The organism is Xanthomonas sp. NCPPB 3200 (genome assembly GCF_056393585.1).
Window position 1 is genome coordinate 4,866,577 of the sequence record NZ_CM150785.1, and the last position, 57,292, is coordinate 4,923,868.

Annotated in this window: 48 protein-coding genes and 1 tRNA gene (2 of these 49 running past the window's edge); 25 read left to right on the forward strand and 24 right to left on the reverse strand. The window is 64.3% G+C overall.

Annotated features, from left to right (window positions below):
• Positions 1-3,203: the 5' portion of a putative Ig domain-containing protein gene (locus AC06DU_RS20995; protein ID WP_478204472.1), read on the reverse strand. It extends 1,729 nt beyond the left edge of the window; only the first 3,203 of its 4,932 coding nucleotides appear in the window; it begins with the start codon at positions 3,201-3,203; its stop codon lies beyond the left edge, outside the window.
• Positions 3,204-3,752: 549 nt separating this feature from the next.
• On the opposite strand from AC06DU_RS20995, the gene AC06DU_RS21000 reads away from it, so the two are divergent.
• The 4 genes from AC06DU_RS21000 to AC06DU_RS21015 all read left to right on the forward strand — a co-directional run bounded on the left by AC06DU_RS21000 (position 3,753) and on the right by AC06DU_RS21015 (position 6,064).
• Positions 3,753-4,298: a phage tail protein gene (locus AC06DU_RS21000; protein WP_024940539.1), complete on the forward strand. Its 546-nt coding sequence runs from the start codon at positions 3,753-3,755 to the stop codon at positions 4,296-4,298.
• 65 nt (positions 4,299-4,363) lie between these two features.
• Positions 4,364-4,891 (forward strand): phage tail protein, encoded by a 528-nt coding sequence (locus AC06DU_RS21005; protein WP_047126543.1) that lies wholly within the window; start codon positions 4,364-4,366, stop codon positions 4,889-4,891.
• A 59-nt stretch (positions 4,892-4,950) separates the two neighbouring features.
• Positions 4,951-5,490 carry a phage tail protein gene (locus tag AC06DU_RS21010; protein ID WP_024940541.1) on the forward strand — a complete coding sequence of 180 codons (540 nt, stop codon included), beginning with the start codon at positions 4,951-4,953 and terminating at the stop codon, positions 5,488-5,490.
• Positions 5,491-5,494: 4 nt separating this feature from the next.
• A complete protein-coding gene (locus tag AC06DU_RS21015) occupies positions 5,495-6,064 on the forward strand; it encodes a GNAT family N-acetyltransferase (protein WP_051750116.1) in 570 nt (189 codons plus the stop codon).
• Here AC06DU_RS21015 and AC06DU_RS21020 read toward each other — a convergent pair.
• Positions 6,057-6,344, reverse strand: coding sequence for a DUF6916 family protein (locus tag AC06DU_RS21020; RefSeq protein WP_478203140.1), 288 nt, complete (start codon positions 6,342-6,344; stop codon positions 6,057-6,059). The two genes, AC06DU_RS21015 and AC06DU_RS21020, sit on opposite strands and share 8 nt — an antisense overlap.
• A 236-nt stretch (positions 6,345-6,580) precedes the next feature.
• On the opposite strand from AC06DU_RS21020, the gene AC06DU_RS21025 reads away from it, so the two are divergent.
• From AC06DU_RS21025 to AC06DU_RS21050, 6 genes are read left to right on the forward strand one after another with little or no spacing between them, the layout of a single operon-like run.
• Positions 6,581-7,375: an ABC transporter ATP-binding protein gene (locus AC06DU_RS21025; RefSeq protein ID WP_102257241.1), complete on the forward strand. Its 795-nt coding sequence runs from the start codon at positions 6,581-6,583 to the stop codon at positions 7,373-7,375.
• Positions 7,375-8,124, forward strand: a complete 750-nt coding sequence (locus tag AC06DU_RS21030) for an MlaE family lipid ABC transporter permease subunit (RefSeq protein WP_016902129.1) — start codon at positions 7,375-7,377, stop codon at positions 8,122-8,124. The genes AC06DU_RS21025 and AC06DU_RS21030 overlap by 1 nt, the downstream gene beginning before the upstream one ends.
• Positions 8,125-8,135: 11 nt before the next feature.
• Complete coding sequence (gene mlaD, locus AC06DU_RS21035; protein ID WP_478203141.1) at positions 8,136-8,681, forward strand: outer membrane lipid asymmetry maintenance protein MlaD; 546 nt, start codon at positions 8,136-8,138, stop codon at positions 8,679-8,681.
• The gene (locus AC06DU_RS21040; RefSeq protein WP_024940545.1) at positions 8,678-9,340 is read left to right on the forward strand and encodes an MlaC/ttg2D family ABC transporter substrate-binding protein; all 663 of its coding nucleotides are present in this window, start codon (positions 8,678-8,680) and stop codon (positions 9,338-9,340) included. Before mlaD ends, AC06DU_RS21040 begins: the two co-directional genes overlap by 4 nt.
• Positions 9,330-9,629: an STAS domain-containing protein gene (locus tag AC06DU_RS21045; protein WP_478203143.1), complete on the forward strand. Its 300-nt coding sequence runs from the start codon at positions 9,330-9,332 to the stop codon at positions 9,627-9,629. The genes AC06DU_RS21040 and AC06DU_RS21045 overlap by 11 nt, the downstream gene beginning before the upstream one ends.
• A gap of 10 nt (positions 9,630-9,639) precedes the next feature.
• Entirely contained in the window at positions 9,640-10,689 is a 1,050-nt protein-coding gene (locus AC06DU_RS21050; protein WP_104577418.1) for an MlaA family lipoprotein, read from the forward strand.
• A 247-nt stretch (positions 10,690-10,936) separates the two neighbouring features.
• Here the strand turns inward: AC06DU_RS21050 and AC06DU_RS21055 are convergent, their stop codons facing one another.
• The 3 genes from AC06DU_RS21055 to AC06DU_RS21065 all read right to left on the reverse strand — a co-directional run bounded on the left by AC06DU_RS21055 (position 10,937) and on the right by AC06DU_RS21065 (position 13,758).
• Positions 10,937-11,482 carry a glutathione peroxidase gene (locus AC06DU_RS21055; protein ID WP_102252982.1) on the reverse strand — a complete coding sequence of 182 codons (546 nt, stop codon included), beginning with the start codon at positions 11,480-11,482 and terminating at the stop codon, positions 10,937-10,939.
• A gap of 153 nt (positions 11,483-11,635) precedes the next feature.
• Positions 11,636-12,040 (reverse strand): hypothetical protein, encoded by a 405-nt coding sequence (locus AC06DU_RS21060; RefSeq protein ID WP_349781479.1) that lies wholly within the window; start codon positions 12,038-12,040, stop codon positions 11,636-11,638.
• A 182-nt stretch (positions 12,041-12,222) separates the two neighbouring features.
• Complete coding sequence (locus AC06DU_RS21065) at positions 12,223-13,758, reverse strand: DNA recombination protein RmuC (RefSeq protein WP_349781481.1); 1,536 nt, start codon at positions 13,756-13,758, stop codon at positions 12,223-12,225.
• 306 nt (positions 13,759-14,064) lie between these two features.
• Here AC06DU_RS21065 and AC06DU_RS21070 point away from each other — a divergent pair, with 306 nt between their 5' ends.
• Both AC06DU_RS21070 and AC06DU_RS21075 read left to right on the forward strand, forming a co-directional pair.
• Positions 14,065-14,445, forward strand: coding sequence for a hypothetical protein (locus AC06DU_RS21070; protein ID WP_104591313.1), 381 nt, complete (start codon positions 14,065-14,067; stop codon positions 14,443-14,445).
• 180 nt (positions 14,446-14,625) lie between these two features.
• Positions 14,626-16,041: an amino acid permease gene (locus AC06DU_RS21075; RefSeq protein ID WP_065046939.1), complete on the forward strand. Its 1,416-nt coding sequence runs from the start codon at positions 14,626-14,628 to the stop codon at positions 16,039-16,041.
• A gap of 279 nt (positions 16,042-16,320) precedes the next feature.
• Here the strand turns inward: AC06DU_RS21075 and AC06DU_RS21080 are convergent, their stop codons facing one another.
• From AC06DU_RS21080 to AC06DU_RS21100, 5 genes are all read right to left on the reverse strand, one after another.
• Positions 16,321-18,798, reverse strand: a complete 2,478-nt coding sequence (locus tag AC06DU_RS21080) for a GH92 family glycosyl hydrolase (protein ID WP_478203145.1) — start codon at positions 18,796-18,798, stop codon at positions 16,321-16,323.
• A gap of 120 nt (positions 18,799-18,918) precedes the next feature.
• Positions 18,919-19,179, reverse strand: a complete 261-nt coding sequence (locus AC06DU_RS21085; protein WP_260300084.1) for a hypothetical protein — start codon at positions 19,177-19,179, stop codon at positions 18,919-18,921.
• A gap of 226 nt (positions 19,180-19,405) precedes the next feature.
• On the reverse strand, positions 19,406-22,399 hold the full coding sequence (locus AC06DU_RS21090; protein ID WP_046936733.1) for a Tn3 family transposase: 2,994 nt from the start codon (positions 22,397-22,399) through the stop codon (positions 19,406-19,408).
• A gap of 23 nt (positions 22,400-22,422) precedes the next feature.
• The gene (locus AC06DU_RS21095) at positions 22,423-23,694 is read right to left on the reverse strand and encodes a site-specific integrase (RefSeq protein WP_017160758.1); all 1,272 of its coding nucleotides are present in this window, start codon (positions 23,692-23,694) and stop codon (positions 22,423-22,425) included.
• The gene (locus AC06DU_RS21100) at positions 23,691-24,104 is read right to left on the reverse strand and encodes a MerR family transcriptional regulator (RefSeq protein ID WP_017160757.1); all 414 of its coding nucleotides are present in this window, start codon (positions 24,102-24,104) and stop codon (positions 23,691-23,693) included. The genes AC06DU_RS21095 and AC06DU_RS21100 overlap by 4 nt, the downstream gene beginning before the upstream one ends.
• A 90-nt stretch (positions 24,105-24,194) precedes the next feature.
• Between AC06DU_RS21100 and AC06DU_RS21105 the strand changes: the two genes are divergently transcribed.
• The 9 genes from AC06DU_RS21105 to AC06DU_RS21145 all read left to right on the forward strand — a co-directional run bounded on the left by AC06DU_RS21105 (position 24,195) and on the right by AC06DU_RS21145 (position 36,041).
• The gene (locus AC06DU_RS21105; RefSeq protein WP_017160756.1) at positions 24,195-26,153 is read left to right on the forward strand and encodes a cytochrome c/FTR1 family iron permease; all 1,959 of its coding nucleotides are present in this window, start codon (positions 24,195-24,197) and stop codon (positions 26,151-26,153) included.
• A 24-nt stretch (positions 26,154-26,177) separates the two neighbouring features.
• Positions 26,178-26,795, forward strand: coding sequence for a cation efflux transmembrane domain-containing protein (locus AC06DU_RS21110; protein ID WP_209029309.1), 618 nt, complete (start codon positions 26,178-26,180; stop codon positions 26,793-26,795).
• Between the two features lie 350 nt (positions 26,796-27,145).
• Positions 27,146-27,526, forward strand: a complete 381-nt coding sequence (locus tag AC06DU_RS21115; RefSeq protein WP_152412167.1) for a hypothetical protein — start codon at positions 27,146-27,148, stop codon at positions 27,524-27,526.
• A 54-nt stretch (positions 27,527-27,580) separates the two neighbouring features.
• Positions 27,581-28,864 (forward strand): TolC family protein, encoded by a 1,284-nt coding sequence (locus AC06DU_RS21120; protein WP_017160753.1) that lies wholly within the window; start codon positions 27,581-27,583, stop codon positions 28,862-28,864.
• Positions 28,861-29,832: an efflux RND transporter periplasmic adaptor subunit gene (locus AC06DU_RS21125; protein ID WP_017160752.1), complete on the forward strand. Its 972-nt coding sequence runs from the start codon at positions 28,861-28,863 to the stop codon at positions 29,830-29,832. The genes AC06DU_RS21120 and AC06DU_RS21125 overlap by 4 nt, the downstream gene beginning before the upstream one ends.
• Before the next feature lie 10 nt (positions 29,833-29,842).
• Entirely contained in the window at positions 29,843-32,998 is a 3,156-nt protein-coding gene (locus tag AC06DU_RS21130; protein WP_478203146.1) for an efflux RND transporter permease subunit, read from the forward strand.
• Positions 32,999-33,084: 86 nt separating this feature from the next.
• Positions 33,085-33,990: a cation diffusion facilitator family transporter gene (locus AC06DU_RS21135; RefSeq protein WP_017160750.1), complete on the forward strand. Its 906-nt coding sequence runs from the start codon at positions 33,085-33,087 to the stop codon at positions 33,988-33,990.
• Positions 33,971-35,626, forward strand: a complete 1,656-nt coding sequence (locus AC06DU_RS21140) for a phosphoethanolamine transferase (RefSeq protein ID WP_017160749.1) — start codon at positions 33,971-33,973, stop codon at positions 35,624-35,626. The genes AC06DU_RS21135 and AC06DU_RS21140 overlap by 20 nt, the downstream gene beginning before the upstream one ends.
• Positions 35,627-35,762: 136 nt before the next feature.
• On the forward strand, positions 35,763-36,041 hold the full coding sequence (locus AC06DU_RS21145) for a hypothetical protein (RefSeq protein ID WP_017160748.1): 279 nt from the start codon (positions 35,763-35,765) through the stop codon (positions 36,039-36,041).
• 15 nt (positions 36,042-36,056) lie between these two features.
• Here the strand turns inward: AC06DU_RS21145 and AC06DU_RS21150 are convergent, their stop codons facing one another.
• Together AC06DU_RS21150 and AC06DU_RS21155 are read right to left on the reverse strand one after the other, a co-directional pair.
• A complete protein-coding gene (locus tag AC06DU_RS21150) occupies positions 36,057-37,154 on the reverse strand; it encodes a UvrD-helicase domain-containing protein (protein WP_017160747.1) in 1,098 nt (365 codons plus the stop codon).
• A complete protein-coding gene (locus AC06DU_RS21155) occupies positions 37,132-38,712 on the reverse strand; it encodes an ATP-dependent nuclease (RefSeq protein ID WP_017160746.1) in 1,581 nt (526 codons plus the stop codon). The genes AC06DU_RS21150 and AC06DU_RS21155 overlap by 23 nt, the downstream gene beginning before the upstream one ends.
• A 273-nt stretch (positions 38,713-38,985) precedes the next feature.
• On the opposite strand from AC06DU_RS21155, the gene AC06DU_RS21160 reads away from it, so the two are divergent.
• Together AC06DU_RS21160 and AC06DU_RS21165 are read left to right on the forward strand one after the other, a co-directional pair.
• Positions 38,986-40,038, forward strand: coding sequence for a DNA-binding protein (locus AC06DU_RS21160; protein WP_046932389.1), 1,053 nt, complete (start codon positions 38,986-38,988; stop codon positions 40,036-40,038).
• Between the two features lie 45 nt (positions 40,039-40,083).
• Entirely contained in the window at positions 40,084-40,710 is a 627-nt protein-coding gene (locus tag AC06DU_RS21165; RefSeq protein WP_052757257.1) for an SEC-C domain-containing protein, read from the forward strand.
• Between the two features lie 3 nt (positions 40,711-40,713).
• Here the strand turns inward: AC06DU_RS21165 and AC06DU_RS21170 are convergent.
• From AC06DU_RS21170 to AC06DU_RS21215, 10 genes are all read right to left on the reverse strand, one after another.
• Positions 40,714-40,816 (reverse strand) — tRNA-Ile (locus AC06DU_RS21170).
• Between the two features lie 92 nt (positions 40,817-40,908).
• A complete protein-coding gene (locus AC06DU_RS21175) occupies positions 40,909-41,460 on the reverse strand; it encodes a 3'-5' exoribonuclease (RefSeq protein ID WP_046932391.1) in 552 nt (183 codons plus the stop codon).
• 577 nt (positions 41,461-42,037) lie between these two features.
• Positions 42,038-42,430: a DUF2628 domain-containing protein gene (locus tag AC06DU_RS21180; RefSeq protein WP_167710173.1), complete on the reverse strand. Its 393-nt coding sequence runs from the start codon at positions 42,428-42,430 to the stop codon at positions 42,038-42,040.
• A gap of 137 nt (positions 42,431-42,567) precedes the next feature.
• Positions 42,568-44,298 (reverse strand): sensor domain-containing diguanylate cyclase, encoded by a 1,731-nt coding sequence (locus AC06DU_RS21185; protein ID WP_372469989.1) that lies wholly within the window; start codon positions 44,296-44,298, stop codon positions 42,568-42,570.
• Positions 44,299-44,440: 142 nt separating this feature from the next.
• Entirely contained in the window at positions 44,441-45,619 is a 1,179-nt protein-coding gene (locus AC06DU_RS21190; RefSeq protein WP_104569406.1) for a sugar diacid recognition domain-containing protein, read from the reverse strand.
• Positions 45,620-45,780: 161 nt separating this feature from the next.
• Positions 45,781-46,950, reverse strand: coding sequence for a glycerate kinase (locus AC06DU_RS21195; RefSeq protein WP_435014115.1), 1,170 nt, complete (start codon positions 46,948-46,950; stop codon positions 45,781-45,783).
• A 25-nt stretch (positions 46,951-46,975) separates the two neighbouring features.
• Positions 46,976-48,286, reverse strand: a complete 1,311-nt coding sequence (locus tag AC06DU_RS21200; protein ID WP_478203148.1) for an MFS transporter — start codon at positions 48,284-48,286, stop codon at positions 46,976-46,978.
• A 478-nt stretch (positions 48,287-48,764) separates the two neighbouring features.
• Positions 48,765-50,021 carry a dipeptidase gene (locus tag AC06DU_RS21205; protein WP_478203149.1) on the reverse strand — a complete coding sequence of 419 codons (1,257 nt, stop codon included), beginning with the start codon at positions 50,019-50,021 and terminating at the stop codon, positions 48,765-48,767.
• 236 nt (positions 50,022-50,257) lie between these two features.
• A complete protein-coding gene (locus tag AC06DU_RS21210) occupies positions 50,258-50,575 on the reverse strand; it encodes a hypothetical protein (protein ID WP_478203151.1) in 318 nt (105 codons plus the stop codon).
• A gap of 31 nt (positions 50,576-50,606) precedes the next feature.
• Complete coding sequence (locus AC06DU_RS21215; RefSeq protein ID WP_478203152.1) at positions 50,607-51,770, reverse strand: class I SAM-dependent rRNA methyltransferase; 1,164 nt, start codon at positions 51,768-51,770, stop codon at positions 50,607-50,609.
• Between the two features lie 261 nt (positions 51,771-52,031).
• On the opposite strand from AC06DU_RS21215, the gene AC06DU_RS21220 reads away from it, so the two are divergent.
• The gene (locus AC06DU_RS21220; protein ID WP_016901852.1) at positions 52,032-52,988 is read left to right on the forward strand and encodes a TerC family protein; all 957 of its coding nucleotides are present in this window, start codon (positions 52,032-52,034) and stop codon (positions 52,986-52,988) included.
• Between the two features lie 353 nt (positions 52,989-53,341).
• Positions 53,342-54,127 (forward strand): rhomboid family intramembrane serine protease, encoded by a 786-nt coding sequence (locus AC06DU_RS21225; RefSeq protein ID WP_046346131.1) that lies wholly within the window; start codon positions 53,342-53,344, stop codon positions 54,125-54,127.
• A gap of 75 nt (positions 54,128-54,202) precedes the next feature.
• Here the strand turns inward: AC06DU_RS21225 and AC06DU_RS21230 are convergent, their stop codons facing one another.
• Both AC06DU_RS21230 and AC06DU_RS21235 read right to left on the reverse strand, forming a co-directional pair.
• Positions 54,203-55,303 (reverse strand): glycerophosphodiester phosphodiesterase, encoded by a 1,101-nt coding sequence (locus AC06DU_RS21230; RefSeq protein WP_478203153.1) that lies wholly within the window; start codon positions 55,301-55,303, stop codon positions 54,203-54,205.
• Between the two features lie 247 nt (positions 55,304-55,550).
• A protein-coding gene (locus tag AC06DU_RS21235; RefSeq protein ID WP_046345190.1) for a TonB-dependent receptor crosses the window boundary here: on the reverse strand, positions 55,551-57,292 show its 3' portion. The gene runs 559 nt beyond the window's last position; the window shows 1,742 of its 2,301 coding nt (coding positions 560-2,301); its start codon lies off the right edge, out of view — the gene reads right to left on this strand; it ends in the stop codon at positions 55,551-55,553.

Sequence of the window (57,292 nt, forward strand, 5' to 3'; positions counted from 1 at the left end):
GGCGCCGCATCGCTCACCGTGAAGCTGTAGGCCTGGGTGGCGCTGGCATTGCCGGCATCGGCCACCGCGATGGTGAAGGACGAGGTGCCCTGCGTCGTCGGCGTGCCCGACAGCGTGCCGTCGTTGGCCAGCGTCAGGCCGGTCGGCAACGTGCCGCTGGCGATGCTGTAGCGATAGGGCGCAACGCCGCCGCTGGCCGTGAGCACCTGGTTGTACGCGCTGCCGCGCACCGCCGGTGGCAGGGTCGGTTGCGCCAGCACCAGCGTTGCCGCCGCGATGGTGACCGAGTAGTTCTGGCTGGCCTGCACAGCCGGGCTCGGGGTGCTGTCGGTGGCGGTCAGGGTGAAGTTGAAGGTGCCGGACAAGGTCGGCGTACCACTGAGCGCGCCGGTCGCTGCATCGACAATCACGCCATTGGGCAATGCGCCCGCAGTCAGTGCATAGCGGTAAGGCGCCGTGCCGCCGGTGGCCGGCGTGATCGCCGCGGAGTACGCCTGCCCGGCCGTGCCTGCCGGCAAGGTGCTGGCCGGCAACGCCAGGTTCGGGCCGGCCACGGTCAATGCATAGGCCTGAGTGGCGGTGAAGGTGTTCGCGTCGGTCGCGGTCACGGTGACGTTGAAGCTGCCTTCCACCGTGGCGGTGCCCGACAACGTGCCGTTGCTGGCCAGCGTGATGCCGGCAGGCAGGCTGCCCGCGCTGACTGCATAGGTGTATGGCGCGGTGCCGCCGCTGGCGCTCAGGGTCTGGCTGTAGGCGGTACCGCGGGTGGCGGCCGGCAGCGTGGTGGGCGCGATCACGACCACAGGTGCCGCGATGGTCAGCGTGTAGCTGCGGCTGGCCTGCGCCGCCGGGCTGGGCGTGCTGTCGGACACGGTCAGGGTGAAGTTGAACGTGCCGGACAAGGTCGGCGTGCCGCTGAGCGTGCCGGTGGCCGCGTCCACCACCACACCTGCCGGCAGGACACCGCCGGTCAATGCATAGCTGTAAGGCGCCGTACCGCCGGTGGCCGAGGCGATCGTCGCCGCATACGCCTGCCCGGCCGTGCCTGCAGGCAAGGTGCTCGCCGGCAACGCCAGGTTCGGGCCGGCCACGGTCAATGCATAGGCCTGCGTGGCGGTGAAGGTGTTCGCGTCGGTCGCGGTCACGGTGACGTTGAAGCTGCCTTCCACCGTGGCGGTACCCGACAACGTGCCGTTGCTGGCCAGCGTGATGCCGGCAGGCAGGCTGCCCGCGCTGACTGCATAGGTGTATGGCGCGGTGCCGCCGCTGGCGCTCAGGGTCTGGCTGTAGGCGGTACCGCGGGTGGCGGCCGGCAGCGTGGTGGGCGCGATCACGACCACAGGTGCCGCGATGGTCAGCGTGTAGCTGCGGCTGGCCTGCGCCGCCGGGCTGGGCGTGCTGTCGGACACGGTCAGGGTGAAGTTGAACGTGCCTGCCACGGTCGGCGTGCCGCTGAGCGTGCCGGTGGCCGCGTCCACCACCACACCCGCCGGCAGAACACCGCCGGTCAATGCATAGGTGTAAGGCGCCGTGCCGCCGGTGGCCGGGGTGATCGCCGCGGAGTACGCCTGCCCGGCCGTGCCTGCCGGCAAGGTGCTGGCCGGCAAGACCAGATTCGGGCCAGCCACGGTCAGGGTGTAGGCCTGGTTGCCGGTGAAGCTGCCCGCATCGGTCGCGGTCACGGTGAAGTTGAAGCTGCCTTCCACCGTGGCGGTACCCGACAGCGTGCCGTTGCTGGCCAGGGTGATGCCTGCCGGCAACGTGCCACTGGCGAGCGCGTAGGTATACGGCGCGGTACCGCCGCTGGCGCTCAGGGTCTGGCTGTAGGCGGTGCCGCGGGTGGCAGCCGGCAGCGTGGACGGCGCGACCACGATCGGCGGCGCGGCGATGGTCAAGGTGTAGCCACGTGTGGCCTGCGACGGCGTGCCTGTGGTGCTGTCGGTGGCGGTTACGCTGAAGCTGAAGCTGCCCACGCTGCCGGGGGTGCCGGTCAGGGCGCCGCTGCTGCCGTTGAGCGTGATGCCCGCCGGCAAGGCACCGGCGGTGACGGCGTAGGTGTACGGCGCAACGCCGCCGGTCGCCGGATTGAGCGCACTCGAATAGGCCTGGCCGGCGGTGCCGGCCGGCAGACTGGTCGCCGGGAAGGTGGTCGTGGCCACGGCCACGGTCAGCGTGTAAGCACGGGCGCCGCTGGTGGGGCTGCCGCCGCTGTCGGTCGCGGTCGCGGTGAAGTTGAAGCCGCCGCTGGCGGTGGGCGTGCCGGACAGCACGCCGCCAGCGCTCAGGCTCAACCCGGCCGGCAACGCACCGGCCGTGATGGCGAAAGTGTGCGGCGCGGTGCCGCCGCTGGCGCTCAGGGTCTGGCTATAGGCGCTGCCCGCGGTCGCCGCCGGCAGCGATGCCGGCCCGACCACCACCACCACGTCGTCGTTGACGATGGTGCCGGTACCGGTGGCGCGGGCGATGCTCGCGTTGCTGGCGCCGGACAGGCCGACGCTGAAGGTCTCGTTGGGTTCGACCGCGGTGTCGCCATTGACGGTGATCGCCACGCCCTGCGCGGTAACGCCCGGCGCGAAGGTCAGCGTGCCGGAGCGGGCGGCGTAGTCGCTGCCGGCGGTGGCGGTGCCATCGGCGGTGATGTAATTGACCGACACGGTCTGGCCGCTGGCCGCACTCAGGCTCACCGTGAAGGTGGCCGTGGTGGTGCCGCTGTTGCCTTCATTGACGCTGACGTCGTCGATCGACAGTGCGGGCAGCGCATCGTCGTTGACGATGGTGCCCTGGCCCTGGCCATCGCCCACGCTCGCCCCGGTGACGTTGCTGACGTTGACGAAGAAGGTCTCGTTCGGCTCGCTGAGCGTGTCGCCGTTGACCAGCACGGTGAAGGTGGCGCTGCTGCTGCCGGCGGGAATGGTCTGCCCGGTCAGGCTGGAGGCAACGTAGTCCACGCCGGCAGTGGCGGTGCCGTCGGCGGTGGCGATATCGAAGCTGACGCCGCCGGTGCCCGCCGGCTGGCTGAGCGAGACGGTGAAGGTGGCATTTGTGGTGCCGGCATTGCCCTCGTTCACCGACACGTTGTTGATCGACAGCGTCGGCTGGTTAGGAGTGATGGTGATGTTGACGGTGATGGTGTCGCCCCGGCCATCTTCCAGCGGGAACGTATCGCTGGTGGCGCTGTCACCGTTGTGGGTGTAGGTGACGATCTGCGTGCCCTGCGCACCACTCGGATTGGGCACCACGAGCGTGCCGTGCGGGGGTTGCACGCCGTTCCAGCCGATGCCGATATCGTCTGCTCCCGTGCCATCGCAGGTCGTCACGTCGATCTGTACCGAACCGCCCTGCACCACGGTGGCATTCAGCGTCGGGCAGTAGGTCGAGGCTTGCGCCATCGCCCAGCCTGGCGCCAAGAGCATCATCGCGAACAGGACAAACATCACGGCCAGACGTGCGCGGCCGCCGGTGGCGTCCGCTGGAAACCTACGTTGCTTATTCACTGTCCACACCCCTGGAGCGCGCCATCCCCGGCGCCGGCAACGATCCTCGTGCCTGAAGACAACGTCGCCCTAGTGGGATTGCTCCCTTCGACATTGCGAGCGTATTTGAACAGGAACTGACTAACGAATAAAGAACAAAAACTTAATACTTCATTCCAATTCTGAATAGTTGAGGCTTGCTCTATTCAAACATGACATGTATCTGTGCAAATTACTCCGACACGCAGTCGGCGTTGCACTTACGGGAAGGAAGTCCGCATGAGTGAGTTCTTCTTGGGTCAGATCATGATGACCGGCTTTGCGTTTGCGCCCAAGTATTTCGCGCAGTGCAATGGCCAACTGCTGCCGGTCAATCAAAACCAGGCACTCTTCAGCTTGCTTGGTACGCGTTTCGGTGGCGACGGCCGCACTACCTTTGGCTTGCCGGACATGCGCGGGCGCACGCCCATCGGCTTCGCACCGTCAACGGATCCGAGCTGGCAACCGCCGGTACCGCCACTGGGCCAGATGGCTGGCAGCGAGAACGTGACGCTGCTGCCAAGCAATTTGCCCGCACATACCCACCTGCTGGAATCCACCAGCACTACGGGCAATAACCGCAGTCCTTCTGGCCGCAACTTCGGCAACAATGCCAGCACCACCGGTCCGGCCACTGCGCTCTATGCGGCACCGGGGACGCTGGTGTCCTTGGACCCGAAGTCGGTAGGCCCTGCCGGCGGCAGCCAACCGCATCCAAACATGCAGCCTTACACCACGATCAATTTCTGCATTGCGCTGTCCGGCATCTTTCCCTCGCGTAGCTAGTTCGCCGGCACTTCTACACGCTGCGTGCCGATGACGGCGCGGCATCACAGACCAGGAAGGACACCATGGCCACTCCATTCATCGGCGAGATCCGCATGTTCGGCTTCGGCCGCACCCCGCAGGGCTGGCAGGCCTGCGACGGCAGCCTGCTGTCGATCTCCGAGTACGAGACCCTGTTCGTGCTGATAGGCACGCTCTATGGCGGTGACGGGCAGAACACCTTTGCGGTACCGGACCTGCGCGGACGCGTGCCGCTGCACCAGGGCCAGGGCCCTGGTCTGAGCAACTACGTCATTGCCCACACCTCTGGCACCGAAACGGTGACGCTCAACAGCCTGCAGATGCCGGCGCACACGCACACGCTGGTCGCTACACCTACTGCCGCCACCGCGACCGCGCCTGCGGGATTGCTGCCCGGCACAGTGACCGGCGACGTGTTCTACGCGACCGATACGACCGGTGCCACGGCAGCGCCGATGGCGACGCAATCGACGACGATCGCCGGCGGCGGACAGGCGCACGACAACACTATGCCGACCTTGACGGTGCAGTACTGCATCTCCACCGCCGGCATTTTTCCACAGCAGAGCTGATCGATTCGGCGCACCGCGCTCATCGCGACGCCCACCCGTTACATCGGAGGAATGCGTTCATGACCGAACCTTATACCGGCGAAATCCAGCTGTTTGGCTTCGATTTCAATCCCGTCGGCTGGGCGCTGTGCAATGGCGCCACATTGCCGATCGTTCAGAACACTGCGCTGTACTCGCTGCTGGGTGTCGCCTACGGCGGCAACGGCTCCAGTACGTTCCAGTTGCCCAACTTCTGCGCACGCGCCGGCTGCCAGCAAGGCCAGGGCGGCGGACTGAGCAACCGGCAGCGTGGTGACACGTTCGGCACAGCCGGGGTGAGCCTGCTGAGCAATCAAATTCCGCCGCACCAACACGGCATCAACGCATTTTCACAAGCAGACTCGACCAAAAAGACCGGCACACCCGCCAATGGTGCGGCACTGTCGACGATGAGCAGCAGTACCGCACGTCCATTCGTGACGGTGACGCAGCCTGATACGCAGTTCTCGCCGACCGCGCTGCTGCCAACCGGCAATGGCGTAGCGCACGAGAACCAGCAGCCCTATCTGGCAGTGAACTTCTGCATTGCGTTGTACGGCGACTACCCAGACTTCGGTTGAGGTCATGGCACGCCTGCTTTCCAGCAAGGTGATGACAGCATCATTGGGCGCAGGCCAGGCCGCTGTACCGGATGCGCATGCCATCGCATTGCGGGCCGAGCAGGATGCCGATCTACCCTGGCTGCAGGATCTCTACGCGAGCACGCGCAGCGAAGAGCTGGCGCAGGTGCCCTGGCCGGACGCAACCAAGCGCGCGTTTCTGGATCAGCAGTTTGCCCTGCAGCGCGCGCATTATCTGCGCCATTTTCCCGATGCGGACTTTATGGTCGTGCAGTGGCAGCACGAACGCATCGGCCGGCTGTATCTGCAGCGCGCACCGTCGCAACACGCAGTGATCGATATCAGCCTGATGCCGGCATGGCGCGGTAAAGGCATCGGCACTGCGTTGATTGTGCAGGCGCAAACAGGCGCATGTGCAGCGGGATGCGAGGTATCGCTGCACGTTCTGCATGCCAATCCAGCTGCCCAACGTCTCTATGCGCGTCTGGGGTTTGTCGCCGGCGATTCCGGCGATACGCATCTGGCAATGCATTGGCGCGGCGCCGAAGCAGACGCGGTCACGCAGCTCAGTTGAAGATCGCCTGATACAGGAACCCGTCGCGCTCGCGTGCCACCGGCACCAGGAAGATGCCGATCTCGCCCAGCCGCGTGTGACGTAACCGATAGGTCTGCTGCGGAAACAGGAATGCCGAGCTGTTGCGAAACAGCAGCGAGAATGGCGCGCGATGGACTGCGTGCTTGGTGAGCAACGGCCGTGCCTCCACCAGCACGAATGGAACCTCGCCTTCGTTCAATGCGGCAGAGAACGTGTCGTTGACGCTGCCTGCAAAGTGCTCCAGGGTCAGTAAGTCCATCTTGTGCTCATGGTCGGCTGGGAATCCGATCATCCACATAGGGGCATACCTGCCACAACACCTGCGCATTCGAAGATTGCGTTGCGTCATGCATGAGACGGCCTGTTGCATACGTACCGGCGGTGACGCGTCTGCTGCAGTACAGGCGTCATGCGACAATACTGCACGCGCCGGTTCGGTTATGTTCAGCCGTGTGACGGTTACTCTATCGCGTTGGAATTCTGTTAAAGGCTTCGATGACGGCGTCCGCATCCCCTGTCGTGCAGTTGTCCGGTGTCCGCATCGATCGCGGCGGTCGCACGATCCTGCGCGACGTCTCGCTCGATGTGCCGCGCGGCAGCATCACGGCCGTGCTCGGTCCTTCCGGTAGCGGCAAGTCCACCTTGCTGGCCGCACTGACCGGTGAGCTGCGTCCGGTCGCCGGCTCGGTCACCCTGTTCGGCAGCGCGATCCCGCACGGCAACCGTGCACTGCTGGAGATGCGTCGCAATGTCGGCGTGCTGCTGCAGGGCAATGGCCTGCTGACCGACCTGAGCGTGGCCGACAACGTCGCGCTGCCGCTGCGCACCCACACTCGCCTGCCGGCGCCGGTGCTGCAGCGCCTGGTGCAGATGAAGCTGCATGCGGTGGGCCTGCTGGCCGCCGCCGATGCCTGGCCGCGCGAACTGTCCGGCGGCATGGCGCGGCGTGTGGCGTTGGCGCGGGCGCTGGCACTGGACCCGCCGCTGATGATCTACGACGAACCGCTGACCGGGCTGGACCCAATCGCGTCTGGCGTGATCATGAGCCTGATCCAGCGCCTCAACGACAGCCTTGGCCTGACCAGCATCATCGTCAGTCACCACGTGCACGAAACCCTGCCGATCAGCGACCAGGCGGTGGTCATCGCCAATGGCGGCATCGTGTTCGCCGGCACGCCCGAGCAATTGCAGGACAGCACCGACCCGCTGGTGCAGCAGTTCCTGCATGGCCAGCCGGATGGCCCGATCGCCTTCGATGCCGCGCCGCGGCGCGACCGGAGTGCTGCCTGATGGCCATGGTCGACTCGATCCGCGCCTTCGGCCGTGCCGGGCTGTTCTCGCTGACCGTGCTGCGCGGCTCGGTACCCACGCGCGATTTCATCGCCGAGCTGGTGCGCGAGATCTACAAGGTCGGTGCGCGCTCGCTGCCGATCATCGCCGTCGGCGGCGCCTTCGTCGGCCTGGTGCTGACCCTGCAGGGCTACCGCACGCTGACCACCTATGGTGCGTCGGATGCGCTGTCCACCTTGCTGGGGCTGTCGCTGTACCGCGAGCTGGCACCGGTGCTGACCGCGCTGTTGTTCATCGGCCGGGCCGGCAGTTCGATCGCGGCCGAGCTTGGCCTGATGCGCGCCACCGACCAGATCAAGGCGCTGGAGCTGATGGCCATCGATCCGGTGGCCAAGGCGGTGGCACCGCGCTTCTGGGCGGCGGTGCTGACGGTGCCGTTGCTCACCGGCGTGTTCTGCTCGCTGGCCATCACCGGCGGCTACTTCGAGGCCGTACACGTGTTGGGCATCGACAACGGCACATTCTGGTCGGGGTTGAGCAACAGCGTGGACTTCTGGGACGACTTCGGCGTGGCGATGCTCAAGTCGGCGATCTTCGGCGGCACGGCCGCATTGGTCGCCGCCTACGTGGGCTTCCACGCCGAGCCGACCATCGAAGGCACCTCGATCGCCACCACCCGCGCGGTGGTGAACGCCTCGCTGCTGGTGCTGATGTTCAACTTCGTCCTTTCTGCAATGTTGTTTAGGTGAGTGGAATAACTATGGCCATGCGTGGACCACGACTCGAATTCGCCGTCGGCGCCTTTCTGCTGCTGACCCTGGCCTCGCTGCTGGTGCTGGCGGTGGCCTCGACCAACCAGCGCTGGGGCTTCGGCTCCAGCCAGTACACGCTGACCGCGCGCTTCAGCCAGATCGGCCAGCTGCGGGCGCAGGCGCCGGTGAAGATCGGCGGCGTGACCATCGGCAAGGTGTCCGACATCAGCCTGGACCCGACCAAGTTCGACTCGGTGGTCACCCTGTCGCTGGACAACAAATACAAGGATCTGCCCGCCGACACCTCGGCCGGCATCTTCACCAGCGGTTTGCTGGGCGAGAGCTATATCGGGCTGCAGCCGGGCGGCGACCCGGAGACGCTCAAGCCGGGCGAAGAAATCGGCTTCACCCAGCCGGCGGTGGATCTGCTGCAGCTGGTCGGCAAGTACATGTTCAGTGGTGGCGGTGGTGGCAGCAATGCCCCGGCCGCCACCGATGGCCAGGTCCCAGCGCCTGCCCAGACCGCTTCTCCCTCTACGGAACCACACCAATGAAGACCACCCTGCTTTCCGCCATCCTGGCCTCGACCCTGCTGGTGTGCGCACCGGCCACCGTGCTGGCGCAGCCAGCTGCCGCCAGCGCGCCTGCGCAGGGCGCGGCGACCAAGACCGTCATCGACAGCAGCACCCGCATCCTGAGCACGCTGGATCAGCGCCGCGCCGAGTTCCGCAGCAACCCGGCCGCCCTGCGCCAGTACATCAATGGCGAATTGAACAAGGCCTTCGACCGCGACTACTCGGCCCGCCTGGTGCTGGGCGTCAACGGCCGTGGCGCCTCCGATGCGGACGTCAAGCTGTTCGCCGATGCGCTGGCCGACAACCTGATGCAGCGTTACGGCACCGCGCTGCTGAACTTCGAAGGCAAGCCGACCTTCCGTGCCAAGTCCGAAAGCGCGCTGCCGGGCAACCGCGGCGTCAAGGTGTCTACCGACCTGCTGCGCGCCGGCAACGACCCGACCCCGGTCGATTACATGATGCGTAACGTCGGTGGCCAGTGGAAGATCTTCGATGTGATGATCGAAGGCATCTCCTACGTGCAGACCTTCAAGACCCAGTTCGACGGCCCGCTGCGCGAGAAGGGCATCGCCAAGGTCGCCGCAGAGCTGCGTAGCGGCAATCTGCAGGTCGGTCCGGCACCGGCCAATGGCAAGTAACAGCTCCGTGCAACGCAATGGCGACACGCTGGTACTCACCGGCGTGTTCGACCGCGACGCGGTCACTGCGGCCTGGCCGCAGGCGATCGCGCAGCTGGACGGCATTCGCACGCTGGACCTGTTGGGTGTACAACGCCTGGACAGTGCCGGCGTGGCGATGCTGGCCGAACTGGCTGCGCGTGTGCGCAGCAGCGGTGCCGGTCCTGTCGCGGTGGTGGGTGAAGCGTCCGGTCTGGACGAATTGCGTGCCGCCTACCGTTTGTCCCCTACTTTCGATTTCCAGGCCTGAGCGCCACCCCATGACCCAGCTTCGCCCCCTTTCCCTGTTGGCCTGCCTGCTGCTTGGCGCCTGTGCCAGCCATGCTCCAAAGCCCGCACCGCCTGCGGCCGCTGCCGCGCCCGCCCCGGATGCGACGCCCGCGCCGGCACGCGACGATGCCGGTGTGACCGCGCAGCCGGCCGCCGCCGGCTTTGCCGCCCCCGACGCCCTGCCGGCCACCGCGGCGGCGCCTGCCGAGCAGACCAGCGCCGATGCCGGCACGGCCGGTGCCCCTACCTCGGCCGAGGACGACTTCGCGGCGCTCTACGGCGCCACCACCCCGCAGGCCGGCGCCAACGGTGCACCGGCACAGCCCGGTGACGCGCCGTCCTACGATCCGTGGGAGCGCTACAACCGCGGCATGCACCGCTTCAACCTGGCGGTGGACCGCGGCGTGGCGCGTCCCTTGGCCACCGGCTACACCAAGGTGGTGCCGCGTCCGGCCCGCCTGGGCGTGACCAACTTCTTCGACAATCTCGGCACGCCGCTGACCATGGTCAATCAGCTGCTGCAGGGCCACCCGGTGTATGCGGCGCAGTCGCTGGGCCGCTTCGTGATGAATTCCACGCTGGGCGTGGCTGGCCTGTTCGACCCGGCCTCCGCGGCGGGCATCCCGCGCCGCAGCGAGGACTTCGGCCAGACCCTGGGCGTGTGGGGCTGGCGCAATTCGCGCTACTTCGAGTTGCCGCTGTTCGGCCCGCGCACCGTGCGCGATACCTTCGGCCTGGGCGGCGACATTCCGCTGTCGCCGTTGCGCCAGGTCGACGACAGCGGTGCGCGCTTCGCCTTGCAGGGTTTGCAGCTGGTGGATACGCGCTCGCAACTGATGTCGTTGGATTCGCTGCGCGACCAGGCACCGGACGAGTACGCGCTGACCCGCGATGCGTGGATGCAGCGCCGCAACTACCAGATCGTGCGCGATCTGCGCAGCCATCGCGAGAAGGACAACGAGTTGCCCGACTACCTGCGCGAGGACAAGGACAGCACCGTGCCGGTGGATGCGATGCCGATCCCGCAGTGGATCCGTTGATGTGTTGAGCTTGCGGTTTGGATGAATACAAAGCCCGGGAGCGATCCCGGGCTTTTTTTGTGCGTTGGTCTTTTACGGCCTTCCGGCTGACGGTGGCGGCTGGGGTAGCTGGAGCACCGTCCGGCCGCGATCGCGCGTGGAGGGAACTCCGCCGGCAAGGCCTTCCCCTTAGATGGCGCGGATCACCGGCAATATAAACAGCGATCGCAGCGACGCGGATCAAATCAGTTCGCCACCGCGCCAGGTGCTACGCCGCCAGCGCCGCATCCACTGCTGCACGCAGGCGCGCATCGTCTGCCGGCACGTCGGGGGCGAAGCGATCGATGACCTGGCCGTCGCGGCCGATCAGGAATTTCTCGAAGTTCCACAACACGCCCGGTGCCGGGTTGGGTGCGATGCCGTAGCCGGCCAGCTTTTCGCGCATCGGGCCATCGCCGGTGGCCTGCGGGCGGGCATTGGTCAATGCCTGATACAGCGGATGGGTTTCGGCGCCGGTGACGGCGATCTTGGAAAACATCGGAAAGCTCACGTCGTAGGTGAGCTGGCAGAACTGCGCAATCTCCGCCTCGCTGCCGGGCTCCTGTCCGTTGAAGTCGTTGGCCGGAAAGCCCAGCACCTCCAGCCCCTGTGCCTGCTTGTCGCGATACAGCGCCTGCAGGCCTTCGTACTGCGGGGTCAGCCCGCACTTGGAGGCGACGTTGACCACCAGCAACACCTTGCCGCGATAGTCGGCCAGCGTGGCGGGCTCACCGTCGATGCGGGCCACAGGGATGTCGTACAGCGTCTGGCTCATCGGTGCGTCCTGGACAGGTAGAGCCGAGAGCATAAACCGCCAGGGTGGAGCGAGCGATGCCGCTGGCTCATGGCACTTGCAGCTATCTGACGCGACGCGCACAGGCCGATCGACTGATCGGCTCGTGCGCGCGCTTGACCCTGTTCGCAGCCATCAATCGATGCACAACGCGGCCTGGCCCATGCCGCCAATCACTTCCTGGCGGCAACCGAAGCGGTCGCTGTCGCGCTGACAGGTGCCGGAGGTCGCGGTGCCGGTCGGCACGATGCTGGTGGCCAGGCAATCGCCGCTGCAGTCGGAGTTGTCACTGCAGGTCTTGCCGGCATCGGCGTACGGCACCACGCAACGCACCGTCTGCATGCGGCCGACCGGACGCAGCTGCCCGCCCTTTGCCGTGCAGTCGGCAGCGTCGGCAGAAACGGCGCGCGGAGGCTGCGGGGCGTCCGCCGCAGCGTCCGGCCTGGCCGCCGGGGTATTGCTGCATGCGGTCAACAGCAGCGCGCAGAGCACTGCGTGGATCCATCGGGTTGCCATGTTGAAACTCTCGTCTTGAACCAGGTGGGTACCAGCATCGCGGTGGCGATGTCTGCGCGGCGTGCTCGCTATCGGCGCAGGAGGACTCGCCGGAGGCCTGCGTTGGTAGGAGCGCACCCGGGCGCGATGAGGCGTTATCGGTAATGCCTGGTCGCGCCCGGGTGCGCTCCTACGTCATGGCGTGTGGCATCGCCTTACGCAATGGATCACTCCTGCTCGTCGTTGCTGTCGTCTTCGCTGCTGCTTCCGGTGTCGTCGCTGCCGGCATCGTCCAGCAACGCCTGGGACTGTTCGCTGGCCAGGGTTTCCACGCCACGCAGGCGGCGTTCGATGGTGCGGGTCTTGCGGCTGGCTTCGCCCAGGCTCTTGCCGACCGTGCTGATCTGCCGCTCGGCCTTTTCGAGAATGCCGGCGAACTTGCCGAACTCGCTCTTCACCGCGCCCAGCACCAGCCAGACCTCGCTGGAACGCTTCTCGATCGCCAGCGTGCGGAAGCCCATCTGCAGGCTGTTGAGCAGGGCGGTGAACGTGGTCGGGCCGGCCAGCACCACGCGATGTTCGCGCTGCAGCAGGTCGACCAGGCCGGCGCGGCGGATCACTTCGGCGTACAGGCCCTCGGTCGGCAGGAACATCACTGCGAAGTCGGTGGTCTGCGGCGGGCAGACGTACTTGTCGCTGATCGACTTGGCCTGGATGCGGATGGCGCGTTCCAGCTGCGCGGTCGAATTCTTGATCGCGTCCAGGTCGCCCTTTTCCTGCGCATCGATCAGGCGTTCGTAGTCCTCGCGCGGGAACTTGGCATCGACCGGCAGCCACACCACGGTGTCGTCGCCACGCCCCGGCAGGCGGATCGCAAAATCCACGGCTTCGGCGCTGTCGGGCTTGACCCGCACGCTGCGCGCGTACTGCTCCATCGTCAGCGTCTGCTCGAGGATGTTCTCCAGCTGCACCTCGCCCCAGCCGCCGCGGTCCTTGACGTTGGTCAGCACGCGCTTGAGATCGCCCACCCCGGTGGCCAGCTGCTGCATTTCGCCCAGACCGCGCTGCACCTGCTCCAGGCGTTCGGAGACGAGCTTGAAGGAGGCATCCAGGCGCGTGTTGAGCGTGGTCTGCAGTTTTTCGTCGACGGTGGCGCGCATCAGTTCGAGCTTGCTGGCGTTGTCGTTCTGCAGGTTGGCCAGCTGTTGTTCCAGCGTGGCGCGCATTTCGCCGATGCGCAGTTCGTTGCGCTGGGTGAGTTCGGTCAGACGTTGGCCCAAGGCCTCGGTGAAGCGCTGCTGCGACTCGCCGGCCTCTTGCCGGCCCTTGCGGGAATCTTCGGCCAGCGCATCGCGCAGGGCGGCCATGTGGGTGTCGGTGCGTGCGATCAGCTCGGTCAGTTGCTGGCCGAACACCTGGATGCGGGTTTCCTGCTGCTGGCCGAAGCCGTCGAGCTGGGTGCGCAATTCGGTCAGCCGCAGCGTCAGCAATTCGCCGGTGCGTTGTTGCGCCAGGGCGCTTTCTTCGCGGGCCTTGCGGGCGTCTTCGCCGAGCGCATCGCGCAACAGGTCCAGGCGCTGGTCGGTGCGCGTGGACAGTTCGGTGAGATTGCGCGCGAAGGTTTCCAGGCGGCTGTCCTGCTGCCGCGCCAGGCCTTCGAGTTGCTCGCGCAATTCGCCGCGGCCGTCGCGCTGCTCGGCGCGCAGCGCCAGCTCCAGGCCGCTGGTGGAAGGACGTCGCAGCAGCGCGATCAGCTGCAACACCAGGACTGCGACGAGCAGTCCGAGAAGGATCAGGGATTCGGATGACATGTGCGCAGTGTAGCCGGGCCGGTCGCAGGGGCTGCGTCAGTGGCTTGCCGGCCGGCGGCGGCTGCAGGGCGCAGTTGGGGGCGCGCGCACTGCGCCAACGCAGCACGTCGGGGCCACTTCGCGCAGATGCCTGCAACCGCTGCGCGAAGCGGGCCAGACACCGCCACGGTGATGGAGTTGCAGGCTACTCGCAGCGCATTGACCTCAACGTGACCTGCGCATGGCTAGGGTGGGGCTTCGTTCCTGCCAGGCCAGCTGATGACCACTGCCACCAACCAAACCCGTCTGTTCGCGCTGGGCCTGTTCGCGTTTCTCGGCAGCTTTGCGGCAATCGTGTGGTACCTGATGCGGCCGTATGGCACGGCGTATTTCTTCCCGGTGCACTTTTTGATCGGTGCGGCGTTGCCGTTCGGGTTCTATGCGATCGGCGGCACGCGGCTGTGGTTCTGGATCGGGATCGGGGTTACCGCATTGGTGCTGCTGTGGTTCAACTTCTGGGGGCATGATGCCAACGGGGCGGCGCCACGCCTGCTCGACTGGACCCACTTTGCCGCCGGTGCGGTGGGTCTGGTGGGCGCGTGGGCGGTGCAGTTGGTCTATCGCCATGTGCGTCCACCGCATCGCCCGTCGGTTGAGTGAGCGGGATTGTGCGGGGCGGTCGCGTTTGACCAGGGAACGGCGAGGTGTGGCGCGCGCTCACAGCAGGCGGTGGGCGTGCCTGCGCTGCCCTGCCCGCACCGACGCATGACCTCGGACCGATAGCTTTGCTGCAGCGCGTTGGGCGACACTCGGGAATTCTTTGATTCCCGCGAGGTCCGCATGTCGTCTTGGCTCAGGCGCAAATCCATCGATCAGGTCACCGTGCACGAGGCCGGTCGGCAACTGGTCCGCAGCCTGAGTTGGCCGCATCTGATCGCGCTGGGTATCGGCGCGATTGTCGGCACCGGCATCTACACGTTGATCGGGGTGGGCGCGGACAAGGCCGGCCCGGCGGTGCTGCTGTCGTTTGTGGCCGCCGGCATCGTGTGCGCCTGCGCGGCACTGGCGTATGCGGAGATGGCCACGATGATGCCGGCCGCCGGCAGCGCCTACACCTACAGCTACACCGCGCTCGGCGAGAGCATCGCCTGGGTGGTGGGCTGGAGCCTGGTGCTGGAGTACTCGCTGGTGGTGAGTACGGTGGCGGTGGGCTGGTCGGGCTATTTCGTCGGCTTCCTGCAGTGGTTGGGGGTCAACCTGCCGCATGCCCTGGTGGCCGGGCCGCACGCCGGCGGCATCGTCAATCTGCCGGCGGTGGTGATCACCTTCCTGGTGGCCGGCATGCTGATGGCCGGCACCAAGGAAAGCGCCACGCTCAATGCGGTGCTGGTGGTGCTGAAGATCGTGGCGCTGGGTGTGTTCGTGGCGATCGCGTTGCCGGCCTTCGACAGTGCCAACCTGCAGCCGTTCATGCCGTATGGCTTCCCCAAGACCGCGGGCCCGGATGGCGTGGAGCGCGGGGTGATGGCGGCGGCGGCGATCATCTTCTTCGCGTTCTATGGCTTCGATGCGATTTCCACCGCGGCCGAGGAAACCAAGAACCCGGGCCGCGATCTGTCGATCGGCATCGTCGGTTCGATGATCGGCTGCACGCTGATCTATGTGCTGGTGGCGTTGTCGGCGGTGGGCGCGATGAGCTTCACCGTGTTCGGCAAGAGCCCCGAGCCCTTGGCGCTGATCATGCGCGAACTCGGCCACGGCAAGGCGGCGTTGGTGATCGGCGCGGTGGCGATCATCGCGCTGCCGACGGTGTTGCTGGCGTTTCTGTACGGGCAGAGCCGCATCTTCTTCGTGATGTCGCGCGATGGCCTGTTGCCGCGCGGCCTGTCCAAGGTCAACGCGCGCACCGGCACACCGGTGGCGATCACCTTGTTCACGGCGGTGCTGGTGGCCGCGTTGGCCGGTGTGGCACGCCTGGATGAAATTGCCGCATTGGCCAACGCCGGCACCCTGGCCGCGTTCACCGCAGTGGCGGCGTGCCTGCTGGTGCTGCGCGTGCGCGAGCCGACGCGTGTGCGGGCCTTCCGTACACCGCTGGCATGGGTGGTGGGACCGGTGGCGATCCTGGGCTGCCTGTACCTGTTCTGGAGCCTGCCCAGCACCACGCAGGGCTGGTTCCTGGTCTGGAACGTATTGGGCGTGGTGGTGTATGTGGCCTATGGGCGGCGGAATAGCCGCTTGGCGAAGGTTGGGTAGTTCCATCTCCCATCGGGAGAAGGTGGCCCGAAGGGCTGGATGAGGGGACGGACGAAACCTCGTGTTATCCAACTTGGTCAGGGGCTTCGCTCCCCTACCCTCACCCCAACCGCCGCTCCGCGCCCCGGCCCGCGCATGAGGCACGGGCGCTCCCAGGCACGCGCGCCAGTGGCGCGCAAGCTGTGCCTTATCGCCCCGCAGGAGAGGGGCTTTAGCTCATGCGCCGGCAACGTCAGGGCTTTCCCTCGCACTCCCCGCAACCCGCGGAGAAGCGTTGGCTCAAGGCGTGGCTGCAGGCGTGGCGCAGAACGAGGTTGGGAGTGCATCTGCCTGCGTGCCCCAGCCCTGGGTCGGGGGCTGCCTGGTCAGCGCGAACGACAGCGTGCCGCCCTGCTGCAGCTGGGCCCAGTCCAGGAACACCTGCCGCTGCGGTGTGCCGTTGAAACGCACGCTGTCCACGTATTGCAGCGCGCGGCCGTCGGCGCCGGGGGCGTCGATGCGCAGGCGCTTGCCGTTGCCCAGGTCCAGCGTGGCCCGCTTGAAGCGTGGGGCATGCAGCAGGAACTGCCCGCTGCCCGGCACCGCCGGATACAGGCCCAGGGCACTGAACAGGTACCAGGCCGACATCGTGCCGAGGTCGTCGTTGCCGGTGACGCCGTTGGGCGCATTGGTGAACAGCTGCTGGGCGGCGCGCACCACGGTGGCGGTCTTCCACGGCTGGCCGATCAACGTGTACATCCACGGGGCGTGCAGGTCCGGCTCGTTGTTGGGGTTGTAGCGGTACTGGTTGTAGTAGCTGTACGGGCCGACCACCCAGTGCGTGCGCGCGGCGTTGAGCGGGTCCTTCAGCAGGTCGTCGTAGGCGAAGAAGGCATCCAGGCGTTGGCCGGCCTGCTCGCTGCCGTGCATGGCCTGCAGCATGCCGGGGATGTCCTGCTGCACCAGCCACTGGTATTGCCAGGCGGTGCCTTCGTGGAAGCCGTGCTGCGAACGCGGGCTGTAGCGATCGTCCGAGGGGGCGTACCAGCTGCCGTCTTCCAGCCGCGGCCGTGGAAAGCCGCTGAAGCCGGTGTCGGCATCGCGCACGCCGGCGTCCCAGACGTTGTGCCAGTTGCCGCCGCGTTTGCGCAGCAGCGCGCTGTCGTCGGGGTGGCCGAGTGCCTGCGCCATCTGTGCCAGCGCGCAGTCGGCCAGCGCGTATTCCAGCGTGGCCGAGCCGCCGTGGTGCGGGTCCACGTCCATGCCCTTGGACGGAAACGCGCGGTCGTACTGCACGAAGCCGTTGGACAGGTAGCTGGCGTTGCCGGAGCGGCCGGCGTGGCGCGAGTTGATTGGCGGTTGTTCGAAGGCGTTCTGGCGCAGCGCTGCGTACGCCTGCGCCTGGTTGTCCTGCAGCGCGCCGAAGCGCCACAGGTCGACCAGGAACGGGGTCACCGGGTCGCCGGTCATGATGTTGGTATCGAAGTTGGCATAGCCCCAGCGCGGCAGCCAGCCGCCTTGCTGATGGATCGCCAGCAGCGAGCGGCCGATGTCGCGCGCGCGCGCCGGCTGCAGCAAGGCGAGCAGCTGGTTCTGCGAACGATAGGTGTCCCACAGCGAGAAATACTCGTAGTAGGTCCAGCCATCGGCGCGGTGGATCGCATCGTCGAAGCCGCGATAGCGGCCATCGGCATCGCTGCCGGTCAGCGGCTGCAGCAGGGCGTGATACAGCGCGGTGTAGGCCACGCTGCGATCGTCTTTGCTGGCGCCATCCAGCTGCAGGCTGGCAAGCTGCTTGCGCCAGGCCTGTTGCGCGCGCTGGCGCATCTGCTCCAGGCCCAGCAGCTTGCCGCCGAGCATGCCGTCGGCGCGCAGGTTGTTGCGTGCACCTTCGGCATCCACGTGCGAGATGGCGCTGACCACGGTCACTGCGCGCGCGTTCTTGTTGTTGCCCAGCGGGAAACTGAGCCAGGCACCATTGGGCTTGAGTTCGCCGCCCATGCCGTGGCGCGCGTCGGGCACGCCGCCGTCTTCGCCCCAGACGCCGTGTGCGGTGAACGGGCGGTCGAATTCCAGCCGGAACCAGGTGGTGTATTCATGGCCGCCGCAGAAACTTTGCGTGGTCAGTTTGCCTTCGACCACGCGGTCGCCGACCACCTGCAGCTGGCTGCCGATCACCACGTGGCGGTCGTTGGCCTGGCCCAGGTTGACCAGCACATGCCCGGTGTCGGCGCCGGGGGCAAAGGTGTAGCGCTCGGCGGCGGCGCGGGTGAGCGCAGTGGCTTCGGCGTCGATGCCGCCGTAGTCGGTCAGCCGCACCTTGTAGTAGCCGGCCTGGCCGACTTCGCCGTCATGGGTGTAGCGGGCGGCATAGCGCTTCTGGTCGAAGGCCTTGGCGTCGCCGGTGTCGAAGTCGCCGCCCGGGCCGATGCGGCCGGTGACCGGCAGCACCGAGACCTGCCCGCCCTGCTCCCAGCAGCCGGCCCCGGACAGGAACGAGTGGCCGAAGCCGCGGATGCTGGGGTCGTCGTAGCGCCAGCCGGCGTAGTGCGCGCCGATCGGGCTGACCTGGACCAGGCCGAACGGCGCCGAGGCACCGGGGAAGGTGTTGCCGTCGTCCTTGCTGCCGATGAAGGTGTTGACCTGCGCCGGGTCCTGCGCGGCCAGCGGCGCGCACACCGCCATGCCGAGCAGGCACAGGCCGGCGGCGGCGCGGCGCCACCGCGGCATTGATGGGAGATGCGACGAAGAGCGATCGGATGCAACGGCGAAGGGCATGCAGGACACCTCGGGGGAGAGAGCGGCCGAGGCCGCAGGTGGATGACGCGTGCCGACGCCCCAGACGCGGCGACCGGTCGATACCCGCCTGACGGCGGCTTGCGACAGGTGGGCAGCGGCTCAGAAATCGAACACGTATTCTGCCGCGATCTCGCGCCCGACCGGGCTGAACAAGCGGCTGCGGATCTCCTCGGACCCGATGATCTGCACCGGCGCCGGCCCTTCGGCCTGGACGCGCTTGATGCGCGAACCAGTCACGGTGACGGCATCGAGTTGTTGCGGGGCGCTGGCCTGCTGGGCCAGGGCGGACAGGGGCGACAGCAATGCGAGCAGCACGGCACGGGACAGCAGCTGCGGGCGACAACGGCGGTAATCGGTCATTCAAGCGTCTCGTCGGGGCGGTGGTACGACGGAAAGACATCGTCTTTTTTCAAACACTTGCGGGGGATTGGCGTAATTGGATCGATCTAAATCCTGTGCCGCTTTGTGTCATCGGTTGGCAAAGATTAAGAGGGTCGGCAGGGAATCGTTACGTACAGGGCCAAAAACCACCTAAGCGATTGAAACACAATGATAAAGGCTTTGTCCCGATAGCGGATCTCCCCGTCTATGGGGCCTGTTCAAGGACTTTCGCTGTATAGCTCAGCGGCGCCACTTCCCTATCAAGGTCGAGATGGTAGTCGCCGAAACGATTGATGTGGCTGGTCCGATACGGCGACAGGCCGGCCAGGATCTCGGGCGTCAGTTCAATCCCCTCCTTCCGCATCTCAGCCAAGGTCCGGCTCATGCCCTCCACGTTGTGGAGGATGATCATGTTCGCGACCAGCTGGCTGTACTTGATGATCTTGCGCTGCTCGTGTTGGACGTTCTCAGCAATGATCCCCTGGCTGCCAAAGAACACCCATTTTACGAAGCCGTTGTACTCCTCGCTCTTGTTGGTCGCAGCATGGATCGTTTTCCGAATCTCGTTGTCATCGATGTAGCGCAGCAAGAACAGCGTTCGGACGGCCTTGCCAAGTTCCCGGAAGGCGAAGTACAGCTTGTTCTTCCGGCTGTAGGTGCCCAGCCGGCGCAGGATCGAGGACGCGGTGATTTTCCCCAATCGGATTGAGATCACCACCCGCAGCATGTCGTGGAGATGGGTCGCGATCAGTTGCCAGTCGATGCTGTCTCCGAACAGTGCCTGGATGTTCTTATAGGTCCTGCCAGGTTCGGGCCGAAAGAAAGTCAGATCCTTGATGTTTCGTATCCTGGGCATCAGCTGGATGCCCAGCATGTGGGCCAAACCGAAGACCGGGTAGCTCTGTGCCTGCGTGTCGCCATGGACGATCTCAGGCTGGATGTCGGACGTGTTGGCCAGCAGGCCATCGAGGATGTAGATGCCCTCGTGCACGCCACAGGGAATGAAGTGGCTGAACAGCGCCACATATTTGTCGGACACATGGTAGTAGCCGATGCCGCCGTAGCCGCCATAGCGGATGTGGTACTCCGACAACAGGTTGTCCTCGTAGACGCTCCATTTGGTGCCATCTGCTGAGGCGCTTTTCCCGCTGCCCCAATAGCCCGGCAGGTCGAATTTGTTGTAGGTATTGATGACCTCCACGATGGCCTTCTCAAGCACATCCTCGGTCACGTATTTCAGGTTCAGCCAAGCAACCTGGCGCCGGCTGAAGCCCTTGATCGACCGCGCCGTCTGCGTCGGACCCAAGTTGCAGCCATAGCAAAATAGTGTGGTGATCACACGTCGGGGCAGATCTTCGACTTGGCTCCCGGTGCCGGCGATCGGGTGGAAAAAACGGTGCAGATCCAACCATTGGCTGGCATCGATCAGCACATCGACGATGCTGGACTCTGGAAGCCGTTCGGCGATGAGGCGATCCACGGTGGTAATCGCGCTGGAGACTTCGGCGCGTTGCCCCTTCCGCAGCACCAAGCGCCCATCCAGGATGTCCGCATGCACGTTCTCCGGGAAACGCGCGTCGACCTCATCGGCCAAGGCGGTCAATTGTGCGCGCAACCCCGCCGCGAAAGACTCGGCGTCGGTGGGCAGGCCTGACACCTGGCCATAGGCTTCCAGTTCCTGCGCCAAGGTGGCCTCATCGACCAGCTGCTCGCGGTAATCATCAAAGCGCTCGCTGCTGGGAATGAAGAGATCTCCGGATTTCAGCTCGTCTTTGACCTGCACCAGCACGGCCAGCTCAAAGTACTTCCGGTGCATCCAGCCGGCGCCGGCCGCGCTGGCCCGCTTGCCGAACACGTGCTGACGCCAGAGCTTGGACATCCAGTCGAAGTCCTTTTCTGGGTCCAAACCGAGGGAAGCGACCTCGATCAGCTCACGACGCTGGTTGCGCAGCGAGAGCACGGCTGCGATCAACGGCTCCATGCCGGCATCGTGGCTGGTCGCCCGCAAGTTCATCAGCTCCAGCCCATTGAACAGCAGCGGCCTGACCACGCCATAGGGCTGCAGCATGAAAGGCAGGTAGTTCTTGCCGGCGTAGGCCATATGTTCTTCGCATTCGGCCAGCAAGGTCGACACTTCCGCTTCCAGGCTGTTGTCGATGGCATCCACGCGCTGACTATCGCTGCCGTCGAGCTGATAGGCCTGCAGGATCTCCTTGAGCTGGCCGATGAGGAAGTCGGCCCGCTTGGCATGTTCGAGCTGGTATGCCAGCAGCTTCTGCTGGGCCGTGTTCTCCAGCCCGCGCACCTGCTTGATGAACAACTCGGCGGCATCATCCAGCGTCTTGGCGTGCTGGGCGCGAATGAAGATGGTGGCCAGCGCATAGCGCTTGTCCTCAGCCAATTCGGCCAGTTCGCTGGCGTCATAGGCCCGAGCCATTGCACGGAATTGCTTGAGCTTGGGCACCGGCACATCGATAGGAGGCAGTTGGTCAGCCAACTGCTGCAGCATGCGGATGTGCTGCAGATAAAAACGAACTTCCTTGTTGGTCGGCCGGCCAGGCTCGCGCTTGAGCGATTGCCAGCCAGTAAATCTGGAGCCTTCCGGTGCGCGCAGCAATTCGTCAATGAGCGCGCGCGTGGCAGGCGTCAGTGCGTGACTGATGCTGCGGTAGTACCCCAAATTGACCCGCTCGCGTGCGCCAATGGCGGCCAGCTCCAGGGTGCGGAAGCCTGGCAGTTCGTAGCGGTGGTGCACCAGCTCTTCGAGCAGGACGTTCACGATGTCCGGGATAGTGTGTTTGGTCTGTGCTGCTCCGGTGGCCACTGTGTCCAGCCAAGACAACCCAGCTTTGTCCAAGGGACGCACCCCAATGAACTGCCGCAGCTGCGGCATATGCCGGCGCTGGCTGCCGGAGGCGTCATAGCGTTCGAGCTGGTCGGTGTCCAATACGCGCCCGAGTCGGGCGGCCTTGGCGATGTGCTTCCGGATCCGCTCGGGCACTTCGGCCAACACTGTGAAGTAACCCAAGCGCTGGAAGAGCTTGAGATGGATCAGCACCGCCAGTTGCGGACCCGGCTGGGTGGTCAGCTGCTTGGCGAATGCAATCTCAGCGGCGGTGGGGGTATAGATCTCCTCCAGTTCCTTGGCGGTGGGATCAGGCTTCAGTCGCGGGTAGGCGGTCTCGTGAAGGGTAGCCATTGGATCCGAAGGTTATGAGGGGATCAATCCCAATGCCGGCCGTCGTCTGTATTGAGAGACGCTTCCAGGAAACACTGGTGCGTATCGGCCATGCGGTGCATGTCATCGAGCAACGTGGCCAGGATTTCATCCAGATCCCGATCGGGATCGGTGGGAACAGCTAACCGGTACTCGCTGCTGGCGGTGTTCAGACGCACAGCCTGGAACGGAGCCAAGCAGATATCTTCAATCCGGCCCCGGGCCTTGGCCGCGCCGCGGCCCGCGCGGGCAAACGGGGTCAGCACCATGCGCAGACGGAGCTGCAGCGCAGATTTACTCTCGGGTGCCGGCAGTGCCATCGCCGGTACCGGCGCGGTTGGACTGGGTAGGCTCGCTTCAATGCGGTCCCGGGCAAACGGGTCACGCCCATTCAGGTAGCGCATGGCCGACTGCACATCGCGCCAGCCCACGTACTCCATCAACGCCTTCATGTCCCAGCCTTGGTCGTTGGCCCAGCTGGCAAAGCCTCGACGCAGCGAATGGCTACTGTGGAGCCCCGCATCGGCAAAACCGGCACTGGCCAGCAACTCGCGCAGCAGGCGCACCAAACTGTTGGGATGGAGCCCTTCAGCGCTGACCTGGCCCCATTGGTTGACCGCCCGAAACACCGGCCCTTCTTGCAAGTCAGCCGCCTGCAGCCACGCTTGGGTCGCCTCCACCGGACACAGCCGCGATAACGCCGGCACCTTATAGGTGACGCCGGCCGCCTGCCGATCGCCCTTGCTGCGCGGCAGGAAGCAGGTCATCCCCTGTCCCGGCACTAGCGTGAGGTGGGCCACTTCCAGACGCAGCAGTTCATCGCCACGGAAACCTCGCCAGAATCCGAGCAGCACCAGCGCTCGGTCGCGTTGATGGCGCAGCGCCGCCGCTCCGTCGCCGCGGGCATGCGCCGCAGCAATCGCTGCAGCCAACCAGTCATCGAGCTCGACCAGCCGCCGAATCTGGAGCGGCGCGGCTTGCTTGACCTGCCCGGGGTGCAGGGTCTGGATGCCTTTGAGCACCTTGCGCACCAGCGGCGACCGGGTGGGATCGACAAATCCGTGGTCGCGGTGCCAAGAGGCGATGGCGGCCAGGCGCTGGCGAAGGGTGCTGGTGGCCAGGGTCTGCGCATACGCGGCCAGGTATCGGGCCACGCTGTCAGGTGTCGCTGGGAGGTGGCCTTGCCACTCGACTTCAAAGTGCCGCAGCGCCGACGCATAGCTGCGCACCGTGTTCTGGCGCGTGGCCGCATCGAGGTAGCGGTCCAGTTCGGTCACTGGCGCGTGGCCTCCACAGCGACCGGCTGCCGCAGGGTCGACAGAATGGTGCATTCCGCCCGCTGCCCGCCGTGGCAACTGGCAATCACCCGTTCCAACTCGCTGGCCATGCGCTGCAGGTCGGCCATGCGCGCCCGCACGTCCGTCAGATGGCTGCGTGCCAGCCGATCCACGTCGCCGCACGAAAGCTCCTCATCGCCGGCCAGCTGCAGCAGGCTGCGGACCTCCTCCAGGCTGAAGCCTAGGTCCCGGCCGCGCGCAATGAAGCGCAGCCGCTCGATGTCGGCCGGGCCATAGACCCGGTAGCCATTGCCCGAGCGCCCCGGGCGCGGCAGCAGGCCGATCCGCTCGTAATAGCGGATCGTCTCCAGGTGGCATCCACTGGCGTCGGCAGCCTCACTGATTTTCATTCGTAGTACACTTGACTCCGTAGTAGCTACGGACTTTACGCTGAGCTCGTATTCGCCGCCACTCCGGCCGCGCCGCTGCGTGTGACGACCATGCCACTGCCCATCTCCTTGATTCGCTACTGCCTGATTGCCTTGCTGATCGGCTGGGTTCTGCCCGCTTCCGCTCAGGCGGAGCCTCCCACAGCAGACCTGCGCCAAACGTGGCAGATGCTCGATTACATCGCGGTCGACTACCCCGGCGCGGTCCAGGCCGGCCGCGTTATTGCCCCCAGCGAATACGCCGAAATGAGCGAGTTTGCTGGCGCCGTCCGCAGTCAGCTGGCGGCATTGCCCGGTGGCCCGAACCAGCAGGAGCTGACGGCCCAGGCCGACCGCCTAGTCCAGGCGGTGGCAGAGAAGGCCGACCCTGCGCAGGTAGCAACGTTGGCGCGCGGGCTCGGCACGGCGCTGTTGGCCCACTACCCGATCGGCGCGGTTCCGGCGAGCCCGCCGAAAACCTCCCAGGCCGCGTCCATCTACAGCCAGCAGTGCGCGGCCTGTCACGGCCCCACAGGTCACGGTGATGGCCCCGCCGCGCAAGCGTTAAGTCCGCCGCCGATCGCGTTCACCGATGCCACTCGCGCCGCGCAGCGCACCCCGCTGTCGTTGTACGAGGTCATTTCCCAGGGTGTGCCGGGTACCGGCATGGTCAGCTTCTCTGGGCTGTCAGAAAGTGATCGCTGGGCGTTGGCATTCTATGTGGGCAGCTTGGGGTACTCCTCGCAAGCCAAGGCTCAAGGTGAGGCGTTATGGCGCACCAGTACGGAGGCCCATGCACGCATTCCCACCCTCGAATCGCTGACGCGCACGCGGGAAGCCGATCTTGCCACCACGATGCCCGCTGATCAGGCAAACGCGATCATCGCCTACCTGCGTTCGCAGCCACAGGCTGTCAACGAAGCGGTACCAGGAGCCGATCGCTTTGCGGTGGCGCGGCAGCAACTGGCCGCCAGCCAGCGCGCTTACGCTGTTGAGGACCTGGCTCAAGCCAAAAAGCTTGCGCTCTCGTCCTATCTGGATGGAGTAGAGCCGCTTGAGCCCACGCTGGCCACGCGCAATCCGTCATTGCTGCGAGAGATCGAAACGGCCATGGCAGGCTACCGCGCGCAGCTGGACCAGCATGCGCCCGCGGCTGACGTTGCCGGGCAGGCAGCGCAAATTGCCCAGCTGTTTGATCGGGCGGACTTGGCGCTGCAGGACACCCGAATAGGCGCCAGCACCGCATTTCTGGGCAGCTTTACCATCCTGGTACGCGAAGGACTGGAGGCGCTGTTGATCGTGATTGGCATCGTGGCGTTCTTGCGTAAAGCCGAGCGGTCTGATGTGTTGCCGTATGTGCATGCGGGTTGGATTTGCGCGTTGTTGGCAGGTGCAGCTACCTGGGCAGTGGCCACTTACTTTGTTGATATCAGCGGTGCGAACCGGGAAGTCACTGAGGGCGTCTCGGCATTGTTCGCTGCCGCTGTCCTGCTCAGCGTAGGCATCTGGATGCACCAAAAGAGCCTTGCAGGACGGTGGCAGGAGTACCTGCACGCCAAGCTGACGACCGCGCTGACACGGCGCTCGGCTGTTTTTCTGTTCATGCTGGCCTTTGTCGCGGTGTACCGCGAGGTGTTTGAGACGATCTTGTTCTACATCGCGATGTGGAGCGACCAGGCGTCCACCGCCATCCTCGCAGGCCTGGTGGCGGGAATCGCGGTGTTGGCCGCGGTGGCGTACTCGATGCTGCGCATGAGCAGGCGACTGCCGATTAGCCGGTTCTTTTCGATCAGCTCGATTCTCATCGCGGTGATGGCGGTCATCCTGATCGGTAAAGGCGTGGCCGCGTTGCAGGAAGCCGGCTGGATCTCTCAAACACCGCTCGCGTTGCCGCGCATCGAATGGATCGGCCTGTATCCCACCTGGCAGTCGCTGCTGGCGCAGGTATTGGTAGGCACCGCCGCCATCGTGGGGTTCCTCGCCAATGCTCGTTCCGGTGTGCGTAGACAGCCAGGCGCAAACGAGCAATGAAACAACACAGCAGAGGACCAGGACATGAGTGATTGCGGGTGCCACCACGAGGCCAAGAACAAGGAGGAGCGGCGCATCCTCTGGATCGCCTTGGTGCTGAATGCAGCGATGGCCGTGATCGGCGGCATTGCCGGCTGGATTGCCCATTCCACCGGGCTGCTGGCCGACGCGCTGGACATGCTGTCTGACGCCACCGCCTATGCCATTGGCCTGGTCGCTATCGGGCGCACGGCGCGGTTCAAGGCCAACGCCGCGTGGGTCAGTGGCAGCGTGCTGCTGGTGCTGGGCGTAGGCGTGCTGGTCGAAGTCGGCCGCCGGGTGATGTACGGCGCCGAGCCGGTCAGCGGTTGGATGATAGGTACCGCTCTGGTCTCGCTGGCGGTGAATCTGAAAGTGCTCCGTATGCTCGCCCCATTGAAGTCCGGCGAAGTTCATCTGCGAGCGACCTGGCTGTTCACCCGAGCCGATGTGGTGGCCAACGTTGGGGTGATTCTGGCCGGCCTGTTGGTGTGGTGGCTGGCCAGCCCGTACCCGGATTTTGTGATCGGCGCCCTAATCGGCCTATACGTGATCAAGGAAGCCTTCGAAATCTTGGGCGACGCGCGCCGGGCTCGAGCCGACGCGCGCAACTTACCCGCGTGACAGCACTTGGCCGGCTAAGCAATGCCTACGCGGGCTACAGGTGGCACACCTGACGGTGGACCTCAACATGTCTCGCCAACCCTTGGGACTTGAGGGCAAGCTGCGTCACGCACCTTTGGAAACAGAGAGCGTCACTCGGCCTTGTCAGTACCGGCAAATACCACGTCCGCAGCTGCCCAATATCGGCTGAGCCGGGGTCCGCTGGGCGATCGCATCTGTTAAAGCCTGGAAAGCACGCGTCAGCTACTGCTGGGGTGTCCGCGCTCAGTGCGTGGACGTTGACGTATTGGAGTAATCAGGGGCTCAAACGAAATTGTCTAACGCTCAGAGCTTTGAGTACTATCCTACAAATGTCTATTGTCGCATCACGACTCCGCCGCTACCTGCGCCTTCCGGCGCTGGTGTTGCTGCTGCTCGCGGTGCAGATAAACCCGATCTTCGCTGCCATAGGTGACACGCACGAAGCTGCGCGAGGCCTAGCTGAGCACCTGCACGATCGTGACGAGCAGGTTCTCACTCAGGATGCAGCTCATGACGAAGATGGTCAGGGCGGCGACTTCTTTCACGCTCTAATGCACGCCTCTCACTGCTGTGGCCATCTAAGTGCAATTCCATCTGCATTTGCATTAAGTCTTCCACTGGCAGTGGCGGCCAGCGCGCCTGAGTCCGGACAGTGGCAAGCACGTTCGGTGCGCATTCGTTTCGATATCCGTCCTCCGATCGGTCTGTAATGGTCTATCGCTCTTGCGGGCGATCACTGTTTTGACCTTTTCCGGAGAATTCCCATGTGGTTGCGATTGGCGACACTGGTCGCCTGTGCCTTTGCGCCTGCGCTTTATGCGCAAGAGCAAGTGCCTAGTCAAACGTTAACTCTTCAACAGGCGATCGAACATGTCGCCCAGACCCATCCCGATCTTCGCTTGGTAGACGGCCAGCGTGCTGTGCTGCAGGCCAACTATGACTCGGCAAGCTTCAAGCCTGCCCTGACCATTGGTGCAATGGTCGAAAATGCCCTGGGATCTGGCGCCTATCGCGCATTCGACCAGGCAGAAGTCACCGTAACGCTCGCCGGCACGCTGGAACGCGGTGGCAAGCTTGACGCGCGCAAAGCCTTGGCTCAAGCAAATATCGACAAGTTGGCGCCACAGCGCGAAGTAACGCGACTTGATCTATTGGCTGAGACCGCACGCCGCTACTTGGCTGTCGCTGCGGCTATACGCCAACGCGAGATTGCCGAGCTGGACATCGAGCAGCGCCGCCGTACGGTCGACGCTGCCAAGCGCCGATTTGCGGCAGGTGCATCTCCTGAGTCGGTGGTGCTCACGGCACTAGCTGCATTGGCTGAGGCAGAGCTGGATCGCGATCGCGCTAATCAGGCTGAGAAGGCTGCGCGACAATCGCTTTCATCGCTCTGGAACAGCCTAAGCCCCGCCGCTGGTGCGGTGTCTGGCGATCCCATGGTGTTGCCCAACCTGGAGGACTTCGCTCTGTTGAGTGGCTTTCTGGCGCGTACGCCAGAGCTAGCACAGCTCGCCGGCGAAGGGCGCATTCGGGAGGCGCAGCTGCGCTTGGCCCGAAGTGATGCCACACCTGACATCCAATGGCAGGTCGGTGGCCGGGCCTTTCGCAGTGGCAATGACGTCGGCATCTTGGCGGGCTTCACCATTCCACTAGGCGCGTCGCGTCGCGCACAGCCAGGTATACGTGCGGCGGAAGCAGAACTGGCACTAACAAACGTGGAGCGCGAGGCATTGCTGGTCGGAATGAACTCAGCTCTTGCTACGGCTTATGGTGATTACAGCACTGCACAGCTGGAAGTGCAGCGACTGCAGAGCGATGTTTTGCCTCGACTGGCAAAGGCCGAGACTGCGGCCGACCGGGCCTGGCGCGCAGGAGCCATCAGCTACATGGAGTGGGCGTTGTTACAAGACCAGCGCATCCAAGCGCGGCGGCGTCAGCTCAACGCGGCGCTCTCGGCACAGGCTGCGCTCATCGAAATCCAGCGATTGCTGGGACAACCCATCGTTAAGGCGCAAGGCGCCTCGAATACGGATACCCCTTCGAAATGAAAATCTCCAACCCCATGAACGTGTTGGTGTGGTTTCTCGTGCTTGCCCTTGCAGGCTGCGGAGGCTCGAAGCAGCCGACAGAAACCGAACCCGGTGCGGGTCCTGCGAACACGCAGGGAGATGAGCCAGGCGGGCATGCAGAAGAAGCGGTTGAATCGACCACGATCTCAGCTGCGGATGCGGAGGCAAACGGCGTCAAAGTCGCTGTCGTTGGCAGCGGCAAGGTGGCCAATGAAATCGATGTGCAAGGCGTAATCCGGGTCATCGATGGGAGCGTGGCTCACGTCAGCGCACGCTATCCAGGGCGTGTGGCGGCGCTTCGCGTCAATGTGGGCGACAAAGTCACGGCAGGACAGAATCTCGCCAGTATTGAGAGCAATCTGAGCCTCAGCACATATGGCGTTGTCTCGCCAATCTCGGGAGTGGTGCTAAGTCGTCAAGCGCAGACAGGCGGCGGAGCGGCCGAGGGGCAGACCTTGTTTGAGATCGCTAACTTCAGCCGAGTGTGGGCTGACCTGACTGTCTTTGGGCGCCAAATCAGCGACGTGCGGCCCGGACAGCAAGTCACGTTAGAGAGTCTATATGGTGGACAACAGATCACCACTACGATCGACAGCGTGCTGCCGGGCACGGCCAGCGCATCACAGAGCACAGTAGCGCGATTGACATTGGATAACGCTAAGGACCAATGGCGCCCAGGTATTGCAGTGACTGGCAAGATTGCGACTCGCGCGCGCGACGCCGCTGTAGTCGTCCCACTTCAAGCTATCCAGACAATGGATGGTCATGAAGCAGTGTTTGTTCGCACCGGAGAACTCTACTCCTCTCGCGCCGTGAAATTGGGCGAGAAGGATGCGCGAGTCGTCGAGGTGCTGGATGGCCTAAAAGCTGGCGAAGAGGTTGTCATTGAGCAGAGCTACCTGATCAAGGCAGACATCGAAAAGTCTGGCGCCTCGCACGAGCACTAAGGAGACCGACATGCTAGAAAAAATTATTAGGATCTCCGTCAGCCACAGATGGTTGATGATGGCACTTACTGTTGTGCTGATTGCGGTTGGTGTGTGGAGCTTCAAACAGCTGCCCATTGACGTCACCCCAGACATCACCAACGTCCAAGTGCAGGTCAACACGGCAGCGCCTGGCTATTCGCCGCTAGAAGCAGAGCAACGCATCACCTATGCGGTCGAAACGGCGATGGCCGGCTTGCCGAGAATGGATTACTTCAGATCGATTTCTAGATACGGACTGTCGCAGATTACGGTGGTCTTCAAAGATGGCACCGATATCTACTTCGCTCGCCAGCAAGTGGCCGAACGCCTGCAACAGGTCAAGTCGCAAATTCCTGTCGGCATCGAGCCAACCTTGGGACCAATCGCCACGGGCATGGGGGAAATCTTCTCCTACACGATCGATGCCGATCCAAAAGCACGAAAAGCTGATGGCACGCCTTTTACTGCAACAGATCTACGAACTCTGCAGGACTGGGTAATTCGCCCTCAATTGCGCAACGTGCCTGGTGTCACTGAGGTGAACACGCTCGGCGGTTACAAACGTGAAGTGCACATCACGCCTGATCCGGCTCGCCTGCGTTCACTGGACTTGACTCTGGAGAGTTTAGTCGAAGCGCTACAGAAAAATAACCAAAACGTAGGCGCCGGCTACATCGAGCGCAATGGTCAACAATTTTTGGTGCGGATGCCAGCGCAAGTGGCGGACATCCCGCAAATCGAACAGATCGTCGTGGCCAACCGCGGTGGGGCCGTCATTCGTGTGCAAGACATCGCGCAGGTGGCGGACGGTGCAGAATTGCGCACTGGTGCAGCTACGCAGAACGGACACGAAGTTGTTCTGGGTACGGTTGTGATGTTGGTTGGCTCGAACAGTCGTGACGTGGCACAGGCCGCTGCGGCGCGCTTGAAAGAAGCAGAAAAGAGCTTGCCGAAGGGTGTCACTGCAACACCGGTCTATGACCGCACTGTGCTGGTGGATCGCACGATCAGCACGGTGGCGAAAAATCTGATCGAAGGCGCATTACTCGTCATTGTTATCCTTTTCCTGCTACTAGGAAACTTCCGTGCGGCCTTGATCACTGCTTTGGTGATCCCGCTGGCCATGCTATTCACGCTAACTGGCATGGCCCGTGGCGGGGTTTCAGCCAACCTGATGAGCCTGGGTGCGCTGGACTTCGGCCTGATTGTTGATGGCGCAGTCATCATCATCGAGAACTGCTTACGGCGCTTCGGCGAACGCCAGCACCATCTTGGCCGTCAGATGGACTTGGCTGAACGTTTCGAAGAAACGGCAGCTGCGACCGCCGAGGTGATCCGTCCTAGTCTGTTTGGCCTGGGCATTATTACTGCGGTTTATTTGCCGATCTTCGCGCTTACAGGGGTGGAGGGGAAGATGTTCCACCCGATGGCCATCACTGTAGTGCTGGCGCTGACGGGTGCCATGATCTTGTCGTTGACCTTTGTGCCGGCCGCAATTGCCCTTGCGCTCAGTGGGAAGGTCGATGAGAAGGAAAATCGCATCATGGCCTGGATGCGGCGAGGTTACGAGCCACTGTTGAACTTCAGTCTACGACGTGGTGCGCTGGTCGGCATTGCGGCTGTGGTGTTACTTGGCATCAGCGTATTAATGGCATCGCGGCTAGGCAGCGAATTTGTACCCAGCCTGGATGAAGGCGACATTGCACTGCAGGCGATGCGTATACCCGGCACAAGCCTGACGCAATCGATCGGGATGCAGCGAGTCCTTGAGGAGCGCTTGGCGAAAATGCCCGAGGTTGAACGGGTGTTCTCAAAGATTGGAACATCTGAAGTAGCCTCTGACCCCATGCCACCTTCTGTGGCCGATACATTCGTGATGATCAAGCCGCGCGATCAGTGGCCCAACCCCAAAAAACTAAAAGCCGATCTGGTCTCGGAGGTGGAAAAAAGCTTAGAGACAATTCCGGGGAACAACTATGAGTTCAGTCAGCCGATCCAGATGAGAACGAACGAGCTCATCTCGGGCGTGCGAGCGGACGTGGCCATCAATGTATACGGCGACGACCTGGCGACGTTGCTGCAGATCGGACAGAAGGTTGAACAAGTTGCGAAGAACGTCGCCGGCGCGGCAGATGTCAGGGTCGAACAGGCCAGCGGACTTCCGTTGCTGACAATTGAACCTGATCGGCGAGCCTTAGCGATCTATGGCCTCAGTGCGGATGATGTGCAACGTACGGTTTCCACAGCCGTGGGCGGTGAAGTAGCCGGACAGCTATTTGAAGGTGACCGTCGATTTGATCTGGTAGTCCGGCTGCCCGAATCATTACGACAGAATCCTGCTGCGATAGAGAGCCTGCCGATTCCTCTGCCCGCCGATGCTAGTGCTGCAGCCGGCAGTGTTGCCCGGACAGTGCCGTTAAGTGAGGTAGCCAAGGTGATCGCAAGCGAAGGGGCTAACCAGATCAATCGCTACAACGGCAAACGTCGCATCGCTGTCACTGCAAACGTGCGGGATCGCGACCTGGGTGGCTTTGTGGCCGAACTGCAAAGCCAAGTGGGCAGTAAGGTGCAGGTGCCGAGTGGTTACTGGTTGGAATACGGTGGCAGCTTCGAGCAGCTGATTTCAGCGAGCGAGCGGTTGGCTATTGTTGTGCCGGTGACGCTGGTGTTGATCTTCGCTTTGCTTTTTATGGCTTTTGGCTCGATCAAGGATGCGGCAATCGTTTTCAGTGGAGTACCGCTGGCACTGACTGGTGGCATCCTGGCGCTGACCGTGCGTGGCATCCCCTTGTCCATCTCGGCAGGAATCGGTTTCATTGCGCTGTCCGGCGTGGCAGTGCTTAACGGTCTTGTGTTGATCAGCTTCATCAAGTCTTTGCGCGAAACTGGCACAAGCTTGGCGGATGCTGTGCGCGAGGGCGCGCTAAGCCGACTGCGACCAGTTTTGATGACCGCCCTGGTAGCGTCACTTGGCTTTGTACCCATGGCCTTGAATGTGGGGGCTGGCTCGGAGGTGCAGCGCCCGTTGGCGACGGTAGTGATCGGTGGAATCATTTCATCAACTTTGCTGACACTGGTCGTGCTGCCGGTGCTTTATCGCTGGGTACATAGCAGGTTTGCGAATCGCGCAAGCACGGCGTCCTAAGTCAATCAGTATTGCCCCTGCCGTGAAGTCACGGCCGGGGCCATCGGCTGGGCCCAGCTTCAACTCTGGTCCATGGGAGAACTCAAATGAGTGGAAACCACGATCACGGTGTTTCCGAGGTCAAATTCGAGAAGCCACTATGGTGGGCGCTCGTCCTGACGGCCACGTTTCTGGTCGCGGAAGTCATCGGCGGGCTGATCACTAATAGCCTCGCTTTGCTGTCCGATGCTGCGCACATGATGACCGACGTCATCGCGCTCGGTGTCTCCTTGTTCGCTGTTCGCATGGCCAAGCGGCCTGCAGATCTCAGCAATACTTATGGCTATGCTCGCATGGAGGCACTGGGGGCATTGATCAATGGGGGCCTGTTGTTCCTTGTGGCTTTCTACATCCTGTGGGAGGCAGTGGGCCGCTTTCGGCAGCCTCCAGAGGTTGCTTCAACTGGCATGTTTGTAGTGGCGGTACTTGGGCTGGTCGTCAATCTGATCTCGATGCGCCTATTGAAAGCAGGTAGTGGGGATTCGCTCAATGTTAGAGGTGCATACCTGGAAGTGTGGAGCGACATGCTGGGCTCCATTGGCGTGATCGTGGGCGCAGTCATTATCCGATTCACGGGCTGGACGCTAATCGATCCCATCATTGCTGTCGCGATTGGCCTGTGGGTGCTCCCGCGCACGTGGACCTTGCTGAAAGCAGCCTCACATGTATTGATGCAGGGTGCTCCATCTGGAGTTGCAGTCGAAGACGTGCGCGCTGCACTGATACGCAATCGCAACGTAAGCGAGGTGCATGACCTGCACGTATGGTCACTGTCCAGCAAACGTCCGGTCTTGACCGCGCATGTAGTGTTGCAGAAAGAGAGCGCTCCTTTAGATGAGGTCCGGAGCGAACTCAGCGCGACTGTGGATGAGCTATTTGGGATCGAGGAGATCACCCTACAGATTGAACAAGTGTCATGCGCTGATGAGGGCAATGCGCATGGGCATTCATGAGCGCGCTCGTGCGCTACTGAAGCGACCGCTTATCAGTCCCGAACTTTTAGTCTGGAGCGTCGCAGTCTATGCGGCGCTGATGCTGAATCCCGCGTTTTGGCGGGCAGTCACTGCCTCAGAGGCCTTGAACGGTTTCACAGGCGCAACATCCCGAGTCTGTATTGCGCTCGTTATGGTGGCTCTGAATGTCATTGTGGTACGACTTCTATGTACACGCTGGACAATCAAGCCAGTGCTGATCAGTTTTACTTTGATCACTGCAGTGCTGTCCTATTTCTCGCTCCAGTATGGCGTGCACTTCGACGTAGGTATGGCGCGAAATATCCTGGCAACAGACGCATCCGAATCTAACCAACTATTGACCCGCAACCTAGTTATGGGTGTGGCGTGGTCTGCTAGCTTCCCTATCCTTGTGCTGCTCTTTGTTCAGGTGACCTGGAGACCGCCGCTCGCTTCGCTGCTGCGGGCATTGGGTACGGTCGCCATCGCATTGGTCGTGTTGGTGGGCGCGGCAATCGCCGGATTTAAGGATATCTCGCCGCTAATGCACAACAATCGGGAAATGCGACATCTAATTGCTCCCGAAAACTTGCTGGTCTCATTTGTCCGTGTCGCTGCAAAGGATGGCTTGGGGCCATATCGGGGCCCTCGGACTGTGCTCGCGCCCGATGCGATCCTGACACCTGGACACAGCACGTCTCAGCGGCCTCATGCCCTGATCATCGTTATAGGTGAGACAGTCAGGGCTCAAAACTGGGGCCTGAATGGGTATTCACGGCAGACGACCCCCAGGCTTGTGACAGAAGACGTTACAAACTTTCGTAATGTTCGGGCCTGTGGATCGAGTACAGCGGTCTCATTGCCGTGCATGTTCTCAGCGTTTGGCCGCAGCAATTACGATGAGCAGAAGATTGAACGATCAGAGTCGCTGCTTCACATCCTGGCGCGAGCTGGCGCCGATGTCAGTTGGCGAGACAACCAAGGCGGCTGCAAGGGCGTATGCGATGGCTTGCCGTTTGAGTCGTTCCGTGATCAGCAAGACCCCGCCTTGTGCAGTAGCGAAGGCTGCATGGATCAGATACTGCTTAAAGGCCTACAAGAACGTATCGCTAGCTCGCCCGGTGATGTTGTGATCGTGCTCCACCAATTAGGAAATCACGGGCCTAGCTACTACCAGCGGTATCCGCAGCGGCTCCGCAAGTTCACGCCGGATTGTCGAAGCCCGGACATAGGAGAATGTACCGTCGAGGAGGTCGTTAACGCTTACGACAATGCCATCCTGGCTACTGACGAGATGGTAGCTGCTGCCATTGATCTACTGAAGGGCGTCACCACACACGACAGTGCGTTGATTTATCTATCAGATCACGGTGAATCTCTAGGCGAACGCAATTTGTATCTGCATGGCCTGCCGTATGCGATCGCGCCTGATACCCAAATGAAAGTTCCGATGTTGACGTGGCTATCCGAAGGCATGGCCCGATGGCGCGGGTTGAATCGTCCTTGTCTTGAGCGGCGTGCTCGGGAACCTGCCTCGCACGATAATCTTTTTCATTCGGTTCTGGGTCTAATGCAAGTTGGATCAAAGGTCTACGACCCTCGCAAAGATGTGTTCGCAGGTTGTACAAAATCATGAAGAGGCCGTCAGGAACTGCCGAGGCACGAAGCATGGGGCTGCATTTTCATATCCTGTCAGAGCTCCCGCGCTCTAGAGTGGATGCGTTGCGGCCTACCAGCCGCGTCTGTTGCACTGCCTTGGAGTCCTCGACACTATGAACGAGATGAACATCGAACAAGTTCGTGCGGCGATGTTTACCGACCCCGGTGTGAAGGCGGTGGACGATCTACGCCTGGTCCCCGGGAAAGAACATGGCCGTGCGATCACGGCCACCATCACTGTCGCTGCGCCCTCGGTCGATCTGAATCTGGTGCACGCCGTGATTGCCAAGGTGCTTGCCGATCAATTCGACATTGATCAAGTCATGCTGTGCTTCAACGACCCGGGCCCGGTACCGCCGCCGCCCACCGGCGCGCCGTTAGAGAAGATGTGATCGCTGCCCGTGGCTCTATGCGTCTGCGCTGGCAGGCGCATAGAGCTGATGACCCGGCAGCGCACACGCGCCGGCATACACGAATGCCACGCTCTGGCGTGCTCGGGTGAAGGCCACATAGTATTTCGGTGGCGCGGTGACGCGGGATGCATCGGCCGTGCGCAGGTACAGCGTCAATGGCCCGTTGGGGAAGATCAGTACACGCCCATAGGTCCGGCCCTTGCACTGGCCGAAGTTCACGGCCGGCAACCCATCACACGCTTGCCGCCGGTCGTACCGAAGCACGGTGGGAGCGAATTCCTGCATGTACGCAGCCACATGCTCGGGAGCGATGAGGTAGATGCCATCGTGCCCGGTGACCTCGCCATTGCCTGACTCGGTCCGTGGCATCTGCGGGTAGAGCGCGTCGGCCAAGTCGCAGAGCGTCTGGACACAGCGCAAGCTGATGAGGCGGTGATCGAGCTGGCATAATCCATCCGCTTCCCAAATCCGGAACAACGCTGCCAGGTTCGGCCCGCGATATTGACTATGCCTTTGCGCATAGTTGGTGGCATACGTCGCCTGCCGCGTATCACCTACCAACGTAATGGCGATATCGCTCTTCAACAGCCGCTCGACCAGATCCAGATCGTAGCCGGCCAGGTCCTGGACCTCGTCGATGTAGAGCTCGTCGTACATGGCCGCCAGGCGCGCCATCACTTGACCTTGGGTCAGTTCATCGCATCGCACAGCAAAGTCGGCCGCCCGATCGGAATACATCCGGTTGCCCGCCAGATAGTGTCGCGCGGCTTGGGTGCGTGGGGCCCGATTGTTGGTGAGACCTTCCACGAACAGGATCGTCTCTACCCGAGGCTCGGCGCAAAGCGCAGCTTGGTACGGGCGGATGCACTCGCGCAGCAGAAAGCCATACCAGCTGTGCAAGGTGACATGCGCGGGGACTGCGCCGGCGTGAACCTCAAACGAGCGCCGGATCTCTTCAAGGTTCTCCAGCGTGTAGGTAACAATCGCGATGCGGCGCCCAGGCCGCTCCAAGGCCTGCCGAACCAGCAACGTGGTCTTGCCCGAGCCGGCCGCTGAGAGCAGGACCCGGTTAGGTGATGGCACGCTGGACATAGTCCGGGAACCTGATCGAGTGCCGGCTGTTGAAGATCGCCAGGGCCGTATCGGTCTTGTGACCTTTCATGTACTTGAGCAACGCCACCTCATCGGCGAATGACTTGTCCAGCACGGTGTTGAGCTCGGACACAGAATTGGCTTTTATCAGTTGCTCTTCCAGCGACGGGGCGCTTTCGTCGGAATCGTAGTAGATGGCGTTGGGATAGTCGGCGTAGCGTTCCTGCACAACGGCGATATCGCCATCGTTGTCGGTGATCACCTTGGCTTGAATTCTCAGCCGATCTGCAATCTGCAAGAAGCGCTTGAATGCCAGCGACTTGACCGAAATGATGTCTACGCCATGAGCCATCGGCGCCACGCCGTGGTGGTCGCTGTAGGCACGCTGCACGATCAGCTCATCAGAAGGGCCCTCCACCAGGATTGCCTGCTTGGCCAGGATCAGCCGCAGCGTGTCGTGGCCTGGCAGCTTCATGAAATAGTCGTGTGTATCGCTCGGCAGCTGGTCCAGCTTCATCTGGCCCTGCGCGCTGAACAGGATCACGTTGTCCACGCCCAGCTTGTTCAACACGAAGCTGCTGTGGGTGGCGATGATCACCTGCTGCGCGGTGGAGAGGGTCGCAATCTTGTCGATCAGTTGGGTCATGCTGGAGAAGGACAGATGGTTCTCCGGCTCCTCGATCAGCAGCACGTGGGCCGCCCCTGCCGCGTGCATGGCCAGCTTCATCTTCACCGCGCTCTGTTCCCCCTTGCCGGCCTGGGTGAAGGGGAGCTCATCCAGGTACGGAGACAGGCTGGTTTCCCATGTTGAGCGCGGCGATGTATCCACCCCCACCGTCAGCGCTCGGTGGCTGATGTCCCCGGTGTGCTCGGTCAGGTAGGCATTGATGGCCGCCACATCGGCTTCTTCGGAGAAACTCTGCCGCATGCGACGGAAGCTCAGCGACAGCGAGACGCGCTGCGCAGGCGTCAGTGCCTGCTCGATGATGCCGGCAATATAGCGATCGGCACCGGACAAGGTCTTGATGCCGTGCGTGTCGATGATGGTCGAGTCGAACGGAATACTGCGGGCGGTGACGCCATTGTTGGCGAAGGAATACCATCGCACCGTGTAGTACTCCACCGGCAGGCTGACCGCACCCTGGTGCTGCTGCAGGTAGGCGTTGAACTCCTCGCGGTAGTCGTCGTTGAGCTCGACCAGCAGCCGGATGCCGGCGGTATCTAGGCGCAGGGAGTTGTTGGTGCCGCGTAACGACGCCAGCGCGGCATCGCCGCCCAGATAGGCTTCGATGGAGATCCGTGGCGGCGAGGCCGGCGTGCCTGCTGCAAGCGCCGCGAAGTACTCCCGCACCGTCGGCTGATGGAACAGGTAGGGCGTGAGCTCGTAGGCGAGATTGCGCCCATGCAGCTGGCCGGTGACCACCGCGTGGATGGCCTCCAGCAGAGTGGACTTGCCGACCTCGTTATCGCCCACCACCAAGTTCATGTGGGCGTTGAGCGGCAGGTCCAGATGGCGAAACGACTTGAAGTTGTCGATGACGATACGTTCGATCGGCATGCACAGTCCTTTGATGGCCAACGAGTTCGGTGGCGGCGCCTGCTTGCACCCCGGCTGGCCTCCTTTCCGCTCTGGGCCATACTACCCAGCGATCGCCGGCCTTGGGCGGTTTCGTACCGTTTTGACGACTTGAAATGGCCGAAACGCCGGTTACGCGGGATAATTCAATATTATCCCGCTTGATGTTTAGGCCGCAGGCTCGGCCCTCATTGACGTTGAATAGTACGTAATTACATGGTATGTAATCAATTACGAAATAACCGGAGTGGACGCATGGCTCGGTCTGGCTTGTACAAAAGCGATGTGCAGCGTGCCCGGGACACCCTCCGGGCCGAAGGCAAGAACCCCTCGGTAGACGCCGTCCGCGTAGCGCTGGGCAACACGGGGTCTAAAACCACCATCCACCGCTACCTGAAGGAGCTGGAAGTGGAGGAAGGGCAAGGCCCAGGCGCCAAAATCGCGATCAGCGACGCCCTGCAGGACTTGGTCGGTCGTCTGGCCGAACGGCTGCATGTCGACGCCGAAACGATGGTCGCGCAGGCACAGGAACGGTTCCAGGCCGAGCTGCACGAGCGCACCCAAGCCTTGGAACAGGCCCGGCAAGAGGCCGGGAACCTCAGTGTGCAGCTTCAGCGCACCGAGACAGCTCTGCAGACAGAACGCGAGGCGAGCGAAGCCGCCAGGGGCGAGGTGGCCAGCCGCACCACCGAGCTGGCAAAACTGCAGGAACGCATTGTGGGCCTCACTGCGCGGCTGGCAGAGCACGAAAGTCACGCGCGCTCCCTGGAGCAGAAGCACGAGCATGCCAGGGAAGCCCTTGAGCACTACCGCACCTCGGTTAAAGACCAACGCGAGCAGGAGCAACGCCGGCACGAGCACCAGGTGCAGGAATTGCAGGTCACTCTGCGCCAGGCCAACGAAGCATTGACCGCCAAGAACCACGACCTGGTGCAGCTCAACCGGGAGAACGGCCAGTGGCTGGAGCGTCACACTCGATTGGAAAAGGAGGTGGCGCAGCTGCGCCAGACCATCCAGACGCAACAGGGCGACCTCGATACGCTGCGCCTGACGGCGGTCGAACACCAGGCGCTGCAGGTGCGCTGGGGCCAAGACGCTCAGAGTTTGGACGCCGCTCGGCAGGACCTCGCACAAGCCAGAACCGAGCTGGCCCAGGAGCGCGAACGACGCGAGCAGGCCGAAGCGGAAACCCTGCGCGCCACAGTGCGCCTGAGCACTCTGGAGCCGCTGTTGGCCCAGCTGCAGCCGGCCAGAGCCGGCGGCAAAGGCACCAAGCGGATCTCATCGGAAGAGACGCCGGGGTCATAGCCTAGGAAGAGAACATCAGGCGCCACGATCGCAAGGAGCTTCACCATGAGCGTAGTCACCACCACACCCCCGGAAATCACCCGTGCGGTGCGGCGCTTAACCGATTCGGTCGTACGCGGCGCAGAACCGGTCTATCTCGATGTACGGCCGGAAGCCGACGCGATCGTGCGCGAGTGCTTTCCCAACGTGCAGGCCAAGGTCGCGCGCGACGGTGGTCAGATGCTGTGCGGGTGGCAGCTGTGGGAATGGCCGCACGTGCTGGTCGAGGCAGAATTCCATGCGGTGTGGGTCAGCCCTGAAGGGGAAATGATCGACATCACGCCAAAGCCCGAAGGCGAGAAGCGCATTCTCTTCGTGCCGGACCCGCGCAGACGCTACGAGGGCCTGGCCATCGACAACGTCCGCATGCCATTACGCGATGACCTGCTGATCAAGCACTTCATCCAGATGTCCGAAGCGATCGTCCGGGTGATGAACCGCGGCGAGCGATCATCCCAGTATGGCGAGGTCAGCGTGCCCGCCGATGAAATCCAGCCCCTGCTACAGGCGAGGGATTTCTTGGGCCAGTCACTCGGTGCGGGATTGCGCGAGCATGCACCGTGCCTGTGCGGCAGCGGCAGCAAGTACAAGCGCTGTCATGGGACGCAAGTAGAAGCATTCTTCCGTCGTTGACGGTGGTGCCCCTGGTCGGAATCGAACCAACGTGTACGCGCTTATCTGGCGCGTGCTCTCACCGGGGTATAAGGCCGGCGCTCTGACCATCATGAGCAACAGGGGCGTGATCGATCGATGCGATCACGCCGGTATTCGAAGGTCGAGCTGGCTCAGGCGGTTCATGGGGCAAGCATACCGGGGATGGACGCCATGCCGCTATCCCCGGGCGCGGCGGTAGGAGTGGGCCCACGCCGGAGCAGGGATGCGGTCGGTCGCCACCAGCCAAGCCATCCGCAAGGCCTGCGCGTCCACCAAGGCATGGTGGCGCCTGGCCCTATGTTCCGGATGGGCCGCGAACCAATCTTCCACCAGCAATCCCGGAAGACCTTCCTTCGACATGCGTGTCATGACCGGCGCCGGCCGGGGCCCGCACGCGGCAACCTGGTCATCGGGTAACTCAAACCCATCAAGGGCGTACCGCAGCAGCTGGAGATCGTTCGGGAAATCCGCCATCACTGCCGGCGCGTCGACCTCGCTGAGGAAGGCGCGCAGCTCGGTAGTCAAGACAGCATCAGCCAGGGCTGCGTCGCCGCGGTCTAGCAGCGGGTAGACGCTTTGACGAACGAAGTCGGTGGGAGCCTCGGGCAGGCTGGCTCGCTCAGCGTAGAAAAGGCGGTCTCCACCTTCGTTCACCAGCGCCAGACTCACCAGCTCGCTGCCCGTCACATCGGCCCACTCGGTGTCCAAGAAGTAGTACGTGGTGGTCATGGTTGAATGGTGCCACAGCTCCCTGGGGAGGGCCGCCCCTGGAAGTGCGGCCGAGGGTAGAATTCACCGATCCATCAATCGGTTATCGAAGATCTGGCCGTGTTCGTAACGATTCCCTGCCAACCCTCATTAAGCATTCTCGACCCGCGGCTGCACACCGCGGCGCAGCAAAGTGTGCGGGCTCTGGCAGTTTTTCGGTGTTTTAGGCGTTTTGAATCAGGCTGCGCGTGGCCGAGTGCTGCAGTTTTGAAGCGTGTCAGTTGCGCTGACGGATGAGCTGGCTTGCGGTGATTTGGCTGCGTTGCGAGAGGTTGGTTGAGTGAGGTGCGCTTGGGCGTGTCGCACATAGGGGGGCCGAACCCTCACCCAACCCCACTCCGCGCCCCGGCCCGCGCTGGCAACGCGGGCGCTCCCAGGCACGCGCGCCGGTGGCGCGCAAGCTGTGCCTTATCGCCCCCGGGGAGAGGGGCTTGGTTCCTGGGGTGTGGTTGGCCCATAAAAAAAGCCCGGTCAGTGACCGGGCTTGGCGACGCTGGCGTGGCGGCGGGAGGGGCCGACGCGCCGGTGACGCAGTTGCTCAGATCCAGCGCATGCCTTCGAACGGGTTCCAGCTGGTGCTGCCCTTCACCTTCTCCAGGTAATAGGCGTAGTTGGCGATCATGCCGGTCAACAACGACAGCGGCAGCCACAGCACATTCTGAAACGCGGCCGGCAGGAACGAGGCCACGATGCTCACCACGACGCTGATGCCGATCAGGCTCAACGCCTTGCGCCACAGGCCGATGATGAAGAAGTAGATGACGCCGAAGAAGAAGGCATAGAAGTTCATGCCGACCTTGACCTTCTCACCAAAGCTCAAGGTCTTCAGTGCGTTCTTGTAACTGGGGTCCTTGGGGCCACCGTGCCGGTCGAAGAAATCGAAACGGAACTGCCACTTGGGACTGAGCTGGGTGCGATCGAAGGTGTCCATTCCAAACCATGTAGTTGAAAACGGTTACATGATAGGCGATCGCGTATTCACCGGACACGTTTGCGGGCGCCGGACAGAAGACGGGGTCAGCCGCCGATCAGCTTCGGCAGTGGCCGCTTGCAGCGGTGCAGCGCGCGTTATTCACGCTGGTCGCTGAGGCCGGTGCCGCGGCGCGCCCGGCGTAGCGCGTACAGCGAGTGGTCGGCGCGGTCGACCACTGCCGCCAGCGCCTCGCCGTCGTTGCGCAGGGCAGTGCCCAGGGTGAACCGGATTGGCGCCTCGTCGATGGCGGCCATGTAGTCGCGCACCAGGGCCGCCAGCTGCGGCTGGGTGGGTTGATGCAGCAGCACCAGGAACTCGTCGCCGCCCAGGCGGACCAGACGGTCCTGGGTGCGCAGCGGCTGGTTGAGGAACCAGGCCATCTGCACCAGCACCTCGTCGCCGCGCTGGTGGCCATGGGTGTCGTTGACCAGCTTGAACTTGTCCAGATCCACCACGATGCAGCCCCAGCGCACGCTAGGGTCGCGCTTGTCGAGCTCGTCCAGGAAGCGGCGGTTGTAGCAGTTGGTGAGCGGGTCGGTGAACGACCATTCCAGCAGCTGCTTCTCCTGCTGGTACTGGTTGGTGATGTCCTGGGCGTGCGCCAGCACGATGGTGGCGTCGGCCTCCACGTCCAGCACGTTGCGGTACTGCCAGTGGCGCAGGCTGCCATCGCTGGCGACCAGCTCGATCACGCCGGCGTCCTGGCCGTCGAGCACCATCCGCGACAGATAGCCGTGCAGGGCGGCATGCAGCTCGGGGCGGACGAATTCCAGCAACGAGCGGCCTTCCATGCCCTCCACGCTGCGGCCCAGCGAGCGCGCGGCGGCCGGATTGACGCTGATCAGGCGGCCATCCATGTCGTGAGTGCAGATCAGGCCCAGGCTGTACTGGAACATGTTGCGGAACTTGCGCTCGCTGGCGGCCAGCGCATCCACCGCGCGATGGCGGTCGGTGACGTCCTGGATCGCGCCGATCAGACGGGTGCGTCCGTCCACATGCTCCATCGAGCCGGTGCTGTGCACCCACAGCTGCCGGCCGGTGGCGCTGACCAGCGGCAGTTCCAGATCCCAGGGCGTGCCATCGCGCACGCAGGCCTCGACCGCCTCGGTGATCACCGCGCGCGCATCGAGCGGGTAGAAGCCGATTCCCTCGGCCAGGGTCGGCCGGTAGCCGGCCGGCAGATCGTGCAGCCGGCAGGTCTGGTCCGACCAGGTCAGGGTGCCGCTGGCCACGTCCACTTCCCAGCCGCCGACGCCGGCAACCCGGCCGGTACGCTCCAGGAACGCCTCGCTCTCGCGCAGGCGTTGCTGCAGCTGTTCGTTGGCGGCCTGGCGTTCCAGCATCAGCCGGCGCTGCTCCAGGCCTTCGGCGGCAACCCGGGCCAGCTGCTGCAAGGCGGCCAGTTGCGCCGGTTCCAGCGCGCGCGGGCGCTGGTCGATCACGCACACCGTGCCCATGCGCAAGCCGTCGGACAACACGATCGGCGCACCGGCGTAGTAACGGATCCCCGGCGCATCGGTGACCAGCGTATTGTCGCGAAAGCGCGGATCGGCCGGCGCATCGCGTACTTCCATCACCGCATCGTCCTGGATGGTGTAGGCGCAGAACGCGAGTTCGCGTGGGGTTTCGCTGGCGTCGGGCAGGCCGATATTGGCCTTCCACCATTGGCGATGTTCGTCCACCAGCGACACCAGCGCGATCGGCGTGCCGGCGATCGCCTGCGCGGCGGCGGCCAGCGCATCGAAGAACGGCTCGGCATCGGTATCGACGACCTGCAACAGCGCCAGACGCGACAGCCGCTCGGCCTCGCGGGAGGTGGATGACACGACGGCGTCGCAGTGGCTCAATGAAATGCTCGCTTGGTCCCCCGGGCAATCCGCTCAGTCTAGCGGACCGAACATACCTGCTAACGCAGCGTTGCGTGCGCCATCGCACAGAAGATGCCTTGTGCGCAGCCCACACGCTCCGTCACTGGATGGGCTCGGTCCCGCTTGCCGCGCTGTCGTCGCGCATCTGCAAGGCCAGATACAGGCGCACGCAGTCGTCGGTATTGCGCAGGTCCACGCCGCAGAGTTCCGCGATGCGCTGCATGCGGTAATCCAGCGTATTGCGGTGGATGGCCAGTACCTTGGCGGTGGGCGCCATGCGCATGCCGGCGCCGAACCACACCGACAGCGTCTGCACCAGGTCGCCGCGGCGGTCCTGGGCCAGCAGCGCCTGCAGCGGCTTGCGCAGTTCCTCGGCCTGCCAGGCCTGGCGCAGGTCGTCCACCAGCACCGGCAGGCGATGGTCGTCGTAGAAGAACGCATCGGCCTGCGGCGCGCGCGCCTTGCCGATGCGCATGGTGGTGCGCGCGATCTGGTGCGACAGCGCCAGCCCGCCGGGCTGCGGGAAGTACTGCCCCAGCGCGAGGCGGATCCGCAGCGGGCTGCTGGCGCGCATGCGCTCGAGCAAGGTGTGCGCGCGGCGGCGTTGTTCGTCCACATCCCAGTGGCCGCGGCGGTCCAGTGCGGGCTTGAGCACCACCAGTTCGTTGAGCGCGGTGGCGGCGATCAGGTTGCCGCGTTCGGGCGTGGACAGCAGTGTGTGCAGGCGCTGCAGTTCCACCAGCATGGCGTCCAGGTCGAGGGTGTCGCTTTCCACTTCGATCACCGCCGCCACGCGCGGCAGGTCGAGCGCGATGCCGAGCCGTTCGGCCCAGCCGGCCAGTGCCGGGGTCGGCCCGTCGGCGCGGATCAGGCCGAGCGTGACTTCCTCGCGCAGGCGCGCATCGCGGGCCAGCAGGCGCAGCAGGCCGGCCTGTTCCAGCATCGCTTCGGCGGCCATGCGCACCAGTTCGGCCTGTTGCCCGATCCGCTGCGGGTCGCCGGTCAACCCGACGCAGCCGACGATGCGGCCATCGGCGATCAGCGGCAGGTTGACGCCCGGGCGAACCGCATCCAGCTGCTGCGCCAGCGCCGCATCGATCTCCACCCGGCCTTGCCTGGACAGCACCAGCAGCGCGCCCTCGTGCAGCTGACCGATGCGCGCCGGCTCGCCGCTGGCGATGATGACGCCGGTGTGGTCCATCACATTGACGTTGCCGTCGATGATGGTCATCGCGCGGTCGACGATGGACTGCGCCAGGGTGCGGTCGAGCGTGAGCATGGGCGTGGGGTCTGTTGGCGCGATCGGGGAGGACACGGTGGCATGTTCGGTGCTGCATGGCGGTGCCCCGTCCTATGCGCTCATGCATCAGGCAGGCAGCGCCAGTGGATCATGTGGCGACCGCGTGGCACAGCCTGCGCACGGCATCCCGCGCGCTACCGTCAGCGCGTGGCTGCACGCGCAGGCAACTGCGCCAAGGCCCGGCCCAGCTGCAGCGCGGCGGCCACATTGTGGGCGGCGATGCGCACGTTGCTGGCCGCTTCGGCCAGCGCCTGCTCCACCGTGCAGGCGCGATGCACCACCGCAAACATCGCGTCGATGCCGTGCCCATGCAGCAGCGCGGCGCCGTTGCCCAGGCAACCGGCGATGGCGATCACCGGCTTGCCGTGGCGCTGCGCCAGCCGCGCCACGCCCACCGGGGTCTTGCCGTGCAGGCTCTGGCTGTCCAGGCGGCCTTCGCCGGTGATGACCAGATCGGCCTGGGCGACCAGGGCATCCAGCCCGAGCGCCTGCGCGACGATCTCCACGCCGGGCCGCAACTGCGCGCCCAGATACGCCACCAGCGCCGCGCCCAGGCCGCCGGCCGCACCGCCGCCGGGCAGGTCGTGCAGGCGCAGTCCCAGGTCGCTTTGCAGCACATCGGCGTAGCGCTGCAGGTTGCTGTCGAGCTGGCGCACCATGCTGGGGGTGGCACCCTTCTGCGGGCCGAATACCGCCGAAGCGCCGGTCGGGCCGATCAGCGGGTTGTCCACATCGCAGGCCACTTCGAACTGGCAGTCCTGCAGCCGCCGGTCCAGGTCCTGGGTATCGATCCGCGCCAGCGTCGCCAGCGCGCCGCCACCGGGGCCGATCGCCTCGCCCTGCGCATCCAGCAGCCGCACGCCCAGCGCCTGCGCCAGGCCGGCGCCGCCGTCGTTGGTGGCGCTGCCGCCGATGCCGATGATGAAGCGCCGCGCGCCGGCATCCAGCGCGGCCAGGATCAACTCGCCCACGCCCGCGGTACTGGTGCGCAGCGGCGCGCGCTCGGTCGGCGGCACCAGTGCCAGGCCGCTGGCGGCGGCCATTTCGATCACCGCGGTGCGGCCGTCGCCGGTCAGGCCGAAGAACGCCTGTACCGGGGTGCCGAGCGGGCCGCTGACCGTGCGGTCGATCACCCGCCCGCCGGTGGCGGCCACCAGCGCATCGACCGTGCCTTCGCCGCCATCGGCGACCGGCACCTTGCGGTACTGCCAGTCGGGGAACACCTCGCGGAAGCCGGCCTCGATCTGGGTGGCCACCTCCAGTGCGGACAGGCTTTCCTTGTAGGAATCGGGGGCGATGACGATCTTCATAGGCACACTCGCTGAGACGGACGCATCACTGGTTCACCGCGCGTGCCGGCACTCGCAGCACCAGCGCGGCGCCCAGCAGCATGGCACCGGCCAGCACGTACAGCGCCAGCTCGGTGCTGTGGGTGGCGTCCTTGATCCAGCCCACCAGGTACGGGCTGACGAAGCCGGCGACCTGGCCGGTGGAGTTGATCAGCGCCAGCCCACCGGCCGCGGCGGCGGCGGTGAGAAATCCGTTGGTCAGCGGCCAGAACAACGGCAGCCCACTGACCGCGCCCATCGTGGCCAGGGTCATGCCGAACAGGGCCAGAGCCAGGTTGTCGGTGACGCTGGCGGCGATGCACAGCCCGGCCGCCCCCATCAGCAACGGGAGTACCAGATGCCAGCGGCGCTCGCGGCGGCGGTCGGCCGAGCGCCCCATCAGCAGCATGAACACCGCCGCGGCCAGGTACGGAATGGCGCTCATCAGGCCGATCCGGGTTGGGTCGGTGACGCCGCTGCCCTGGATGATCGAAGGCAGCCAGAAGTTGATCGCATACACCCCGCTCTGGATGCAGAAGTACACCGTGCCCAGCATCCATACCGCCGGGCTGCGCAGCACCGCGCCCAGCGAGCTGGAGGCGCCGGCCGGCTTGCCGGCTTCGTCGGCGGCCAGCGCGCGGGTCAGTGCCTGCTTCTCCTGCGGGTCCAGCCAGGTGGCCTGCTGCACGCCATCGCTGAGCAGGAACCACACCCCGATGCCCAGCAGCACGGTCGGCAGGCCCTGCAGCAGGAACATCCACTGCCAGCCGGCCAGACCGCTCTGCCCGGCCGAGAAATGGCCGAGGATCCAGCCCGACAACGGCCCGCCCAGCACGCCGGAGATCGGGATGGCCGACATGAAGACGGTCATGACCCGGCCATGCTGGGCGCGCGGAAACCAGCGCGTCAGGTACAGCACGATGCCGGGGAAGAAGCCGGCCTCGGCCGCGCCAGTGAGCAGGCGCAGGGTGTAGAAGCCGGCCGGCGTGCGCACGAACATCAGGCAGGTCGACAGCAGGCCCCAGCTGACCATCATGATCGCCACCCAGCGGCGCGCACCGATGCGCTGCAGGATCAGATTGCTCGGCACCCCGCAGGCCAGGTAGCCGATGAAGAAGATGCCCGCACCCAGCCCGTACACGGTCTCGCTCATGCCCAGATCGCCGAGCATCTGCAGCTTGGCGAAGCCCACGTTGACCCGGTCCAGGTAGTTGAACAGGTAGCAGACGAACAGGAACGGGATCAGCCGCCACAGGATCTTGCGGTAGGTCGGGGCCATGTCATCGGGGGGCGGCAGTGGCCGGGTGGCTTGGGTCATCGCACGCTCCAGCAGTCGGTGGGCCCATCGGCGCGCAGTGCTGGCACCGGCACCACACAGGGGTCGGCGCATTCTAGTTGGAGCTTTTTCCCGGAAGCATCGTCAGCCTGCTGCCTGTCTGCGGACAAGCAGACGCGGGTTTTTGTGCAAATGCCCAAATCAGCCACAACCACACCCGGCGTGTGCCGGGCTCGGAACGCGACAGCAACCATGCTGTTGGTGCAAGGCTGGCGACCCCGATGCAGCGACTGCGACCCGCCACCCAGCCACTTGGCGGACAACCAGCGCCGGCGCACTCCGCGCGCGCCCCATTCAGCCCATCCGGCGAAGAAGCCAGCAGCAGCAACGCGCCTCCACCCCAGCCCTGCACTTACAACCAAGCCGGCGGCCACCGCCAAGCCCGACACAGCACCCAGCCCCGCACGACAGACCGCCTCGGCTTTGCGAATCCCGAATCCCCAATCCCAACTCCCGCGCTCTACCGATTCCCCACTCCCGATTCCCCATTCCCCACCGCATACGCCTGCGCCTGCCCCATCACCCGCAGCAGGTTGCCGCCCCAGATGCCGGCGATCTGCTGCTCGGTGTAGCCCTTGCGCAGCAGCCAGGCGGTGATGCGCGGCAGGTCGGAGACGTCTTCCAGGCCGACCACGCCACCGCCGCCGTCCCAGTCCATGCCGATGCCCACGTGCTCGGGCCCGACCACCTTGAGCACATGCTCCAGATGGGCGAAGAAGTCCTCCTCGGTGGCGCGCTTGATCGGGTAGCGCGCATCCAGCTCCTTGAGCGCGGCGCTCAGGGCCGTGCCGTCGGCGATCTTGATGTGCTCCCAGCCGCCGTATTGCTCGGTCAGCGCCTTCTCGGCGGCCTTGCGCTCGGGGCTGGCGCCGCTGTCGACCAGATAGCCACCGTAGGAATTCACCTGGATCACCCCGCCGTGCTCGGCCAGCACTTTCAGCCGCGCGTCGTCGATATTGCGCGGATGGTTAAACACCGCACGCGCGCCGCTGTGCGAGAGCACGATCGGCACCGGCGACAGTGCGATCAACTGGTCGAACACCGCATCGGAGGCATGCGATTGGTCGATCACGATGCCCAGCGCCTGCGCCTGCTGCACCAGTTGCCTGCCGGCCGGGCTCAGGCCCTTCCACTCCGGCCCCTTGGGGTCGGTGGCCGAGTCGGCGAACTCGTTGTTGAGAAAATGCACGGTGCTCATCAGGCGCAGGCCCTGCGCGTAATAGAAGCGCAGCAGCGTGGGGTCGGCCACCAGCGGGCTGGCGTTTTCCATGCTGATGTACACCACGCGCTTGCGATCGGCCTTGATGCGCGCGGCATCGGCGGGCGTGGTGGCGAAGGCGAAGCGCTGTGGTTGCGCGGCCAGCAGCGTGTGGATCTTCAACAACCGCTGCAGACCGGCATCGCGATCGTCCAGATGCGCGGCCGCACTGCGATTGCCCTGCGCGGTGTAGACCGCCCAGAAGCCGCCATCCAGCGCGCCTTCGACCATGCGCGGGTAATCCACCTGCGACAGCCGGTTGCCGGCATGCGCCTGCAACACGTCGAAGTCGGGGCGCTCCAGGTTGGCCGGCGTGTCCAGATGCGAATCCAGCGTGACCAGGCGCTGTTGCAGCGCCGTGGCGCGCGCCAGCTCGGCCTTGGAAAACTCCAGCGCGTGGGCAGGCAGCGCGGTGGCGAGCAACAGCGAGACAGACAGAGACAGCGTGTGCAGGTGCATGCGATCTCACAGCCAGGTGGGGGTCACCGGATCATAACGGCTTGCGACACGCGTACTGCAAGCGCCACGGCGCAGGCGATGCGCACATTGCGGCTCTGAAAAAATACACACGGAACCACATTGCGCGCAGTGCCAACGTCTGTACGCCGCGCCTAGCTTGCAGCCGCACGCAGGGATCCATGCGTCGCCCACCGTGACCGCTCGCCTGGCGATGGCGTGCGGGGCCAGGTGTGGGTTCAATCGCCCAGTTCGGCCAGGCGCGCGCGCACGCTCTCGACATCGACGTGCTCGCGCACGTGCAGCCACTGCCGCGCCCATACCGAGCGCAACACGATCCAGGCACCGAGCACGCCCAGGCAGGTCGAGCCCAGCGCCAGCAGCAACGGATGCAATGGCGAACCGTTGCCGGTCTGGAACAGGTACATGAAGGCGCTGGCGAACAGCAGCCACACCCCGAACACCGGCCAGTTGCTGGCCAGCAGACTGGCATGGGGCCGCTCGATCTCGCGCAGCAACCGGCTCAGCGCCTTGCGTTCCTCATCGTCCGCTGTCATCGACTGGCCGCTCCAGGGGTTGATCGCCGCGCTAGATCACGCGGCAGAAAACAGCCTTCAGATAGCGCGATTCCTGCACGTGCGCCATGAACGGGTGGTCCGGACCGGCACCGGCCACCTTCAGGATCTGGATGGTGCGCCCGGAGAAATACGAGGCGCGCCGCAGCATGTCCAGGAATTCCTGTTCGGCCACCAACCCGGTGCACGAGAAGGTGGCGAACAGGCCACCGGGCTTGACCACGCCCAGCGCCAGCTTGTTCATGTCCAGGTACTTCTTCAGCGCCGGAATCACCTGCTCGCGGTCGCGGGTCATCTTGGCCGGGTCCAGGATCACCACATCGAACTGCTCGCCGCGGTTGGAGGCATCGCGCAGCCAGGGGAAGATGTCGGCCTGCACGAACTTCGGCCGCACGTTGTTGAGCTTGGCGTTGCCCTTGGCGATGGCGATCACGTCCTCGTCGATGTCCACGCCCAGCACCTCGGACGCGCCGCGCGCAGCCGCATACACCGCAAAGCCGCCGGTGTTGCAGCACAGGTCCAGCACGCTCTTGCCTTCGACCTGCTCGCTCAGCCACTGGCGGTTCTCGCGCTGGTCGGCAAAGAAGCCGGTCTTGTGCGCACCGGCCGGGTCGGCACGGAACTTGATGCCGTACTCGGTGATCACCGACGCTTCGGTGGTGGTGCCGTGGAAATCGAAGCTTTCCTGCTTCTGCACGTGTTCGTCGGCAAAGCTGTGGAAGCGGCAGCCCGGGAACTGCTCGCGCAGCGCCTCGTAGATCCATTCGCGGTGGCGGAACATGCCGGCGGCGAAGAACTCCACCACCACCAGGTCGCCATAACGGTCCACCACCAGGCCGGACAGGCCGTCGCCTTCGCTGTGCACCACGCGCCAGGCATCGGACACCGCGTCGAGTTTGAGCCAGTCGCGGCGCAGGCTCACTGCCGCGGCGATCTTGCGCGAGAACCAGCCCGCATCCACCGGCACCGCCTGGTCGGTCTCCAGGATGCGCACGGCGATGCGCGAGTGTCCGTTGTAGAAGCCGCGGCCGACCCACTCCCCGTCCACGCCGACCACATCGACGATGGTGCCGGGTTTGGGCTTGGCGGCGGGCTTTTCCACCAGCTTCTGGAAGATCCACGGGTGGCTGGAGCGCCACGCATTCTTGAGTCGGACGACGGGGACAGGAGTATTCATCCGCCCATTGTATCCGGCTGGATTGACGTGCCTGCCCCGGGCACGCAGAATCGGGCGCAGAAGGGGAGTAGCTCCCAGCGTTGTCGCCGTCATGACGAGCCCTGCCATCAGGCGCTCCGGTGCAACGGCAACCGGCCCGGCCGGTTGTGAGCGAGACCTTCGCCGCGCAGGCGAAGGTCCGTCACCCGGAATCCACGATTTCCGTGTCACAAGGCCTCAGCCCACCGGCTGTCCAGGTCGTTTCACTTTCGGGATTCTTGTATGCAAACCATTGGCAATGTCTGGTTATGGGGTGGCTTCGCGATCGTGGTGATCGTGGCGCTGTTGGTCGATCTGGTGCTGATGCGCCACGGCGGTGCCCACAAGGTCACCTTCAAGGAAGCCACCTGGTGGAGCATCGGCTGGGTGCTGCTGGCGCTGGCCTTCAACGCCGGGCTGTGGTGGTACCTGCAGGGCAGCATGGGCGATGCGGCGGCCGACCGCATCGGGCTGGAGTTCCTGACCGGCTACCTGGTCGAGAAATCGCTGGCGGTCGACAACATCTTCGTGTTCCTGATGGTGATGACCTACTTCGGCGTGCCCGAGGAGCAGCGCCAGCGCGTGCTGATCATCGGCGTGCTGGGCGCGATCGTGCTGCGCGCGATCATGATCTTCGCCGGTTCGGTGCTGCTGACCAAGTTCCATTGGCTGCTGTACGTATTCGGCGCCTTCCTGCTGCTGACCGGCATCAAGATGTGGTTCTCCGCCGGCAAGGAGCCGGATCTGGAAGCCAACCCGGTGCTGCGCTGGATGCGCGGCCATCTGCGCCTGAGCCCGCAATACCACGGCCATGCGCTGAGCGTGATCAAGGACGGCAAGCGCTGGTTCACCCCGTTGTTCGTGGTGCTGATCCTGATTGCGGTGATCGATGTGATCTTCGCGGTGGACAGCATCCCGGCGATCTTCGCGATCACCACCGACCCGTTCATCGTGCTGACCTCCAATGTGTTCGCGGTGCTGGGCCTGCGCGCGATGTTCTTCCTGCTGGCCGGCATGGCCGACCGCTTCCACCTGCTGCCGTACGGGCTGGCGGTGATCCTGGTGTTCATCGGCACCAAGATGATGATCATCGATCTGTACAAGATCCCGGTGCTGGTCTCGCTGGCGGTGGTGATCGTGATCCTGGTCTTCACCATCGTGCTGAGCCTGCTGCGGCCGCCCAAGCCGGCTCGGCACTGACCGGCCGGGATTCGGGATTCGGGATTAGGGATTAGGGAACGGCAGCGCCGCGTGCGTTGCTCGCATTTACGCACTGACCAACTCGAGGGGTCGTTGCCTGCTCGCCGTCGCGGGACCTTACGCGGCATGGATGCCGCGTAAGAGCCTACACGGACGTACTTGCGGCGTGTCCCGCGACGGTGGGCGGGCAAGGGCCCGCAGCCAATGGGTGTCGCGCTTCGGCGACCTGCGTGATGCCACGCGAGCCGCTGCGCCAATCACCGGTGGCGGAACTGGATTATCCCGTCGTCGGGCCTGCTTATCCCGCGCCGGACAGGCTTGTAAAACATCCGCGCGACGCCATCCGTGAAGGCATGACACCGCATCCTGTTGCCGCCGACGCCACCTCGCAAGATCGCCTGGATCGTTCCCGGGTCTTGCGTGCCTTCAACTTCAGCCTGGCTGCCGTGCTGCTGCTGGTGGCGGTGTTCACCGCCCAGGGCATGTTCGACTGGCGCGCCTGGGCGGTGGCACCGCTGCAGGCCGACGGCCTGCTCGGCATCCTCACCGCACCGCTGCTGCACGGCTCGCTCGCGCATCTGGGCGCCAACGCCGCCGCCTTGTTGATCCTGGGCACACTGGCCGGCAGCGTGTATCCGCGCGCCACCGCCCTGGCGCTGCCGTTGCTGTGGCTGGGTTCGGGGCTGGGCGCGTGGTTGCTGGGAGAGCCCGGCAGCCGGCATCTGGGCGCCAGCGGCGTCACCCACGGGCTGATGTTCCTGGTGTTCGTGCTGGGACTGCTGCGCCGCGACCGCCCGGCGATTGCCACCAGCATGATCGCCTTCCTGTTCTACGGCGGCATGTTGCTGACCATCCTGCCGCACGAGGCCGGCGTGTCCTGGCAATCGCATCTGGGCGGCGCGGTGGCCGGCCTGATCGCCGCGCTGCTGCTGCGCCTGCGCGACCCGCAACAGGCCAGGCCGCGCTACAGCTGGGAAGACGAGGACGAGGACGCTGCCTGGGAGATCAGCAACGCCGAACGCGACGTGCTGGAACCGCCGCCGCCACGCCAGGTGCCAGTGCTGTGGCAGCGCCAGGAAGACGGCTCGCAGAACGTGGTGCTGCACTTCCCGCCACGCGAACGGCCACCTGGGACGTAGGAGCGCGCTGGCGCGCGATGGAGCGTTATCGGGAACGCTTCATCGCGCGCCAGCGCGCTCATATGCGTCCAACGTTTAACGCGTTGCACGCTCGCTCAACGCACGCCGCGCCAGGCCCGGATCGTCGGCAAAGAACGCATCGATACCGGCATCCAGATACACCTTCAACTCGGCCAATGCGCCGGCCTCGTTGCGCTCGGTCACCGCAGCACTGCTGCGGTTGTTGGCGGCCAGGAAATAATTCTCCGGGCGGAAGGTATACGGCTGCACCTGCAGTCCTGCCGCATGCGCGTCGTGCACCAGGCTGGTCGGCGTGCCCAGGCGCTGCTGCGCATCCAGCGGAATGATGCTGCGGATGTCCGGGCCGATCGCATCGGCATAGCCGGCAACCTGCTTCAGTCCCTCGGGCGTGATCATCTGCGCGTAGGTGCGTGGCGCGTTGCCCACGCCCGCATCGGGCAGCGCCATCTGCGCGCCGCCCAGCAGCTGCAGCAAGCGAATAGTGCTGTTGCGCCCGATCTTGCCGCGCAAGTAACGCAGGTTGCCGGTCTCGAACGACTGGATCACCACCGGCGCGGTCTGCGTGTAGGCATGCGCACGCAGGCTCGCCAGCACCTTGTCTTCCATCGCCAGATTCAGCGCACTGAAATAGCTCGGGTGCTTGATCTCCGGAATCAGCCCGATCGTGCGCCCGGTCGCTGCCGATTCGGCTGCGACGAAATCGATGATCTCATCGAAGGTGACAATCTGAAACTGCCCGTCCCAACGCGTGCCGCGCAACTGCGGCAACCGCTCGCGCGCGCGCAAGGTCTTCAATTCGGCAAGAGTGAAGTCTTCGGTGAACCAGCCTTCCATCGCCTGGCCATCGATGGTCTTGCGGGTTTTGCGCGCGGCGAACTCCGGGTGGGTGGCCACGTCGGTGGTGCCGCCGATCTCGTTCTCATGACGCGCCACCAGCACACCATCCTTGGTGGACACCAGGTCCGGCTCGACAAAATCGGCGCCATCGACAATCGCCTTGGCATACGAGGCCAGGGTGTGTTCCGGGCGCAATGCGCTGGCGCCACGGTGCGCAAAGATCTGCACCGTCTTCGCCAACGGCGCCTCTGCCAACGCGGGCCCGCTCATGCCGACCATCATCGCTCCCAACACCAACGCACGGTGGAACTGCATCATGCCTTTCTCCAACAAAAAAGCAGCCATCAACACCACGGCACGACCGCCAGACGAGCGCGGCCGATGAGCGAGGCGGGATGCACGACCTTGCATCCCGCACCTCCGCATCGTCGCATCCGCCCGACAATCACTCGGCAGGTCTTGCCAGCCACTCTAAAACCATCCACGTCGATCACCACCGGAAGTCAGTCAGCAGCCATAAGACCCGCTGTTACCAATCCCCAATCCCGACTCCCCAATCCCTAACTCAGAACTTGGCATCCAAAGTCAAAAACACCTGCCGCGGCGCACTGGCGTGGAATGCCAGCTGACGGCCATTCGGATCGCTGTTGGCGAACGCGGTGAGGTTGGACGCATAGCGCTTGTCGGTGAGGTTGGTCACGTTGAGCGAGAGCTTGAGCCCCTGCAGCACGCCGGCCTGGCCAAAGTCGTACCCGGCGCCCGCATCGAACGAGGTGTAACCGCCGAAGCCCTGGTCGTTGGTGTAGGTGTAGTAGCGCTGGCCGGTGTACTTGCCGCGCAGGTTGATGTTCCAGTTGGCGTAGTTGAAGGCGATTTCGCTGGCGAACATGCGCTTGGGCGTATCCACCGTGGTCTTGCCGGCAGTCGGAATGATCACGCCGTTCTGCACGTAGTTGTCGTCGTAGGTCGAACGGTTGATCGAAGCCGAGTTGTACCACTGCAGGTAGCTGGTCGGCTTCCAGATCACGGTCAGTTCGCCGCCGCGGCTGCTCACCGAGCCCACGTTGAAGAAGCGCGTGGTGCAGGCCGGCGTGGTGCCCTGCTGGATGCTGGCGCAGGGATTGAGCGAGAGCAGGCGGTTGTCGAAGGTCACGTCGTAACCCACCAGCGAGGCTTCGAAGCGGTCACGCACGAAGCGATAACCGGCTTCCACGGTGCGCGACTTCTCCGGCTCCAGTGCGCCGACGCTGGCATCGAAGGAGGCCTGCGTCACCAGCAACGGACCACCGGCGCCACCGCCCTGGAACGCGGCGATGTTTTCCGCGTACGAGGCGAACACTTCCTGCCCGTCTGCGATCCGATAGCCCAGACCGACCTGCGGCAGCACCGACTCGCTGGCCTTGATCGAACCGGTCGCCACCGGCGCTTCCACCGCCAGCCCCGGCGTTTCGCGCGCGGTCATTTCGGTGCTCGGGCTCTTGATGCCCAGATCCACGCTCAGGCGCTCGTCGAGGAACTTGAAGTTGCCCTGCACATAGAACTGCCGCGTGGTGATGATGTAGTTCTGCGAGAACAGCCGGCGGTCGGGATCCTGCAGGAACTTGTCGTCGCTGACCGGCCCGTCGATCCAGTAGAAATTGCGCTCCACATCGTGGTGATTGCGCTCGTACCACAGCCCGGCTTCGAGATGATGCGGGCCCAGGTTCCAGCCGAGCGAGGCGATGCCGCCGGTGCGGTTGATCCAGTAATTGGTGCTGCGGATGGAGATCGGCAATGCCTGCGGCGTGCCCGGGTTGGACGCCTGGCCCGGCGACCACCAGTGACCCTGACCCTTGTTTTCGTGGTGGTAGACCTGGGTGTGCAGGCTGATCGCATCGTTGGGCTGGAAGTCGCCGGCCACATAGAACAGATCGTCGTCGCGCAACGCGCGACTCTGGTAGTACGCATCGTCGATGTTGTCCACGCCGCCGCTGAAGCCGCAGCGCGCCGCATTGCGCGTGGCCGGTGCGCAGTACGCCGCGGCCAACGCCCGGTTCCAGTCCGGTGCGTACAGGTTCCAGTCCCAGCCCAGGCCACGCGCCATGCCGCTCTTGGACAGGTACGAATAATCGGCCTGCGAGGTCCGCGAGGTGTCGGCGAACGCGGTCAGCTTACCGCCGTCGAACTGGTACACGCCCTTGGCATTGAACTGCCGCGTGGTGGTCGGCGACTCCGGGCGCGCCCACATGTCGGCTTCGGCATTGATGCCGGACAGATACGCCGAAAACCCGTTGTAGTCGCCGGTGTCCACGCGCAGGAAGGTGCGCC

What these genes read in the sequence shown, in the direction of transcription:
- AC06DU_RS21210 (WP_478203151.1), bottom strand. Translation starts at nt 50,575, where the DNA reads ATGACAGCGGACGATGAGGAACGCAAGGCGCTGAGCCGGTTGCTGCGC.
- AC06DU_RS21100 (WP_017160757.1), bottom strand. Translation starts at nt 24,104, where the DNA reads ATGAAAATCAGTGAGGCTGCCGACGCCAGTGGATGCCACCTGGAGACG.
- AC06DU_RS21180 (WP_167710173.1), bottom strand. Translation starts at nt 42,430, where the DNA reads ATGGACACCTTCGATCGCACCCAGCTCAGTCCCAAGTGGCAGTTCCGT.
- AC06DU_RS21020 (WP_478203140.1), bottom strand. Translation starts at nt 6,344, where the DNA reads ATGGACTTACTGACCCTGGAGCACTTTGCAGGCAGCGTCAACGACACG.
- AC06DU_RS21025 (WP_102257241.1), top strand. Translation starts at nt 6,581, where the DNA reads ATGACGGCGTCCGCATCCCCTGTCGTGCAGTTGTCCGGTGTCCGCATC.
- AC06DU_RS21080 (WP_478203145.1), bottom strand. Translation starts at nt 18,798, where the DNA reads ATGCCCTTCGCCGTTGCATCCGATCGCTCTTCGTCGCATCTCCCATCA.
- AC06DU_RS21000 (WP_024940539.1), top strand. Translation starts at nt 3,753, where the DNA reads ATGAGTGAGTTCTTCTTGGGTCAGATCATGATGACCGGCTTTGCGTTT.
- AC06DU_RS21130 (WP_478203146.1), top strand. Translation starts at nt 29,843, where the DNA reads ATGCTAGAAAAAATTATTAGGATCTCCGTCAGCCACAGATGGTTGATG.
- AC06DU_RS21090 (WP_046936733.1), bottom strand. Translation starts at nt 22,399, where the DNA reads ATGGCTACCCTTCACGAGACCGCCTACCCGCGACTGAAGCCTGATCCC.
- AC06DU_RS21190 (WP_104569406.1), bottom strand. Translation starts at nt 45,619, where the DNA reads ATGCTCACGCTCGACCGCACCCTGGCGCAGTCCATCGTCGACCGCGCG.
- AC06DU_RS21015 (WP_051750116.1), top strand. Translation starts at nt 5,495, where the DNA reads ATGGCACGCCTGCTTTCCAGCAAGGTGATGACAGCATCATTGGGCGCA.
- AC06DU_RS21155 (WP_017160746.1), bottom strand. Translation starts at nt 38,712, where the DNA reads ATGCCGATCGAACGTATCGTCATCGACAACTTCAAGTCGTTTCGCCAT.
- AC06DU_RS21225 (WP_046346131.1), top strand. Translation starts at nt 53,342, where the DNA reads ATGACACCGCATCCTGTTGCCGCCGACGCCACCTCGCAAGATCGCCTG.
- AC06DU_RS21175 (WP_046932391.1), bottom strand. Translation starts at nt 41,460, where the DNA reads ATGACCACCACGTACTACTTCTTGGACACCGAGTGGGCCGATGTGACG.
- AC06DU_RS21195 (WP_435014115.1), bottom strand. Translation starts at nt 46,950, where the DNA reads ATGAAGATCGTCATCGCCCCCGATTCCTACAAGGAAAGCCTGTCCGCA.
- AC06DU_RS21010 (WP_024940541.1), top strand. Translation starts at nt 4,951, where the DNA reads ATGACCGAACCTTATACCGGCGAAATCCAGCTGTTTGGCTTCGATTTC.
- AC06DU_RS21070 (WP_104591313.1), top strand. Translation starts at nt 14,065, where the DNA reads ATGACCACTGCCACCAACCAAACCCGTCTGTTCGCGCTGGGCCTGTTC.
- AC06DU_RS21005 (WP_047126543.1), top strand. Translation starts at nt 4,364, where the DNA reads ATGGCCACTCCATTCATCGGCGAGATCCGCATGTTCGGCTTCGGCCGC.
- AC06DU_RS21050 (WP_104577418.1), top strand. Translation starts at nt 9,640, where the DNA reads ATGACCCAGCTTCGCCCCCTTTCCCTGTTGGCCTGCCTGCTGCTTGGC.
- AC06DU_RS21120 (WP_017160753.1), top strand. Translation starts at nt 27,581, where the DNA reads ATGTGGTTGCGATTGGCGACACTGGTCGCCTGTGCCTTTGCGCCTGCG.
- AC06DU_RS21105 (WP_017160756.1), top strand. Translation starts at nt 24,195, where the DNA reads ATGCCACTGCCCATCTCCTTGATTCGCTACTGCCTGATTGCCTTGCTG.
- AC06DU_RS21220 (WP_016901852.1), top strand. Translation starts at nt 52,032, where the DNA reads ATGCAAACCATTGGCAATGTCTGGTTATGGGGTGGCTTCGCGATCGTG.
- AC06DU_RS21075 (WP_065046939.1), top strand. Translation starts at nt 14,626, where the DNA reads ATGTCGTCTTGGCTCAGGCGCAAATCCATCGATCAGGTCACCGTGCAC.
- AC06DU_RS21115 (WP_152412167.1), top strand. Translation starts at nt 27,146, where the DNA reads ATGTCTATTGTCGCATCACGACTCCGCCGCTACCTGCGCCTTCCGGCG.
- AC06DU_RS21030 (WP_016902129.1), top strand. Translation starts at nt 7,375, where the DNA reads ATGGCCATGGTCGACTCGATCCGCGCCTTCGGCCGTGCCGGGCTGTTC.
- AC06DU_RS21045 (WP_478203143.1), top strand. Translation starts at nt 9,330, where the DNA reads ATGGCAAGTAACAGCTCCGTGCAACGCAATGGCGACACGCTGGTACTC.
- AC06DU_RS21145 (WP_017160748.1), top strand. Translation starts at nt 35,763, where the DNA reads ATGAACGAGATGAACATCGAACAAGTTCGTGCGGCGATGTTTACCGAC.
- AC06DU_RS21215 (WP_478203152.1), bottom strand. Translation starts at nt 51,770, where the DNA reads ATGAATACTCCTGTCCCCGTCGTCCGACTCAAGAATGCGTGGCGCTCC.
- AC06DU_RS21205 (WP_478203149.1), bottom strand. Translation starts at nt 50,021, where the DNA reads ATGCACCTGCACACGCTGTCTCTGTCTGTCTCGCTGTTGCTCGCCACC.
- AC06DU_RS21135 (WP_017160750.1), top strand. Translation starts at nt 33,085, where the DNA reads ATGAGTGGAAACCACGATCACGGTGTTTCCGAGGTCAAATTCGAGAAG.
- AC06DU_RS21150 (WP_017160747.1), bottom strand. Translation starts at nt 37,154, where the DNA reads ATGTCCAGCGTGCCATCACCTAACCGGGTCCTGCTCTCAGCGGCCGGC.
- AC06DU_RS21165 (WP_052757257.1), top strand. Translation starts at nt 40,084, where the DNA reads ATGAGCGTAGTCACCACCACACCCCCGGAAATCACCCGTGCGGTGCGG.
- AC06DU_RS21055 (WP_102252982.1), bottom strand. Translation starts at nt 11,482, where the DNA reads ATGAGCCAGACGCTGTACGACATCCCTGTGGCCCGCATCGACGGTGAG.
- AC06DU_RS21200 (WP_478203148.1), bottom strand. Translation starts at nt 48,286, where the DNA reads ATGACCCAAGCCACCCGGCCACTGCCGCCCCCCGATGACATGGCCCCG.
- AC06DU_RS21125 (WP_017160752.1), top strand. Translation starts at nt 28,861, where the DNA reads ATGAAAATCTCCAACCCCATGAACGTGTTGGTGTGGTTTCTCGTGCTT.
- AC06DU_RS21230 (WP_478203153.1), bottom strand. Translation starts at nt 55,303, where the DNA reads ATGATGCAGTTCCACCGTGCGTTGGTGTTGGGAGCGATGATGGTCGGC.
- AC06DU_RS21085 (WP_260300084.1), bottom strand. Translation starts at nt 19,179, where the DNA reads ATGACCGATTACCGCCGTTGTCGCCCGCAGCTGCTGTCCCGTGCCGTG.
- AC06DU_RS21160 (WP_046932389.1), top strand. Translation starts at nt 38,986, where the DNA reads ATGGCTCGGTCTGGCTTGTACAAAAGCGATGTGCAGCGTGCCCGGGAC.
- AC06DU_RS21040 (WP_024940545.1), top strand. Translation starts at nt 8,678, where the DNA reads ATGAAGACCACCCTGCTTTCCGCCATCCTGGCCTCGACCCTGCTGGTG.
- AC06DU_RS21110 (WP_209029309.1), top strand. Translation starts at nt 26,178, where the DNA reads ATGAGTGATTGCGGGTGCCACCACGAGGCCAAGAACAAGGAGGAGCGG.
- AC06DU_RS21140 (WP_017160749.1), top strand. Translation starts at nt 33,971, where the DNA reads ATGCGCATGGGCATTCATGAGCGCGCTCGTGCGCTACTGAAGCGACCG.
- mlaD (WP_478203141.1), top strand. Translation starts at nt 8,136, where the DNA reads ATGGCCATGCGTGGACCACGACTCGAATTCGCCGTCGGCGCCTTTCTG.